A 57,671-nucleotide genomic window follows, 5' to 3' on the forward strand; every position below is an offset into this window, starting at 1 on the left:
GCGAAACCTGAGCCTCCTCGGCAAGCCTGCGGGGTCTTTAGCCATTCCGCATTTCCCATAGGAGTCGAGCATCCTTTCGTTCCAATAAACTTATTCATTAAAAAAAGTATTCATTAAAAAACGATTTAAATATCCTTTACTTAGAACAAATTTGAAAACGACAACTTTAGGGATTAATTATAAGTGCAACTATCTAAAGACTCATCGATTAGTTAGCTTAATGACCTTTTTTCATATTGACCGTTATCTATTTCAACACTTGAAAAAAGTAACGTCTATATATGACGTTACTTTTTTAAGTAGATTTAACTTTGATAACTGGAATGTTTACAAACTAACCCACAATTCCATAACCGATTCCAATTCTTTGTTTAATTCAGTTTTCTTACAATATAAAGAATTAAGTTTTTTATAATCTTCCTCAACTGCCATAGCTAATTCGATTTCATATATTTCCTTTTCAAGTATGTTGATTCTTTCGAAAGCTTTGGATTTTTTTGCTTCCAAGTTCGTATTTTCGTTCTTCCATTTCACTTTTTTAATTTTTTCTATTTTTACGTTTTCTTCTTTCAAATCTTCTGTTTTTTGAGCACTTAATTTTTCTTTCATGCTTTTATAATCATCATAATTGCCAGGGTAGCTTTTTAATGCAAAGTCCTCTACAGCAATCACTCTTTGACCCATTTTATTAATAAAATATCGATCATGCGAGATAAAGAAAATTGTGCCATCAAAATCTTCAAGTGCTTCTTCAAGTGTTTCGATTGAATCGATATCTAGATGATTTGTAGGTTCATCTAAGATTAATAAATTGATGTCTTGGAATAAAAGCATTCCTAATTTAAGCCTAATTCGCTCTCCACCCGACAAAAATCTAACTTTTTTAAAGACTGTTTCTTTATAAAACATAAATTTTGAAAGATATTCTCTTGCTTTCCCTTCAGGTAATGAAATATCTTCTCTAAAGCATTCTAATACTGTCATTTCTTCGTTTTTAAAAGTGATTTTCTGTGGTAAATATGCGGTCAACACGTTTGCTCCTAGTTGTACGACGCCATTATCTGATTGTTCTTCACCTAATAACATCTTCATAAATGTAGTTTTGCCACTACCATTAGGACCAATCAGTCCGACTCTTTCCCCATACTTAACTAGCAAATCCGCGTTTTGAAAAATCACCTTATTTTCATAACTTTTCGAGAGACCGATTGCCTTGATCGTTTCATTTCCAGATCTAGTTGTTGCTTTTATATCTAATCTCATATTTTGTTTTTCAAAAACTGGTTTATCGATTCGATTCATTTTATCGAGCTTTTTCTGAATACTTGCAGCTCTTTTAAAAAACTTATTATTATCAGCTCGCATCGCCCAGTCTCTTAAATTTGTCACGGTCTTTTCCATTGAGTTAATCTTTTTTTGCTGCTCTCTAAAATGTTCAAATTGAATCCGTAAATTTTCTTCTTTTTGCTCAACAAAAGATGAATAATTCCCCTTGTACGAAATAGATTCCATATCCTCAATTTCAACAATTTTTGTAACGACACGATCTAAAAAATATCGATCATGAGATACAATCAAAACGATTCCTTTATAATTTTTTAGATAGCTTTCTAACCATTCAATTGAATCCATATCCAAATGATTTGTAGGCTCATCTAGTAACAGAATGTCGGGATTATTGATTAAGAGCTTACCTAGTACTACTGTTGTTTTTTCACCGCCACTTAATAAATCAAAATCTTTATTTAAAAAGACTTCATCAAATTTAAGTCCAGTACAAACCTTACCAAGTTTTTCTTGTCTTTCATACCCACCTTTTACTTCAAATAATTGTGCTAGATCACTATATTTTTTTATCGCTTTTTCTAATGCAGTATTTTCTAAGACTTTCATTTGTTCTTCTAGTTCTCGCATTTGATTTTCTATTTTATCGATTTCTTCAAAAGCCAAATTTAAAACATCGATTACTTTTAAGTTTTTAGGATAAACTGGCATTTGTTCTAAATATGCAGTTGTGATTCCTTTTGGTATAAAGTTAATTAAACCTTCATCATACCCATAACTGGTTGTTTGAGGATAACCTGGGTAATAATTCATAGGTTCTATACCTGCTATTATTTTCAGAATCGTGCTCTTTCCACTACCGTTTACTCCAACAATTCCAATTTTATCGCCTTCATAAGCTTCAAAAGAAATATTTTTAACAACTAGTGTTGCATCCATATATTTTTTAAGTCCATTTACTTTTAATTCGAACATATAATTTCCTTCTTTCATCCATAATCTTAGTTACGCATTTATGGACAAGGTAAAGAAGAGAACTTCGATACGATTTGACTATTTAATTAGGTTTTTACTGTAAAATATAAATTTAATTAAATTTTCGTACTAAATAAAAAAGACTATAAGAAGAGTTTCTTCTCACAGTCTAATAAACAAAGTGATTTAAATTATAGAGACAATTTACGCATATAACCATACGCTTAAACATCCCACATCAGTTAGTATAAATACTGATGGAATACTTCAAAAAACTATAAAAAGTATTCATTAAATAATCATCTCGATATCAGTTAAGTAAGTTAGCTTCTAATTTGCCTTAATTCCATAAGAGCATAACAAATAAACCTATAATCTAGGCAAATTTACACTCATTACAAAATTCATATTAATTTGAAATAAATTAATATCAGCAATTAGTCGGCATCATAAACTTACTTTCCTCCTTCGAAATTTTCTATATTATCTCATTTTTCCATTTATTTGTAAATGCTAACATTAAAAAGGGTTAATAAATTACTTCTATTCATAAAGAAGGTTGTTTCTTCAAAAGGATACTCGCTAGTAGTGGATCTTCAGCCTCCTTGGTAAAAAATCCCTCACGCTACATTAACCGTGGTAATAAACTCACTAATTTAATCACTCTCTCTTCCTATCGAAACCAATTTTTCTAGAATGAATACTGTTATCTTTAAAAGTTTACAAAATTAAACATTGCCTGAACTGATGCTGTTATTTTTATCTGACTTTCCTGAATTGGGGTAGATGAGCCGCTGAATGCTGCTGTCATTGTGACAGAGGATAAAGGACGTATGATTTGCATTCCCTCTTCAGCCAACCAAATTGGAACACTGTTAATGGATAGCCCTAGGGATTTTGCAATGTTTTCTGCATTATATTTTGCATTTAAAGTTGCTTTTTGTAACGCCTCTGCATAATAAGGTTCCGGATTTGAAACTTCAAATGTTAGATTCCTAACTTCATTTGCCCCATTTTCAACTGCAACATCTATGACTTTACCAATATTTGCAAGATCCTTTACCATCACTTTGAAAATATGACTCACTCGATATCCCTTAAAAACTTGCTGTGAATCATGGTAATCAACGATTCGATCAATTGTATACGAATTTGATTCAATCTCTTCTTGGTTTATCCCTATGTTTTTTAAAGCATCAATTATTTTATTTGAAATTTCCGCATTCTTTGCTTGAGCGTTTTGTACTTTCATATCTTCTACTACAGGGCCTAATAATATATACGACTGATTCGGCTTTACAGATACTTCTCCCTTACCGGTTACTTTAATCGTATAATTACTATTAGTAGTATTCCGCGAATGAAAATTACTTTGGTATTGACGCGTTGGATGGTCATATCGCATTGGTGAATAATGACTATTTAATGGATAAATCTTACTCACATCCTTAAAATTAAACCTTTTGTATTTATGCCCATTTATTGTATGCTCCAGTTTTTTTTAGGTGATTAATCGATTAAATTAGAAAAAGGAAAGGATTTCTCCATTCCGATCATTACAATTCAGTATCTTAACATCCTTATAGTGTTTAAGCTCAACGCATACAGTATTCTCTTTACCATCGTTGACCTTACCAGTTCTTTTATACGTAAATTTAGGATAGGAATTACTTAGAGGAAATCAATAAAATTCTCTACAGGCTTTTCCTATCTGTTTATTCCTGCTTTCCCTTGTTCCTGCTCTTAATGAAGCGAGCATCCTGAAATGCAAATCAACCTTCTTTTAAAAAAAGTCAAATAAAAAGACAGACCAATGATCTTAAAATAGGTCTGTCCTTACACTACATTTTTTGTAAATTTTAAAGATAATTACTTAAGTTTTCTTTTTAAAATTTTACCAGTACTATTCTTTGGTAGTTCGTTTACAAAATAAATTTGTTTAGGTACTTTATAATAAACAAGTGCTTTTTTACAAAAATCCATGATTTCGCTTTTTGAAAGTGATTGATTTGAGACTACAAGATATGCACATACGCTTTCTCCAACGATATCGTCTGGTTTTCCAACTACTGCTGCTTCAATAATATCAGCATGTTTATATAGATGTTCTTCTATTTCTCTGGGATAAACATTATAACCATTTGTTATAATAACATCTTTTTTACGATCTAGTAGATATAAATAGCCTTCTTCATCTTTTTTACCTAGATCTCCTGTTTTAAACCAACCGTTAATAAATGCTTTTTTTGTTTCCTCTTCTTTATTTAAATAGCCACTCATGACATTGGGACCTTTAGCAACAACTTCACCAACTTCACCAGTTGGAACTTCTTCACCATTTTCATTGAAAATTTTGGTCTCTACGCTAGGTATATCCAGACCAACTGAACCTGGTTTACAAAGACCACGATATGGATTGAAGGTAAGAACTGGAGCTGTTTCAGATAATCCATATCCTTCGACGATTAAAATATTATATTTCTCTTGAATTGAGTGCAATAATTCAATTGGGATTGAAGCTCCCCCAGAAATACAAGCTCTCAAACTACTAAAATCGTTTGCTGTAGCACCTTCCAATTGATATAAATAATTATAAATTGTCGGTACCGCAGCAATTAACGTAGCTTCTTCTTTTTTAATTACCTCAACTAAATCAACTGGATGAAATTTAGGAAGTATGATTGTCGATGCCCCTTTTAACAAAATCATGTTTACACATAATGTTAGGCAAAATGAATGAAACATAGGTAGTACTGCTATCATTCGATCATCTTCTCGTAATTCGATTAACTTCGTAAAATCATTCGCATTTTCAATTAAATTTGAATGTGTTAACATAGCACCTTTAGGATTTCCAGTTGTTCCGGATGTATAGAGAATAACTGCTATATCATTTTGATGAATTTCAATTTCTTTTAATTGAGGATTGTTATTTTCTTTTTGTTGTATTTCATCTATTAAAATCATACTTATTTTTGATGTTTTTTCTATAACGTTTTTTAATTTTTCTTTCTGTTCACTTGTCGATATAACAAGTTTTGTTGAAGAGTCTTTAAATATATAGCTGATCTCACTTTCAGTTAAAGCCGGATTTAAAGGAATAACGATTGCACCGAGTTTTAAAATTGCTAAATAAGTTTGAACAAATTCAGGAGAATTCCCAAGCAAAAGCGCAATTTTATCTCCCTTTTTAATATTCTGTTCAATTAAACTTTGGGCTAGGTTTTCACTAGAAGAGATAAGCTCTTCGTAGTTAGTTTTGTTTCCATTATATATATAAACGATATTTTTGCTTTTATTATTAGCTACTTCTTTAACCATTTCATAAATATTCATTTACTTATCAATCCTTAGTTCGTTTTTATGTAATTAAATATTTTAGTAAAATACAAAAGTTAGAAAGACAACTTTCTAACCTTCTCTTTAATCCATCTATTGTATTATTTATAAACTTTTTGTTCACATTTAAATGGTACTTAAGTTGGCAAAAGCCAAACTTTAGTCCCTATTTCACTTTAAACTTAACAAACTACTATTTTTTAATGATATAATTTTTATACTGCATAATCATATCATAATTAGCGAGAAGGTGAAATGTATGACTCAGCCAATGATCAATAATAAGACGAAAAAGTCTTTAACAAGAATTGGTGTTTTAGTCGCTCTAATTGGTACGAAACTGAAACTAATTTTACCACTTTTAAAAGCTGCCAAATTCTTATCCTTTTTAAGTATGATCTTTTATTTATTTGTTTATGGTCTAACTTTTGGATGGTATTTTGCATTTGCATTACTTTATTTACTAATTTGTCATGAGGGCGGTCATTTAATTGCTGCTAAACAAAAAGGGTTACCGACTTCACCTGCGTTTTTTATCCCTTTTGTAGGAGCGGTTATTTCAATGAAGGAAATGCCAAAGGATGCAGTGACAGAATCTTATGTAGCATTTGGTGGCCCATTATTAGGTTTAATCTCAATTTTGCCAGCTATCCCATTATATCACTATACTCATAATGAGTTTTTCGGTTTAGTAATCGCGTTAGGTTGTATTCTAAATTTGTTTAATTTAATTCCTATTTCTCCTCTCGATGGAGGAAGAATTTTAAGCGTATTACCACCGATTTTTTGGTTTATCGGCATTATGTTAATGTTCGTATTTGTATTCTATCAGCCTAATTTTATCGCATTTTATATCATTTTCTTAGGAATTATGACTTTTATTAAACGGATTAGAGAATCATTCCAATTAAAAGTAATTAAAGCGAAAATTAAGCTATATGAACATACGATTAAACAGTTTCAGTTTGGAATTTTTAATGTTTTCAATCACCCTCCTTTCGTTAAGCGATTTTTCTTCCCGTTTTTTGAAGATGATAAAAAATTAGAGAATGAACTTCAGAAGGAACGTATTGAAATTAATTATTTTATTCGCTCAGTAGGAATACGTGTAGATGAAACAGACATCGAATGGCGAGATTATATTGATGAAAAAATTCAAGAAATTAGAGATCGAAAAATCGAACCTTTAATGAAAGAGCAAGAGACACTAGAAACATATTATATTTCTAGTAATCGAAAAAAATGGCAAATTTTTATAGCTTACATAATCTTAGTAAGTAGTCTAGCTTTATTAGGATTTTGGAGTTACGGATTAATTGAACATGTTTTATACAGATAAAAAAGAACCTATTTTGATCATCCGTTCAAAATAGGTTCTTTTTATATTTTGCTTTCTTAAAACGGCCTGCTCTAGTCCACCCGTTTTTCTTTCTTAGACTTATCATTCAATTAATCTATTCTACCAAATATTGATAGAATATTTTATCGACCTTCATAATTGGAAAATTCTCAGGTAAATCGGCATGTGCAATGCTTGCAAATCCATTTTTTTCATAGAATCTATGAGCGGCTAAAAATTGTGGTGTTGTCCCAAGATAAATTGCTTTTATTGACTTTTCTCTCGCCCATTTAATGGCATTATTTAATAAAAGACTTGCAGTATTAAACTTTGAACCTCTATATTCTTTGTTTACAAACATCTTTCTTAATGCAACTTCTTGATTACCTATGTCTAATAAACTAATAGTACCCACTACTTTATTGCCATAAAGAGCCACCCAAAAGTTCCCGTTACCATTCTGATAAAAATCTTCAATCGTAAACAAGTCAGGCTGGTCATCCTTCGTTATTTTTATATTGTATTCTTGTTGCTGAACAGCAAGAATTAAATCTACTACTTGAGTTTGATAATCATTAGAGTATTCTTTCACAATAGGATTGTTCAAAAATTTACACCACCTTAAAATATTTACATTTTACTGTTTCGATCTTGCCACTTGTCTTTATTCACCATTAACATTAAATTCAATATATAATCGAGATATCCTCCTACTTATTACTAAACAGGCAAAAAAAAAGAACCATTAAGCAAAATAAATGATTATTTGTTCTAGATACAGTTTATTTCTTCTCACTTGATATCGTTTTTTTGTGCAAACAGAGACAATTTCAGTCTCTGTCTTTTTTCATGGTCTGAAACCAGTTAGGTCTGAAGTCTGAAAGCGAAATCAAGCTCAAGCATGATTACCAAAGTTGTATAAAAACCGTACTATAAAACCAAGAAACAAATACCCTGCAGGGGTACTTTAAGTTTTGGGATTTACTAGACCAATTTCTGAAGGAGGATTTATAAAATGAAAATATTGCTCATTCGTTTAGCTGTTTATGTTTTGATTTTAGTTGTGTTTGTAGGAGGGATTGGGTTCTATGGCTATAATCGCCATCAAAAAGATTTTTACTTAAACGTCCGCCATGAGCCAGTTCCATCATTACAAGGAGTGAAAGTCCCTCAATATAATCCACATAAACCTACTGTAGCCGTTGTGATGGCGGATTCATCAATGCCATCTGAAGATTTCGATTTTCTTATTCCATACACACTGTTTTCTATGACGGATGCTTACAATGTATATGCTGTTGCACCGGACAAAAACATCAAGTCTTTATCAGGAGGCTTAGATGTAATCCCACATTACTCTTATAAAGAACTGGATAACCTATTAAATAAAAGTCCAGATATAATTGTTGTTCCTTATATGGACATAATTGATGAAAAGAAATATCAACCAACTCGCTCATGGATTCAAAAACATTCCATCAGTAAAACGACAACGTTTTTAAGTATTTGTGGTGGATCATTAAATCTTGCTGATGCAGGTTTATTAAAAGGAAAATCTGCCACTTCACACTGGCAAGCTTTACCACTATTAATCAGAAAATATACTGATACAAATTGGAAAGCGGATGTGCGGTATGTTCAAGATGGAAACGTCTTAACTACAGCCGGTCAAAGCGCAGGTATCGATGGAGTACTTCACTTAATATCTGAGAAACTAGGAGAACCAGTTGCCTCAAAAATAGCTAAGGAAATCAGTTATCCATCGTACCAATTCGTTCAAAATCCAAAAGTGAAACCTTTTTCTATGAATAGTAAATTTGCAACCTATATACTAAATCTTGGATTTAATTGGAATAAGAAACAAAATGGAGTTCTTCTTTATAAAGACATGAATGAAATAGCATTATCTTCTATCTTTGATTCTTATGGAGACACTGGAACTACACAAATCTTGACTGTGTCTAGCTCGAATGTCCCAATTACTACGAAACACCATCTTACTATACTAGCTAGGTATCAACTATCTAATACTCCAAAATTAGATAAAATGATCATACCTGGTGGAGACGCAAAATCATTAGCGGCAGCAGATATTAAGCTTTGGAGAGAAAAAGGCAATGCGAAAGAGACGATCCTTATCCATAGTGATTCACCAAATAGATATGTATTCGAAGCGCCATTAGAAGACTTAGCGAAACAAGAAGACCTATTAACTGCCAAACATGCTGTGAAACGATTCGAATATCGCTCAAACGGTATACATCTTGAGGGCAAACCATACCCTTTTGAAACTTATGGTAATTTACTTCTAACAGTTATCATAGCGTTGTTTGTAGCTTTCATCATTGACAGGCGCTTTATTATGAAGAAACCAATTTTCAAATCCTTTAAATAATCTTAAAGATCCTTCCTGATTGGAAGGATCTTTTTTATAATGAAAGAATTGTATTTCTTTTCATGTTAAGTAAACAGTAAAGGACTCCACAAATGGAGCCCTTCTCTCTTACTTATTTTATTAATACAGATAGTAAATAATCTTTTCCAGCGTCATTGTATTTTGCTTGTGGGTCAACATAAACACCTATATGATAGAGTCCCGGTTCAAGATCCTCTTCCAAATTACAGTAATAAACCTTTCTTACATCATCCCACTCAAGATCACAAACTTCAATGAAATTCCCATCAGCATCATAAAGTGAAAATGTAAGATCTTCAGTATAATTTGAATCTGTTGTTGTTCCTATAATTGAGACAGATTTATAATCTGTTATTAAGAAATAATATACATCTTGGTCCTTGTTACTAGAAAATGTTCCATGCAAAACTGCCTCTGAATATGGAATATAATCAGCGTCATCGAATGAATCGTTATCTTCTACTTCATTGACATTACCTTTACCATGTGCAGGAACATAATATTCACGATTAATATTAATTAATTGATAATTTGAATTAGCCGGAACTTGTTTGTATACATTTACTGGAATGGCATAATTCATGTTTTGAGCACCAACATAGCCCCAGTCATTTATTCCGATTACTTCACCGTAAACATTGATTAATACGCCACCAGAGTTACCATGATTAATGGAAGCTGATGTCTGTATGTATGAATTTTTATCATAAATAACGTTTCTATTACTAACGATACCTTCAGTAATCGAATTTTGAACGCCTTCAGGAGAACCTAGAGCGTACACTTTTTCACCAGTACTTACTTTATTTGAGTCACCTAGAGTGACAACTGGTAAATTTGTTGGACCGTCAACTTTTAGTATAACAAGATCCTTATCTGCATTGTACCCTACTGCTTTTTTTGTCTGGTATGTTACTCCATTAGCAAGACGTACCTTTACGTAAGAAATTTCCGTTATATCAGTTACTACATGATGATTTGTAACGATTTTCCCATCTTTTGAAACAATGAATCCACTACCACTTGCAACTGCTTTGTTATATTTATTGTATGCCTCGATATAAACCACACTAGGATTAACTTTATCAAAAGCTTCTTTTGCTGATAATTGTTTTTTAGAAACCGTAACAGTTGCTACACTTTTAATATTTAATTTTGGAACTGATACAGTGATGTTTGCTGAACCTGACTTTAATGCGGTTACTTTCCCATTTTTTACTGTTGCAACTCCACTGTTACTTGTAGACCAAACTACAGGGTTTTTCTTAATATTTTGGGCTGTAAACGTTAATTGTTTGCTTTGTCCAGTGTAAAGACTTACCTTTGTTTGTGCTAGCTTAATAGATGGTTTTATGATAGCTGCAGATGCGCTACTTGTATAAACTTGTAAAATCAAAAAAACCATTAATAATAAAATAAGATTCCTTAATCTTTTCAAAAACTCATCTCCTTTTCCAATTTAATTGGCTAATAATAAAAACCAAATAACAATTTCCATAATTACCCAATACTTATATCGTCTATCCTTAGTGAAACTTAAGAAATTAATAAAAAATGATTAAAAAAGTACTAGTGTAATAGATTGTAGGGGTGATTGTTCATGAAAAATACCTTTAATTATCATTACTCTGCGCTTAAACAATAAAAACAACAAAAAGCGGTTCGAACATATTAACATACAAAAAAAGAAGGATAGAAATTAGCTTCTATTTCTATCCTTCTTTTTTTATTATAAATGACCTTACTATTTGTGTTTTGGTTTAACTGCCTTAATTCTTGTAAATATACTTTGTGAAATACTTCATTTACTATATAGATAGAAATAGAAAAGTTAATTAGATTCCAATGAAAGATAACTTAATGTGTGTTATCTTTTTATGTCTAGTCTTTTTTACACTTAATTGTTATACTAGTAAATTTATAGTTAAACTCCGTAATTAGAAAGGTGAAGATATTTTGGTTTCAATCATTCTTACATCAATCATTTTTGTATTAACACTTATACTGATCATTTGGAGACCGAAAAATCTTTCCGTGGGATTAATCGCATGCATTGGTGCCGGTTTATCATTAATTTTAGGCCTAGTTGATTTTCATGATGTAATTGAAGTGACAAACATTGTTTGGAACGCAACGTTTGCTTTAATTGCAGTAATTATTATTTCTTTAGTCCTTGACGAAATCGGTTTTTTTGAATGGGCAGCTTTGCATATGGTAAGATCAGCAAAGGGAAACGGAATAAAGATGTTTGTTTATATAAACCTTCTTGGAGCGTTAGTCACCGCATTCTTTACGAATGATGGAGGAGCATTAATTCTCACTCCAATTATATTAGCGATGGTTCGAAGTTTAAAATTAAATGAAAAAATAGTATTTCCTTTTATCATAGCTAGTGGATTTATATCAGATACAACATCTTTACCATATGTAGTTAGTAATTTGGTAAATATTGTATCTGCTGATTTTTTTAAAATAGGATTTTTACAATACACATATAATATGATTGTTCCAAATCTATTTTCATTAGTTTCAAGTATAATAGTTTTGTATTTTTACTTTAGAAAAGTCATCCCTAAAACGTACGATCTTTCTCATATAAAGAAACCAGTTGATGCCATAAAAGATAAAAAAATGTTTCATATATCCTGGATCGTATTATTTTTGTTATTAATGGGGTATTTTGTAGGTGAATTACTTTCGATTCGAGTATCGATTATCGCTGGTATAGTTGCCATTATTTTCCTTATCATGGCAAAAAGAAGCGAGGTTGTTAATACAAAAAAAGTATTAAAAGAAGCACCTTGGTCGATTGTATTTTTTTCAATCGGGATGTATTTAGTCGTGTATGGATTAAAAAATGCTGGATTAACAAATATATTATCAGACCTTATTCAATCAATCGCACACCAAGGACTATTTTATGCGACATTTTGTATGGGATTTATCTCAGCAATTCTTGCATCTGTAATGAATAATCTACCAACTGTTATGATTAATTCTTTAGCAATCCAGAATACACATCTAACAGGGATAATGAAAGAAAGTCTAATTTATGCAAACGTAATTGGTTCTGACTTAGGTCCTAAAATGACACCTATTGGTTCATTAGCGACACTATTATGGCTTCATGTCCTAGCTAAAAAAGGAATTAAAATTTCGTATGGCACATATTTAAAAATAGGAATTGTCATAACAATTCCAGTATTATGTTTTACATTACTTGGACTATTTTTATGGTTACAATTAATCCACTGAGTTTGAATTACGGTTGACAAAATAAACATAAAATCGTTTTATTTATTCAACTTACCATTCGTTAGGCAGATTAATGATGCTATCTCCAAATAGATCTTAATATAATCGCTAAGCATCAATAATCCAGTTAATCACCAATTTATAAGATACAAAAAGCACCTCTTTGGTGCTTTTTGTTCAAAGTGATTAAATATATATCGGTCAATATGAAAAAAGGTCATTAATGAAAGGATGCTCGACTCCTATGTAAAAGGCAGGGAAGGCAGATAGGAATTTAGGAATTCAATAAAATTCTCTAATGTCTTTTAATATCTTTTCCTTTTACTTTCCCCTTGATCCTGCATTTCCTTGTTCCTGCTCTTAAGCATGCATACTGTAGTGGAAATGAACATCACTCAACTTCCTTTACGAAAATTTGATAGTTATTTTACAAGATTATTACCTTGTACAAAAAGCACCTCTTTGGTGCTTTTTCTAGTTTAATAGGTTATTGAACCGAAAAGTATCGATGTTCATTTAAAGTAATTGCTAGTGTCATTTATTGAACTTCCAATTTGTTTTATTCCTTTTTCAATATCTGTCGGCACACAATTTGAAACGTTGATTTTTAATATTCTTTCTTGATAATAGTTATTTAAATAGTTTGGTTTTATCGATTCAACTTGAATATTATGTTCATCTAATTGTTTAATTAATGCAGTCAGATCAACTTGCTTTGGCAAAACAATATGACTATGCATTACGAACTCGCTAGCGTACTTGAAATTTTTTAGATGTGTTTTTAAAGATGTTTGAAGTATTTCAGCACGGGCTAGATATTTATCTCTGACTTGTTTTTGATAATGTTCAAACATACCACTTTTTAAGTACAGCTCTATAGCTGCTTGTGAAATCATCGAACTATCAATATCAATTACTTTTTTATATTGCTGAAAAGTTTCGATTAATGAATCTGGTAAAACTGCTATACCAATACGTAAACCTGGGAACATAATTTTCGAAAAACTTTTTAAGTAAATAACACGTCCATGTAGATCATTTGCAAACAGGGGATCATTTTTCTTCCTATATTCAAAATCTGCTAAATAATCATCCTCTACAATATAAACATTGTATTTATGTGCTAATTTTAAGATTTCTAATTTTTCTTTTTTATTATAGGAAGTTCCTAATGGGTTTTGAAATCTAGGCATAGTATAAAAAAATTTAATATCACCCTCGCGGAAAATTCGTTCGAGTTCTTGTAGATTAATCCCCTCTATTGCTCGCTTTATTCCTATTACAGGTAATTTATAAAGTTTTACTAAGTCCATGTATAAATGATAACTTGGCTGCTCAACTAAAATCTTAGTTTTATTATTTGAAAAAGGCATAGTACTCAGTAAAAAAAGAGCTTGCTGGATGCCTGAAGTAATAAATATTTGTTTTCTTTGAGAAAACACTTGATATGATTTTAATAATTTTTCAACCTCATTTATTAAAGACGGTAAGCCCTTATCGGTACCATATCGAAATAAATCAGCTTGAAATGTATCAATCGCTTTATTTAAACAATGTTGGAAGTCTTGATACGGAAACGAATGCCAATTAGGAGCTGAAGTCGCAAAGTCAATTTTACTCGTTTTAGATGGTTCTTGAAAAATCTTATGTTCAACGACATAAAAACCACTTTTAGGTCTTGCATAAATAAGATGTTGATTTTCTAATTTCTCAAGTGCAGTAAGAATACTACTATTACTACAAGAAAATTGTTCGGCTAAATTTCGTATTGATGGAATCTTTGAACCAGCTTTTAACTCTCCGGATTGAATTTGGGTTAGTATGGATTGATACACATATTCATATTTGAGCATGATCTAACTCCTTTAAAAGATACTGTATTTATCCTGTATCGGTACAGATGTTTAACTTTTAAACGTTAAGTACGTCCGGTTCAAAATTTAGTATAGGGAAAGCTAAATTTCTAGGAGCAGGCTTATAAACCTCCTTCTTCAATCTTATGGCGAATCATTCTGTACCGATACAGATACAAATTATTTACCTCGATTAGCATTCGTTTTTTACATAAGATTAGCATTAACAATGCTTATTAATAGGGGGAAAAACTTATGACGGATAAAAGAAAAGCTTATCTAGCGATTACTATTTGTTCTTTAATCATTGGTTTATCATTTCTTTTTGTAAAACAAACGTTAACAATAGCAACACCACTTGATACTTTAGCACATCGTTTTACTATTGCTTGGCTTGTTGCTACGATCATATTAATCTGTAAGAAGGAAAAGATTAGGATTAAGAGAGCTGATTTTGTTAAAATATCATTTCTTTCCATCTTTTACCCTGTCTTATTTTTCTCTTTGCAAATTTTTGGGTTAATGCATACAACCTCCTCTGAAGCAGGTGTAATACAGGCTACAGTTCCAATATTTACTTTGATACTAGCCAATTTACTATTAAATGAATCTTCAACAATTGTACAAAAATTTGCGATATTCACTTCCGTTCTCGGGGTAATTTATATTATGTATATGAATGGCGTGAAGAACATTAATACTAGTATCATAGGTAGTATCCTAATCTTACTATCAGCACTTGCAAACTCAATTTATAATGTTTTAACAAAAAAACTCATTCAACAATATTCATTATTTACAATCACATATTTCATTATTCTAGTTGGGTTTATTGTATTTAACGGGATAACACTATTTTTACATTTAAAAAACGGTACAATTCAACAATTTATCCAGCCTCTTAAACACAATGAATTTATAATTGCTATATTCTATTTAGGGATCTTTTCTTCTTTAGGTACATCCTTTCTTTCAAATTATGCTTTATCAAAATTACCAACTTTTCAGATCAGTGTATTTCATAATTTATCTACACTTATTACGATTTTAGTTGGTATTCAATACCTTAATGAATCATTCCATTATTATCATATACTCGGTAGTTTTCTTATTATCTTCGGGGTTGTAGGTGTAAATTATTTTAATAAAAAAATAACCCCTGATAAACAATTCGTAAAATAAATATGTATTTCAAAAAAGTGACTATCGTAAATTAACTTACTTATAGTCACTTTTTCTACTTAATTACGTTTTTTGAAAAATATTAGAATTCCACACTCTAATTTATCTTAGTTACTTAGATTAAATGGAGTATTTTTGTTCAATTAAGCTAAGTTAATCGACGAAATATTCCTTTTCATACCTTGAACAGAAATGACCATTTTTATTATTTTGTTCTGATGAGCTTCTATTTAAACTAAAGCAGGAGTTAGTACGAATAAAATATAATTGGATTCATCACTTTTGTTTATAAATCTGTGTTTAACATTTGGTGGGATGCGTACAACATCTCCTTCGTCTAAAAAATATTCGGTACCTTCAAGTTCAACATAAGCCTGGCCCTTCATAACGACAGCAATTTCTTCTTTATCTTCGTGTGAATAGTAACTTTCCGTAGTATTTGCGTTTGCATTTAATTCCATCATTAAAAGTTCAATACGTGCTTTCATAAAGTCTGGTGTTAACACATCATAGACAATATGGTTGCTATTTTCACGATATACCCTTTTTCGATCACGTTTTCTCGAAATGAGTGAATCAGTATCAATTTCATTAATGAAGAGGGTAAAGAGTGGGACATTCAATGCCTGGGCAATGAGTTCTAGTACACTTAACGAGGGATTAGCTTGTCCTCTTTCTAATTGGCTTATAAGTGAAGTGCTGATTCCTGCATATTCGGCAAATTCACGAATTGTCATTCCATTTTTTTTACGATAATTTAATACCGTTTGCCCTAAGCGATGATTGTTCATAGTAAAGTTCCTTTCTAAAATAATGTATGTTTAACCCCTTTTGTGCTGACATACTAAACAAGGAGAATTAATTCTTTTATCTATTACATAAATATTTTATACTTACGTTTGTACATTATAATATATATTTTTTATTATTTTAAACACGCAAAGGGGGAAACCGAACTGAAATCACCACTTATTTCTTACATCACTTTATTTTTTGGTGTATTTGCCTTATCTACTTCAGCCATCTTCGTAAAATTAGCAGATGCACCTGCGACAATAACGGCATTCTATAGGATGTTTTTTGCAACACTAATGCTTTTGCCATTTTTATTATTCAATAAAAAGAACCGAAAAGAATTATGTTCATTATCTAAAAAACAATGGGGACTTGGTTTATTATCGGGTGGATTTCTAGCCATACATTATGTATTGTGGTTTGAGTCATTAAATTACACTTCTGTAGCAAGTTCAACGGTTATCGTGACATTGCAGCCACTTTTTTCGATGGTTGGTGGCTACTTCCTATTTAAAGAGCGCTTCAATAAAGGGTCTGTAATGGGCTGTCTCGTAGCGATTGTTGGAAGTATTGTCATTGGGTGGCAAGACTTTCAAATTAGTGGACAGGCGTTATTTGGTGATATACTTGCTTTTGTTGCAGCAGGCGTCATTACTGCCTACTTCTTCATTGGTCAGCATGTTCGTAAAACGCTTTCTCTTATCCCATATTCAGTGATCGGTTATGCCAGTAGTGCACTTTTTTTAAATATTTTTACGTTTAGCCAGCAAACTTCTTTCGTTCATTATCAAACACAAACATGGTTGTACTTTATTGGTTTAGCGTTTATTGCAACGATATTAGGACAAACGATTTTTAATTGGCTGTTGAAATGGCTAAGTACCTCAGTTATTTCAATGAGCATATTAGGAGAAACGATTGGAACTTGTATACTTGCATATTTTATTTTGGATGAAGTTATTTCTTTACAACAAGGTATCGGAATCATACTCATTTTATTCGGTTTAGCATTATTTTTACTACAGCAAAGAAAACAATAAATATAATAGATTAATTGGTAATACGAGACTGATTTAATTGAAGAACTTTTTTTGAAACATATCTTTTAAAGTAAAATCGTTTCTAAAGTATGTTGTTTCTATATGGAGACATTCTTAATCACTAGATTTTAGAAAAAAGCTACTTTTTCAGTAACCCTACAATATGCCTGTTGAAATATTATCTTTCATTTGCTCAAACAAAAAAAGCCACATATTGGACTTCATGATCTATAACTATAGTACACATTAGTTGAAGATCAAGGAGTCTGCTACTGCGGTCTTTTTTTGTGTTAATGTTAAGTATGTTCAACTGTTTCTTTTCTGTATTTAAATCCTTATTGCCCAAATTCACCACATATTTTTTCCCATTATTATTTCTATCTAAATAGTCTTAACTTCATTATCTTTTCTAATCTTCTTTATTTATTTAAATTTGTATGTAAATTTTTAAAAACTTGAATTGATTGAAAGAAGTTCTCATTATACGTCCCCTCATCTTCCAAACTCCAACAAGTTGATAAAACTGCATGAGAATATCCCCAAAATAAAACTCGTTCTCTATTTAAATCTAATTCTTTTACTAAAATATCAATGCGTTTTTCAATTACTTTATAAATATTCTTATGCTCTAAATTGTTTAATAAAAATTGGATAATATCATATTCTCTTTCTCCAATTAGTCCTTTTGGATCGATTGCTTTCCATGAGGCTTCACCAGCGAATAAAATATTATAATGATGTAGATCTCCGTGAAGTAAGTATGTAGTAGATTGAGATTTTAACATTTCCTTAAAGATAGTAAACGCATCAAGGAGCAAATCTTTCGATATTGGTCCTAATCCATTCGGAAACGTTTCAACTATTCTCCTAAAACTTTTTTCTCTGTTTAACATTGTGGGGAGTATAGTAGATTCAGGTGCTATTTTCCAAAGATTTTTCATAACTTTTGATGCTATGTGCATTGCCTCTTCTTCATTTTCAATTGACGCAAGAGTGTAGCCGGGAAGAAGTCGCTCCAATAGAATGATTCCTTTCTTCAGATCGTAATCAATCATTGATACAATCCCAGTATCTTTGAACACCCGTAAAGCTTCAACTTCATTCGTAAACTCTTCGTTCGGAACTGATAATTTAATCACTCCATCTTTGCCATCTTGGAATAGAATTGGGGCTACAAAATTATAAGACAATTCAAACGGAGTTAATATTTTCATTTGCCACTGATTTTCACATTTTAAGCAAAGTTCTTGAAAGTCCGCTAACCACTTTGATCCATTTTCTTTATGTATGTCTTTAATTGTATTTACGAATTTTTCAGGTAATATTATCAATTTAATCCTCTTCTCTATTTAAAGATTAGATTAGTTGTTCTTTTAGTTTGTATTCTTCTATTAATGTATTATTTTCGTATTTACCTTTTATATATTGAATAATTTGTTCTTTAATATTTGGAAACAAGACGATATTTTCTAGCTCATCAAGGGGTACCCACTTTACATCAGATTGATTTGGATCTGGATTAGTCGGCATAGAAGGGTATGAGCCATCTTTCATATAACATCTAAACATTAAGCTTAGTCCATGAATAGGATGTCCAGTCATATGAGGAGCATTTTCAGAGACAAATACAAGTTCTCCTACCTCAATATCAACACCTGCTTCTTCAAAGGCTTCCCTTTTTACTGCTTCTTTTATTGTTTCACCGGGTTCAGTCCCTCCTGCTGGCAAGTTGTAGTGAACTCCATCTTCATCTGTAAATTCAATTAATAAAACAGAATTTTTTTCTACAATTAATGCGCATGCTCGAACACGAATGTGATACATGTTATCCCCTCCAATTTTAGTGATTATTCCATTATCTATAATATAAACTTAATTTTCAATATATTTTTACAACAATAGCATTCCTTAAACAATTTAGATTTTATGTTTCATATCGTAATAACATAAAAAAGAGACTAGCTTTGGATAATACCACAGCTCGCCTCCATCATCTTCTATTTAATTTTTTCAATGAACTTTACTATCTAAAAAATAAAAAGAAAATGCCTTTTTTATAATACTAATTGCTTCATCAATTTCTTTGTATGATAAATTTAATGGCGGTAACAATCTTAATACATTTGCACCAGCTGTTCCTACGATTAAACCATTATCTAATAATAATTCTACTAATTTTTCAACTGGATTATTCAACTCAATTCCAACCATTAATCCTTTCCCACGAATCTCAGTAATTTGTGGAAACTCAATTTTCATTTCATTTAATTTATTAAATAAATATTCACCTTTTTCTTTTACACTTTCTAGAAATGTAAGGTCGTTAATCATGTTAATTGTTTCAAACGCAGCTGACATCGCTAAATAATTACCGCCAAATGTCGATCCATGTGCACCTGTTGAAAATGTTGTAGCAAATTTCTTTTTACCAATCATTGCGCCAACTGGGAACCCATTTCCTAATCCCTTTGCCAATGTAATAATATCTGGATTTAATGGAGTTTGTTCATAGGCAAACATTGTCCCTGTTCTACCCACTCCGGTCTGTACCTCATCAACAATGAGTAATAATTCATGTTTTTTACAAAGAGCTTGAATCCCTTCAAAAAAGTCATTATTACCAACGATTACACCACCTTCACCTTGAATAACCTCCAAAATTATCGCACCAGTATTTTCATTGATTTCATCCATAAGAGCATTTAGATCATTATATGGTACATATGTAAAACCACTTAACATTTCCCCGTAACCTTCATGTATTTTTGACTGTCCAGTTGCGGCCATCGATCCAAATGTACGTCCATGAAAACTTTGTTTAAAACTAATAAAATGAAATTTACCAGAATGCTTTCTCGCCAATTTGATTGCTGCTTCATTTGCTTCAGTACCACTATTACAAAAGAATACTAAGCCATCATTAAAACTTTTTACTAATAAATCGGCTAACTCCTCTTGTTTATGAATGGTGAATAAATTCGATACATGCCAAATTGACTCTACTTGCTTTTGTAAAGCATCTACGATTTTAGGGTGACAATGCCCTAAATTACAAACAGCAATCCCACTTAAAAAATCTAGGTACTTTTTATTTTCGGCATCATATAAGTAAGTACCTTTTCCGTTTTGAAAATTAATTGTTTTTTTATTATATGTTGGAAATAAATTACTCACTTAACACAACTCCTTTTGTAAAAATCGTACCGTTGATTGTTCCATCTTCATTTAAAAAATTTTCACCAACAATTGCAACTGAATCTACTTCGTTTAGTGCATTTATAGCACTTGTGACTTTAGGAATCATTCCACCCACAATTGTCTTTTCATCGATTAACTTTTCAACTTCATTCGGTGTTAACTTTTCAATTAATTTATTTCCTTGATCTAATACTCCATTTGTATTTGTTATATAGCAAAGTAACTCTGCATTCATGGCTTTAGCAATACTCTTAGCCGCTTCGTCTGCGTTAATATTATATTTTTGACCAATTCTATCTACACCTACAGGTGAAATGACTGGTACATACTCATGATCAAGTAATAATTTTAGAAGATTCGTATTCACTTGATTAATTTCCCCAACCCAACCTAATTTGCCCTTTTTGTAAAGTGAAGCTTCCAGTAATAAATTGTCGCATCCTGATAATCCAATCGCTTTTAAATTATATTGATTACAAACAATCGTTAAATCCTTATTGATTTTCCCGTTTAGCACATACTCTACAATCTCTAAAACTTCGGTTGAAGTCTTTCTGATACCATCTTCCATTTCTACAGGAATCGAAAATTTTAATAATAGATTATTGATTAGTGGTCCTCCTCCGTGCACAAGGATGACCTTCTTACCACACATTTTTAATTGATTAATATTTTCAAAGAAAGTATTTGATAAGTTCTGAATTAAACTGCCACCAAGTTTAATGACTACAGTTTCCATTTTCAAAATTCCCCCTTAAGTACGATAGCTTGCGTTTATTTTCACATAATCATAAGTTAAATCGCAGCCCCAAGCAGTTCCACATGCATCACCAGCATGTAAATGTACATCAATATAGATTATTTCATTTTTCAAAGCAGTTTTTGCCTCTTCTTCATCAAAATCAACTGGTTTACTACCAAATAAAACAGTTACCCCATTGATTGAAATGTCAATTTGATTAAACTCACCTTTTATTCCACTGTAACCAATTGCGCCAATAATTCTGCCCCAGTTGGCATCTTCTCCATACACTGCAGTTTTTACTAAATTTGATCCGACAATTGTTTTCGCAATTTGGTTTGCAATTGAATGATTTGAAGCACCATTTACATTCACTTCGATTAATTTAGTAGCCCCTTCACCATCTCTTGCAATTTTTTTAGCTAATTCCTCACAAACTAATTGAAAAGCTGCAGTAAAATTAGGCCAATCAGGATGATTTTCAGTTAACTCCTCATGTTCGACAGATCCATTTGCCATTACTAATACCATGTCATTTGTCGATGTATCCCCATCAACTGTAATTTGATTAAAGGTTTTATCCGTTACTGTTTTTAATAAAGTCTGAAGATGATTCGAACTAATCGTTGCATCTGTCGTTACAAAACCAAGCATTGTAGCCATGTTTGGATGTATCATTCCTGAACCTTTTGCAGAACCTGCAATTGTCACAATCTTTCCGTTAATTAATACTTCATAACAACTACTTTTTATTACTGTATCAGTCGTTAAAATCGCATTTCCAAAATCCACACCATCTTCAATTGTATTTCCTAGTGTTAATTGATTAATTCCATTTTTTAATCGATCCATTTTTAAATATTCACCAATTACACCAGTTGAAGCAATTGCAACTAAATGGTCTGGTAGATCAAGATGTTCAGCACACCAGCTTCTCATTAAATATGCATCATCTTCCCCTTTTTTTCCGGTACATGCATTTGCACATCCGCTGTTTACTAGGACAGCTTGTAAAGTATTACTATATTCAATACTTTTTCTAGTAATACCAATTGGTGCTGCAGGAAATAAATTTTGAGTATAAACTGCAGCTACTGATGCAGGTCTATCTGAATAGATTAATCCTAAATCTTTACGTTTGTATCGTAATCCTGCATGAACCCCACTTGCATAAAATCCATTTGGACATGTTATCGTTCCATTAACTTTTTTTATGTTCATTTCTTTTGTTATCAATTTTCATCTCTCCTTATGGGAATAATGGTGAATATTGTAAGCCCGTTTCTTCTGGTAAATCTGACATAATATTCATATTTTGAATTGCTTGACCGGCTGCTCCCTTGACCAAATTATCGATTACCGACACAATTATGATCCGATTTGTTCGCTCATCGTAAGAAGCGTGTAAATCACAGAAATTAGAACCATAAACATCTTTTGTACAAGGTATTGAGTCTCTAATTCTCACAAAATAGCAATCTTCATAACTTGATTTATATATTTCTTTTAACTCATCCTTACTAATACCACGATTAGCAGTAGCATAAATAGTTGTTAAAATCCCTCTTGTCATTGGAATTAAATGCGGAGTAAAGGATACATACTCCTGTGTTGCATCTAGCATTTGAATACACTGTTCAATTTCCGGGATGTGTTGATGATCCATAATTTTGTATGCTGCTAAATTTTCATTCCTATTCATAAATTGAGTCGTCTGATTGGCAGCTTTGCCAGCACCTGAAATTCCTGATTTGGCATCAATAATAATAGAATTACTTGAAATTAATCCTGCCTTTAAAAGCGGAGCAATTCCTAGGAGTGTTGCAGTTGGATAACATCCGGGATTTGAAATTTTATGCGATGATTTTATCGCTTCTCGATTAAGTTCAGTTAGTCCATATGTAAATTCATTTGATTTTGTAAAACAAGGATGTTTTTGTTTATACCATCTCGTATATAATTCCTCTTTGTTTAATCGAAAATCTCCAGAAAGATCAATTAGTTTCGTTTCTTCGCAATCAATTTCTTTGATTAATTCACTACTTACCCCATGTGGAGTAGCAAAAAATAGAATATCGTTTTCCGAAGCAGATTGATCTTTATCCCACATTTTTATTGAGCCTTTCACTTTATTTGCTAAATGCGGATAATAAAAAGTTAAATCTTCGCTATATTCTGTCGTTGAATAAAAATTCAACTTATTGATTTTAGGATGCATCGATAGTAATCTAATTAATTCAAGTCCACTGTATCCAGTGGCACCTACAATACCGACCTTCATATTTTTATTTCCCCTTTTATAAAATTATATTTATCATTATAGTTATGAATAAATATAAAATCAATTGTATTTTTATAAATATTTGAAAATAAAAAAAGATTAACCAATTTTCATGATTAATCTTTTCTATTTTTTAATTGTATTCTCCGTTAAAAATTACAGTATAACTAGTTACATCATTTTTTTATAAGTAATACTCAAATACTTTTGCTATTTTTTCTTTTACTCTTTCTTTAAAAGGTAAACGATTAATATATGATGGTGTAATTTCAAATGAATGATTAAATTCATCTTCTAATTTCGGCTCTACTTGTTTGATAAATTTTTGATCATAAATATAACAATTCATTTCATCTGTTAAATGAAATGATCGTGAGTCAAAGTTTGTTGTACCAACCATAAGAACTTTATCATCAATTTTAATTACTTTACCATGAAAAATTCCTTTTTTATAACCAAACACTTTAATATTATTTTTCCATGCTTGCTTAATATAAGGAATAGCTGCTTGTTCTACTAAAAGTGCATCTGACCTATGAGAATAGAGTACTTTTACTTCGATTCCCCTATTAGCTGATTCCATTAATGTATCCCATATTACTTTATTATTAGGAATAAAATAAGGAGAATAAATTGTGATGGAATGCTTTGCCTGTTTAAATAATTTGCGATATTCCTCTTCAATTCCTAATTTTGTATATGATACAAATTGTATCTGGCTTTTCCCGATTTTTGAGCTGATTTTCATTGGGGTAATTTTTTGATCCGAGTTTTTTCTCCAATCATGTACAAATTGTTTTTCTAACCCTTCAACACCGCTCCCTACTAATCTAAGTTGAACATCTTCCCAAGGTTTCAAATTTTTCTTTTCATCAATATATTTTTTTCCTATATTGAATCCACCAATATAACCAATTTCGCCATCAATGATCGTCATTCGCCGATGATTTCGATTGTTGACAGATGCAAAAAAGTAAGAAAGTTTAGGGTTATTAAAATATGTAAAATGTACACCATGATTGATTAATGATTGTTTCTCTTTTCTTTCCAATAAAATTCCACCAAGACGGTCTACAGCATAGTAAACGGGTATACCTTCGTCACTTTTCTGTTTTAAGATATTTAAAAATTGATGGGATATTCGATCATTAGAAACTGAAAAGAAATAAATATGAACTTCTTTTTTTGCATGCTTAATATCATCAAATAATTGGTTATATAATTTCTTTCCATTTGTATGAATAGACAAATCGCTATAACCAACCGGATAAGTAATTGGCTTCTCAGCATAAATATTATGTTTTTGAGCATAGTTCATTTCGATTTCATTCAAAGCAAATAGAATTCCTAATAATGAAATGAACAATACGATTACGATCATGACGAAATAAAATATTTTTTTCATATTTCCCTCTTTTAGCGTTTGGCATAAGAGTATTTTTTGAAAAAAATATCCAAATTATCCAAAATATAATATGATTTTATTTTGGTTGCATACGAATTGCACCATCTAATCGAATAACCTCACCATTTAACATTGGATTTTCGACAATACTTTTTGCTAAATGTGCGTACTCAGAAGGTTTGCCTAGACGTGAAGGGAATGGAACCATATTTCCTAATGATTCTCTTGCCTTTTCAGGTAAAATATCAAACATTGGCGTTTCGAAAATGCCTGGTGCAATACTCATCACTCGGATACCATATCTTGATAAGTCTCTAGCGATTGGTAATGTCATACCTGCAACTGCACTTTTTGATGCCCCATATGCTGCTTGGCCCATTTGGCCATCAAATGCTGCAACTGAGGCAGTATTAATGATAATTCCTCTTTCACCAAATTCATTCGGTTCATTTTTGATCATTTGTTCAGCTACTAGGCGAATAACATTAAAAGTTCCAACTAAATTAACATTAATGATTTTTTGGAATGATTCAAGTGAGTGAATTCCATCTTTTTTAATTACTTTTTCTGCTAGAACAATTCCAGCACAGTTAACCAAAGTGTTAATTAAACCATATTTATTTAATACATTTGAAATTGAATTTTTAACAGATTCTTCAGAGGAAACATCTGTTTTCTCAAAACAAACAGAGTCTTCACCTAATTCAGAGATTAATTTCGTAGCTCTCTCCTCATTTAAATCAAATATTGCAGCTTTCCCACCGTTTTCTACGATCATTCTTACTGTTGCTTCACCTAATCCAGATGCTCCCCCAGTTACAATTGCAATACTTTCACGGATATTCATTTTGTTTTCCTCCCGGTCTTAATTTAATCTCTCTATAATCGTTGCATTTGCCATCCCATGACCTTCGCAAATAGCTTGTAAACCGTAGCGACCACCAGTCTTTTCTAAAGCATTACATAGGGTTACCATTACTCTTGCGCCACTTGCTCCAAGTGGATGACCTAATGCAATAGCTCCACCGAAAATATTTAATTTTTCAAATGGGACACCCAGTTCTTTTTGCCACGCCAGTGGAACTGTTGCAAATGCTTCATTAATTTCAAATAAATCAATTTGATCGATTGATAATCCGCATTTTTGAAGTACTTTATGTGTTGCTTGAATTGGCCCTGTTAACATTAGTTTTGGATCAGAGCCTACTACAGTTCTACCGATAATTCTAAATTTAGGTTTAAATCCTAATTCATGAGCTTTCTCTTTGCTCATTAAAAGAAGACCTGCTGCACCGTCACTTATTTGACTTGCATTTCCAGCAGTTACTGATCCAGTCTCGACAAACGCAGGTTTAAGTGTTGCTAGTTTTTCGATTGAAGAATTTTCTCTAGGTCCCTCATCTTTACTTACTGTAACTAGTTCACCATCTTCATTTTTAACTGAAACTGGAACAATTTCATTTTCAAAATAACCTTTTTTCATTGCATTTAAAGCTTTTTGATGGCTGTTAAATGCAAATTCATCCTGCTCGTTACGAGTAATATTCCACTTTTCATTGATCCGTTCAGCAGAGATACCTTGATTAAAATCTCCAAACATTCCTATTAGCTTTTCATTCCATTTTGAACCTTTTAAATTTGAAAACATTGGAACACGAGTCATACTTTCAACGCCTGCAGCAATTACAATTTCCATATCACCACTTAAAATTGCTTGCGATGCAAAATGAACAGATTGTTGGCTTGAACCACATTGACGGTCAATTGTAACACCTGGCACTTCGATTGGAAGGCCTGCTAACAATGAAGCAACTCTTCCAATATCACCAGCTTGCTCTCCAATTTGAGTTACACAGCCCATAATGACATCATCAATTTCTTTTGGATCAAATTCATTTCGACTTACTAATTCCTTAAGTATAATCGCAGCTAAGTCATCAGGTCTTGTTTCGCTAAAACTACCACCTCTTTTACCAATTGGTGTTCTTAAAGCATCAACAATCACTACTTCTCTCATAAATATGATCCTCCAACTATTTATTTTGGATTAATTTAACCCTAGATTTTTTGCAATAATCGTTTTCATGATTTCATTTGTACCTGCATAAATTGACATAACTTGAATATCTCTAAAGCGTCTAGCAATCTCATACTCTTCCATATAACCATATCCACCGTGCAATTGAAGGCACTCAGAAGCAACTTTCTTAGCCAAATCCGTTATCCACCATTTTGCCATTGATACTTGCTTAACAAAATTTTCGCCTTCCATATGCTTTAAAATTAAATTTTCAATGAAAGTACGACCAATTTCAATTTCAGTTGCTAATTCTACAATTTTAAACTGTGTATTTTGGAATTGACTGATTGATTTACCGAACGCTTTTCTACTTTTAACATATTCAGTCGTCACTCTTACCATTTCCTCTGCTGATACAAGTGCTTCCAACGCAACTACTAATCTTTCTTGCTGCAATTTTTCCATTAAGTAATAAAAACCTTTACCTTCTTGGCCTAACAAATTCTTAACAGGTACTTTCGCATCTTGGAAAATTAATTCAGCAGTATCTTGACTATGCAGTCCGACTTTATTTAATTTCTTTCCTCTAGTAAAGCCTTCTGTATTATTTTCTACTACTAATAAACTAATTCCTTTATAAGACGGTTGAATCGTTGAATCCGTTTTTACTGCAATAATAACTAAATCTGATTGGATCCCATTTGTGATAAACGTTTTTTCACCGTTTACGATATAATAATCACCTTGTTTTACTGCAGTAGTTTTTATATTCGCTAAGTCAGACCCAGCTCCAGGCTCTGTCATTGCAATAGCAGAAATATATTCACCAGAAATACATTTTGGCAGCCATTCCATTTTCTGCTCTTCATTTCCAAATGCTGTTAAATATGGAACTACAATATCATTGTGTAGTGCAACTCCAACTAAACTTGAACCAACCTTTTCCAGTTCTTCTATAATAATAACTGAGTAGCCAAAATCTACCCCAAGTCCACCGTATTTCTCGTCAACATATGGACATAAAAATCCTTCGTTTCCTAATTTATCCCAAAATTCCCTTGGTATCATTCTGTTTTTTTCCCATTCCTCATAAAAAGGAACAGCTTCTTTTTGTAAAAATTTTCTAAGAGACGTGCGGAAGATTTCATGTTCTCTCGTTAAGTAAGTATGTTTCATAATTAAGCCTCCTAAATAGTATATTCGAATTTAAAACGCTTACAATTTACAAAATACTAAATATTTTAAATATTACATTTGTAATAATCATATGATGTTAATTGTAATTTATCAAGGAGCAATAAAAAAAGAACTAAATAATTTAGTTCTCTTTAAAGGATATGCAATCATAAAAATTAAGTTATTCAAACTGAAAAAACGCTTCATTTTCTAGCTCCTAGATTAAAAAAAGGAGGTGTCAAACAGTTGTATTTAATCAATTTTGATTGTAATTTTCCCAAAGTTATTTCCTTCTCCCATAAGATGTAAAGCAGAAATTACTTCGGTAAAATCATATGATTTGTCTATAATTGGTTTAATTTTATGTTCTTCAAAGAATGTTAACATTTGTTCAAATTCTCTTGGACTTCCCATCGTTGTACCTCTAATATCCATATTTTTAAAGAATACTTTCGGTAAAACTGTTTGAGGAACTGGTCCATTCGTCGCACCAAACGTAACAATTCTTCCACCTTGAGCAGTCAAGTCAATTAATCGATTAAATGATTCACCACCAACGCCATCGATTGTAAGATTTACGAATCCAAACTCTTTTCGAAGGTTTTTATACCAATCTTTTTCACGGTAATTAAACCCAGCGACCGCACCTAGCTCAATTGCTTTTGCAATTTTTTCATTACTACTTGATGTAGCGATTACTTTTGCACCATATGCAACTGCTATTTGTAAGGCATATAATGCTACTCCACTACCAATACCAGGAATTAAAACTGTATCATTTTTCTGTAACTGGCCGCGTGTAAATAACGCGCGATAGGCAGTAAGTGCCGCTAATGGAATTGCTGCTGCCTCTTCCCAACTTAAATAGTCTGGTTTTTTATATACATTTTCAACTGGTAAAGTAATATATTCAGCAAACGTTCCATTCATGGGCATTCCGAGTACAGTAAATTGTTCTGAATTAATATCGTCACGGTCCCCCCAATCTAAACTTGGGTTCATAATGACTTCATCACCTATATTAAATGACTTTACTTCAGCGCCAATCCCTTCTATTACTCCTGCTCCATCTGATCCTAATATCCCATCTAATTTCATGCCAGGATACATGCCGTGAGTGATAAAAAAGTCACGTCTATTTAATGAAGCAGCTTTTAACTTAATCAATACTTCATTCGCTTTCAATGATCCAAATTCAACATTCTCAAATTTTAGTGATTCCGGTCCATTTGTCTCTCTTAAAATGTAAGCCTTCAATTAAACCACTCCATTCTATTATTTTAAATAAATCCAACCTTTTAAATATGTAAATAATAATTTGCTTCTTTTTTCATTTTAACAAAAAAACTTGCTGCAGTTTTAAAAAAGGACTTTATAAGTATGTACATTTCCAGTCATTTTTTTATTATTTTTTTCTTATTACTATGAATTTTTGTTATTGTCATTGTCTTACGGTACATGAAATTTTTTAATTTAAGTCTTCTATTACGGTACATGAAATTTATAATTCTTTAAACATTTTGTTGTTTACCAGTTTTCTCCTTTTTTTAAGAATCTTTCCTATCATATGTATGTATAAACCATTCTTTTATCCTGCTAAAATTTATTTCCACAGGAATATTTTTCTGAATTTACAGTTTTTTTGTTAACTGCGCATTTCAGTTCATATTTTAATACTTCAATGTGTCAAAAAATGTTTATACACCACTAACTATGTCTTTTTTTGACTTAGGTTTATAGTAAACAGATATAAACTATTTCCGTCCGCGAACTATTTTTACTATTTTGATATACCTAGTTACCTGCGATACATTTCTTGTAAAGCGTTGTAGCTAAATATAGCCAGAGCTGCACATAAGTGAGGAAACGCTGCTATAGAGATTGGTGTAATGCAAATAAGTTAGGAAATGTTGCTATAGATTGGTGTAATGCGAATAAAATCCGAAAATAGCAATTAAATTAATAAAACTTCAATTAAAATCTAGAGAATCGCAATTAAATCTTGTAAAACTGCAATTAAATTCTAAAGAATCGCAAATAAAGTAAAAATTTACCCATACCTGTTAGAGTATTATGAGCCATAATTTACTATTCTAGTTTCTTTCAAATGAAAAAATAGTAAATTTACATTCAAAATCTCATAATAAATGAAAAAACTGCTTAACCCAAATAAAAAAACTCTCACTTTACATGAGAGTCGTGATAATCAGTATTTTTTTGATAAGAAAAAGATTCCTAAAGCACTAGGACCTGTATGTACACCGACTACAGCTCCAATTGAATTGATTATTAAATGATCAGCCCCAACAATATCCTGCATTTGATTAATAAATTTTTCGATTAAAGGATCTTTTTCACCATAAACTAATCCAACAATTGTTTTTTCTTCATCTTTTCTACTCTTCATTAGTTCAATGATTTGATTTAAGGCTTTTTTACGGCCACGTACTTTTTCAAGTGGTTTAAATATCCCTTCACTGACCTCCATAATCGGATTGATATTTAGCATACCACCTAAAAAGCCGGCAAATTTACCAACACGACCTCCACGAATTAAATATTGCAGTTCGTCGACTGTAAAGATATGTTGTATGTTTTTAATACTATTTTTTAATTGATCGATTACGCTCTCTATTTTTTCATTAGTATTTAAACTCTCTATTAACTCCATCACTAATACACCTATTCCTAGTGAAACGGATCTAGTATCAATAATATCGATTAAAGCATTTGGAAACTGTTCAATGATGTCTAGCCTTACTAATTTAGCAAAATTATAAGTGCCAGATAAATCACCAGAACATGGAAAATAGAGACAATGGTGATCTATACAGTATGAAACAAATGTTTGATAAATAGATTCATATGAAGGTAATGATGAAGTAAACCGCTCTCCATTTTTCATTCTCACCATAAGCTCTTCAGCCTGAATATTGACACCGTCAAAATACTCTTTCTCAGTTTCATCAAACACTCTTAATGGTATAACTGCGATATTGTATTTTTCGATTATTTCATGTGGAAGATCTGCAGAACTATCCACAATTAATTTTACATTCAATTAAATACACTCCCATTTATCTATATATGTTTTTTTTATCTTATTATATATTTATTTAAATATTCAATCTATTTTCCGCTTCTTTAAATAATTTTTATCAACAAATGGTTATAAAAATAAGCAAAACATTTTATAAGAAAAATGTTTTGCTTTATTTTCAATATGCTTCTTTGGTTTTTAGTTTCTGTATATTGGTAAAGTGATCTCTACTTTAGTTCCCTTGTTTATTTCACTTGTGATGTTCATACTACCATGGTGATCTTTTATAATTTTGTTGCTAACTAGTAAACCTAATCCTGTGCCTTTCTCTTTTGTTGTGTAAAAGGGCTCCCCTAGTCTGGCAAGCAGCTCCGGGGAAATACCACAGCCATTATCAGAAAAACGAATAAGGACTTGGTTGTCACTTAAATGTTTTGTTTGAATACTGATTTTACCTTTTGAAGAAATTGCATCTAGTGAATTCTTAATGATGTTGATAAATACTTGTTTTAATTGATTCTCTTCACAGTTGATTGCAACATTTGTGCATTCAAGTTGTTTCATCATTTCAATATTTTTTAAATTAGCTTCAGATTCAAGCAATTTAACAACACTTTCAATGATATTGTCCAATTTAAACGGCTTCACATGAATATTTTGTGGCTTCGCCAAGACTAGTAGCTCACTCACGATAAAGTTGATTCGCTCTAATTCTGACAACATAATCTCAGTAAAATCGGGATTCCCTGATATTTCTGGTTGTAAATACTGAATAAAGCCTTTTAACGAAGTAAGAGGATTTCTGATTTCATGTGCAATACTTGCAGCCAGTTCTCCAATAACCGATAACTTTTCTGTTCTCATAAGTAGGACTTCATTTTGTTTCCTCTCTGTAATATCCCGTGTAATGTTGAAAAAGTGGCGACATTCGCCGTCTATTCCAAAAAATGGTATTCCTCTTGATTCCAAGTAAATCGTGTTTTCATTATCAAGATTGTATCGATATTCACAGATAATAGGTTCTTTTGCTTTTAGCATATGTGAAAATCGTTCACAGACGAAAGGTGCATCGTCTTGATGAATATTTTCAAAAAGAATTCGATCAGTGCCTAGTTTTTTCATATGTGATGGTGAGCTATACCTTACATCGCCATTTTGATTAATTACAGAAATGAAGTCTACTGTATTTTCAGCTATGAATCTATATTGTTCCTCACTCTTTCTTAAAGATTCTTCTGATTGTTTTCGTTCTGTAATATTACGTGATACGATTAGGTAACTTTCGATCTCAGAGTTCTCGGATAAAATCGGTACACAACGCGATTCTAAATAAACCCATGAACCATTTTTATGTTTTAATCTCACTTCTATTTGTACAATTTTCTTATGGATCGAAATTGATTGACGAAGTTGTAGTATTATTTTCACATCATCAGGATGAATATAATCAAAAGTATCCGCTTGAAGATATTCATTTAATGTATACCCTAAGTGAATCTCTATAGATGGCGATACAAATATTTTTTTCATGTTTACGTCATAAGTACTTATAATGTCGTTCGTATTTTCTACAAGAATACGGTATTGAGCCTCACTCGCTTGAAATGCTTCTTCAGCCTTTTTTCGACCTGTAATATCTCTGGCGATAACAGAAGTACCTACGATGTTTCCTGTAGTATCTCGAATATAGGACCCTGTTAAAGATACATGAACAATCGTACCGTCTTTTCGTTTCCGAATAGTCTCATATCCCGAAATTTTCTCTCCAGATTTTTTTATCGAATGAAATATTTCTTTTGTCTCATTTATTAAATGTTCAGGTACCAAGCAGAAAGGATCATTTAGAAGGTCTTCATATGTCCATCCATAAATTTTTTCAAATGCATTATTTACGATCAGTATATTTCCTTGCATGTCTCTAATGGAAATAGCGTCAGTTGTAGTTTCGACAAGAGACTGAAGTAGCTCTTGCATGTGGATATCTTTTTTACATAGATTTGTTCGTAGCGTATCTTTATCCATTAGTTATACCTGCCTTCAAAAAGAAATTATAATTAATTACTTTTCGACATTTTTGGCAAAATTCCTTGAAAATAAAATAAATCATTTTTTTAGAAAACAAGTTGAATAAAGTCTTAATTTAATGAGTCTAGTAAAATCGTTTATCAACCTCAAAATTATGATTCTCTTATCATAATAAAGAAGGATTTTGAAAATCACCGTTCATCCTTTTCTACTTTTGCAGAAAGCCCATGGTTTAATTAAGATGAGTCGTAATTGTTGTGATTTAAAACTTTATATTAAAAAATGAGGATAGAACTGTTTTTCCGTCTATTTTTTGGTGAGATTAGAAACACTAATAATGACAGGAGGAATGAAAATGGAACATTACGAAGCATTTTTACGTAGCAAGAATTGGATCGATAACGATCTTGATGCAAGGTACATAAATAGAAACCACCCATATGCCATTCTAATTTCTGGAGAGGAAGGACAAATTAACTTAAGAGGAAATACAGGCTCTGATAACGGACAAAGCGGTGAAGAAATTTTCACTTTCACTTCATTAAATGAGCTCCAGGAATGGTTTGAAAATAATATAGGAGAATAAAAATAAATTAAGTTTTCAATTGTTCAAAATTGATTCCCTTCTACAGGACAGTGTATGTTTATGGGAAAAAATCACTAAGGCTATCTCACATAGCCCTAGTGAATTCAAATTTTTGACCTTCTGTATCATTCATTTTCAATCTATCAATCGCCTATAATAATATGTAGCTAAAGCAAACGAAAGTTGTATAAAAACCATCCAAAATTTAGGACAATTTACGAAAAACAAATAGATAGACTATGCTCTTTTTTTCTTTCGTATTTTTAAAATAATAAATAAAATAATGGCACAAATACATCCTATTAAAATAAAATTTAATAGGGTTCCATAAATATTTCTTTGAAAATTTTCTTGGTAATTTACATTTTTAGTTGGCTTATTTCCTTCCCCTAGAATTGTTAGGTCTTTTTGTGCTAAGCTAAGCTCTTTTGTGGAATCGCACATAGTAGTCGTTAGTGATTGAGAGTTCCCCCCATACATTTTAGAATCTCTAGCATAAACAAGATATTTATCTCCTTTGGTGAAGTTAATTCCACAATCACCATCACCTTGTCCTGTTTTAATTATTACTTGAGAACTATTAATGCCTTTCCACGTTTTGGAAACTTCGAAAAGAACTTTTTTATAGTTAGGGTTTGAAAATTTTGTCGTTTTAACATCAATTACTTTCCCACTGAATACAGTCTTAGATCGAGAGAATTCATGTTGAACAGTTTGTTCTTTTAAACATGAACAAGCAAATGTTGCACGTGGCTTTAGCGTTAATATTGAAGCACAAGTCAATAAAAATAGAATTAAAAAAATTACGTATTTTTTCATCTAATCAACTCCAAATAAGAGACTTTCCTTCTCGTTTCTGGTATTTTAATATTTACTAATCCCCAAAATATGTTAATAACTATATTCCATTAAAAGTTGTTAAACCCTTTATCTAATTAAACTAATGTAAGCTAGTGCAACAAAAATAATCTTATCAAATAATTGCTAAACTTTCGTTAAGGAAGTTTAGTGATGTTTATTTCCACTGCAGTATGCTCGCTTTCCATGGGGCGAAACCTGAGCCTCCTCGGCAAGCCTGCGGGGTCTTTAGCCCTTCCGCATTTCCCATAGGAGTCGAGCATCCTTTCGTTCCTATCAACTTATTGTTTAATAAAAGTATTCATAAAAAAACGATTTTAATTTAATCAGTTTAAGCGACAAATTCAAAAAAGCATCGACTTTTAAGATTTGAATTCATTTTTCTAAAAATTAGTATTTAAATAATTTAAACTTTAAAAAGAAGATAAGATCTAAGTAATGATTTGAGTTTGACGGAGTTATAAATATTGCTCAAAACATATTAAATTTATATTCTTTAATAGAACATCAAAAAATACTAACTTTACATAAAATTTACTTAATGTCCTTTTTTATATTGACCATTATATATTTCAACACTCTGAACAAAAATAGGCTACCGTAGTAGCCTATTTCTGTTAAACGATTGCATTCGTAAGTTGGATTAGATCTCTGATTTAATGAGGAAAAGATTAGTAAATGCCAAAACAATATTGATCCCACTAAATTCTAGTGGAAATTCAATAATGCCATGATTTACGGTATAGCATGTAGACAAACCTTAGTTTAATAGTTTAATTCCACTCGTTTACTAATAGAGCGTAAATAACATGGTCTACATAATGATCATACAACCACTCAGCTTGCCTAATTTTACCTTCTTCAACAAATCCAAATCTTTCAGGAAGTGCTCTACTTTTTTTATTTTCAAAAGCAACACTAACTTCAATTTTATTCAGTCCAAGATCCTTAAATCCATAATCAATTAAAGATTTAAATGCTTTTGACATAATTCCTTTACCTTGAAAGTTTTCCCCTAACCAATAACCTATTGTTCCAATTTTATTTGACTTATTAATCTCGTTAAAACCGATTGTACCGGCTATTTTCCCTTTATAAATAATAGCAAATGACCTTGGTATTCCACCATTTTCAGCAAATGATTTCAATCTTGCATTAATGTTTTGAGCAGTATCTTCAACACTTTCAATGTAATCTAACCAACCAAGCCATTCTTTTAAATAAGCCTTTGAAGTAATCGTTAAATTATAAAATTCTTCAGCATCATCAATATTGAACATTCTTAACGACACATCATCGTCAATCTTATTTATTAACATGTCTTTCCCCTCGCTTGTAAAATCGTTATTAAATATTTTACCAAAAATATCCTATTACTTTATACCTTTAATTGAACTATTCTATCATTTTCTTCAAAAAAAAAAGCCGCGTTTAAGCAGCTCAAGTTCTTCCTAATTAATTTAACATCACTTTATCTAATTAGCTTTCAAACCATATTTAATAGTTACGATTTTACAATATTATAAGTAAGGCCAATTACTCCAGATTTAAATGTTTTGTTTTCTACAAGTGAAAGGTTGCGTTTATAGTCCGAGCCCTTAAATAAAGGTAGACCACTTCCTATAATAACTGGAGAAATAGTCATTTTAATTACATCAATTAAATTAAGTTCCATAAGACTATGTGCAAACCTTGGGCTTCCTAAAATAATAATATCTTTACCTGACTGTTCTTTTAAGGTTTTAATTTCTTCCTCAATATTTTCTTTTACTAATCTTGAATTATTCCAATCAGCTTTTTCAAGCGTAGTAGAAAAAACAACCTTTACTGTTTCTTCTATCCACTTAGCATGTTCAATTTCATATTTTGATGCTTCAGGGTTAGAAGGTACTGAAGTCCAATAATTTTTCATCATTTGATATGTCCCTTTTCCCCATAACACTGTGTCCACAGTACTTAAAACTTCTCTAGCATGCTTTTCTAATTCTTCATTGTAAGACACCCATCCAATATCCATTTCACCGTTTGGTCCTTCTACAAAACCATCTAAAGAAGAATGTAAAAATAAAATAACTTTTCTCATAAAATCCTCCCAATTCCTAAAGTTTAGGTTGTTTTCTTATAAATATATAAACAATGAATTACTAACTGTTATGAAAATATTTCTATTCCGATATTCTTCCCAATTCTTACATTCTTCAATTTGGAAAAAACTTTTTAATCTCTGTATTTTTCACTTCAAACCTTTGACGATTTCCCTGTTTTCTAAATAGATTGATACGAACAATTAGCACAATAGAAAACACTGACAAAATTTCCAATCATCATCCTATTCTTCAACAAGTATTACTATTTAAAATTATTTAATCAATATTCATTGTTAGTTTTTCAAAAAATTTTGCTACATGAAATCCATCCACTGTTGAATGGTGAGATTTAATCGTAATAGGGATGAATAATCTCCCGTTGTGTTCAGAATACTTTCCAATCGTCAAAATTGGCTTCAAATAACAAGATGAATTAGCAATATTTAACGAAAAATGTTCATAACTCACCCAAGGGATAGCTGATATATCAAAAGTGTTTAAAGGTTGATTAACTTTAGGAAACATTTTATTGAAACGATCGTATTTTCCAACTTCTCCTTTATAAGCAGATTGAAATTCCGCCATACTTTCAAGTTGATCTAACCAAATACATTGAAATTTTTCTTTTACTTTATCAAAAATTGTAAATGCTGGAATTAAGTAATCCCAATATACTAATTTATCTTCAATAAGATCATAACGGTAGTTTTTGATAGAGTTAATAGATTTCGTAATATTAAAAATCATAAATGCATAGAAGCTATAATTATTATTTTGGCAATATTCAACAGCATTTGTTACCTCTATTTTCGTTGTCATTTCATGAGTAACATTTAAAGAATAGTAGTAATTGTAATATTCTTTTCTCTCCCATTCTTCTAAATCTACAACATGGTATTCAGACATTACTTCACTCCTTACTTGAACATAATCTATTAATTCTTTCTTTAAAATGATATTACCTTCTTTAGCGACTAACGAAGTGATGTTTACAACGAATTTGCATTTGCTTTAATAAAAAATGAGCCGCTTCTGTGGCTCATAAAAGTTTAAATTTCAATCTAATTCCTTGATATACTCTTCTCTTTCTTTAAAAGCTTGTTCTACGATTTCTTTCGATACCCCATCTGGAATATGAAAGGAAATTGAATTCATGTAATCCTCTGGATATTTATTTTCTAAAGAGAAAATTGTAACATTATAAACGTCAAGTTTGGCACTCGTTAAAAATTTGAGTAACTGATAGACCTTATCTACATGGTCTAAATCACCTTTTAGTTGAATGTCAAATATTTTATATTCATTAGACTCGAAAGCTAAATCAAGATTTTGATTGAATACTGGCATTTCATTTTTATTCAAATAGTCATAACCAAGACTCCTTAACCCACCTTCAAATTACTTGAAAAGTGCCGATTTTTCAATATAGTAAGAGTATTGTGCAAAATTTGTTATATTCGGCGGTTCATAAGGTGTTGAGCTTTGACGTTCAAAATCTGACATTGAATAGATAGAAATACCTACTCTTGATCTTCAACTAAATCATGCATTAGTTGATTGAATATTCTCGATCAATACATCAATGTTTGTAATAAATCCAACTTTTCTTATTTAACTATTTTACTATTTACTTCATTATAAAGATCGACTAAATAGCTCATCATGTTATTAAAGCATTCGTTTGTTGAATAGAATAAAACTGTTTAATTTATTTATTCCATCCTTTTTCTACATGCAAGATTACATATTTTTTAGTCCACATTTCAGTTTCAACAATCAATGTTTGTTTACCTCTTTTGAAAAAGTACGCCGAACCATTTTCCGAATCTAATGTCCATCCCTTTTCTCCAAGCATTCTTCTAATTGAACGAAAACCAGTTCCCTGTTCAATACTCTTTCCTAGTTCAGATCGAGTAATAAACCATTCAAACCCATCTTCATCCCCTATCTTCACAATATTCTTTGGTGAGTCTTTTAATTTTGAAATGACTTCTTTTTTACTAACCGACGAAATAGGTAGCGGTGGATAATAAACTTTACTTTCAAAAACCACAAAAACGATTGCAACAAACAATACAGGAATTAGCCATTTTTTCATGTGTACTCTCCTCATGAATTTGATATCTATTTATAACTTTATGTACTAGTTTAATTATTCTATACTAGTTCAATAACAGTCAATCGGGTTATTTTGTCCTTGAATTTATTGTATTTTTTATCTTTTTGTTAAGTTAAAAACAAAAACACGAGCAACATAAAATAGCTCGTGTTCTTAAACTATAGTATTCTTTTGTTTATAAGGTTATTTCAAAATATCCTAGAATTTTTCTTTCATAAATTCTTGGATGGAATTTATTTTAACTAAATCCTTATTATTATATTTTGTCCTTCTATAACCATCTATTGAAGATTTTTTATATACCTTAAGATACTCTTCTATACTCAGTATTTTATACTTAGTCTTGTGAAATTTACTATTTTTAAATTCTTATATTCTATTTCTGCAAATTGATAAAGATCCTCTCGTAAGAAAAAGCAATATTAAAATTATTGTTTTTGAATTCATGTTCACTTAAATCGACTAGTTTATATCCGATCGATTCAACTGTTAATTGCAAACTATTCCATTTATCCATTATAAAATCATGTGCTACTATCTATATCCTGGGGGAAATTCTATTCCCGTGACTTTCTGAAGACCCAAAGATCCGAATAATACAGGTATGATATCGAGTTATTTATTTAATATGTTTGAAATTCTTAAAAACTCTGCTCTTAATCTTCAACTAATGCATGCGTTAACTGAATTTATGGAATCTAAAATTTCTTTTCTTTTAATTCTTTCATAAAGTCTTCAAGCTCTAATTCTTTCTGGGTGGGTAGTGCTTTAGTAATTCTCTTATTAATATTGAATAAAAAATATAAGCCTCTAATCAATATGCCAAAAAATAAACCAAAAGAAATAGCTCCTCCAATTGCTGGTGGTAACCAAAAAAGGAAATATCCAATGATTGTAAATAAAACAACTAATAAAATTAAAAACATGCTTATTTGCCCTCACATTAATTATTTTAATAATGATATTCGATAGCATTTTATTTTTTCCTTTTATTACCATTAACAGCTTACGTTAAAATGATGTTTTACATATAAATTTTTCTAAAACTTATGTAAATAACTGCCTTTATCCGCTATTTGAGTTCAACTAAAGCATACGTTAGTTCAATAAGGAAATATATATGTTAATATCATTTAACTAATATTTCTTTCTCAAAAGTAATGCTCATATAACGATATTTAATAATTATTTTATTTATTGATTTATTTTGTACTACACTAAGCCCATAAATTTTATCTTTTTCAGTTGAAGTGCCATTGTTTACTTTTTTTAAACTATAGGATGGTGATGTATTTGGTTCAATATCAATAGAATTTATATCCTTAAATACATATTTTTTATCCTCATTAAGTGAATCTGTTATAACTAGTGGTTTTAGAGGATTGCTTACTTGGATTTTTACATTTAAAGGCCGTTCATTATTATTAACTAATACATCTGTGATATTAAATTTTTTCGAACCTTTATTCCCTATTGCTATAACTACACCATGCTTATTTTCAGTCCAACCAATTGTACCACTTTCTAATGGTGGGGATGGAGGGTTTCGCTTCAAAAAAGGTTTTATTCCAAATATTATTAAACTAACTATTGCTAAAACAAATACGATCTTTTTCAAAATTGACATGATCATTTCACCTCACTTTATGTAACAATTCAACTTCATATACAACTTTCCTTCCAGTTACTAAAATAAAAAAGCTGCATATTAGCAGGTAATGTTCTTATATAACACTGAGCTTTAGTAGCATAAAAACCATGAATCATTTTTTCTTGTTAATTAAATAGATTCCAATACCAACTACTATTATTAGAAGCAACCAAACTATCCATGGAATTCCATTATTAGTAGATAAACCTCCACCATCTTTTAAATACGCAATAGATTGTTTTATGGAATCAGATAATCTTTCAAGTGAATAAATAATCGCCAATGTTAATAATGATAAGGCAATTAGAACATACCCCCAAGTCTCTTTCATTTAGTTCTCCTTTCAAATTTGCTATACTTTAAGAAAGTAACTTTAAATCATTAATCTTCTATAATAGATATATAATATATATTCTGTTTATTATTTAAAGAGTCCTATTCTTATCGAACTAATCTGCATTTTACTACCATAAAAAAGAGTACCAATTAGGTACTCCTGATCTTCATCTAACGCCTGATGCAATAAATTATATAATGTCATATTAATATGCTCTACTTTGTCTTAAATTAAATTAATACCTAATTATAACTACTATTTTTACCTACTACTCTACAACTTTTATTAAAGGAGATAATAAAAACCATCACTTGAAGTCGCTTATTGAACACTTTATAATTTCTTTGGTTTTCCACTTATTAAAACGTACTATCTTATAAAAAAAGAACCTTCTATGGTAGAAGGTCTTTTTTAATTACTCACCAGTTTCTGCAAACTGTTTAATACGTTCTCCTATTTGGTTACGGACTTTTTGGAACACATCCCATTCTTGTCCAGCAGGATCATCAAAACCCCAATGAACACGTTTTACATGTGGTGGTGTTACTGGACATACATCATTCGCATGTCCACACAAAGTCACAACTAAATTCGCATTATTTAAGATGTCATTATTAATTACATCTGACGATTGATTACGTATATCGATTCCCACTTCGTCCATAGCTTTAATTGCATTTGGATTTACACCATGCGCTTCAATTCCGGCTGAAAGGACGTTCCATTCATTTCCTAAATATTTTTTCCCCCAAGCTTCTGCCATCTGGCTACGGCAAGAGTTTCCTGTGCATAAAAAGTAAATTGTTTTTTTAGACATAATGTATTCTCCTTTAGTTTTCATGAAGTGTTTTATAAATAATTGCTGCACAACTCGCTCCAAAAATAGTTGCTACAATATAAATCCATAAAGAATGTGTTGCACCGGATAGAATTGCTGGACCAATCGAACGTGCAGGATTCATGGATGCCCCACAAATCGGACCTGCAAACATTGCTTCTAGTCCAACTGTTGCACCAATTGCAACTCCTGCAAATGATTTAACAGCTTTTCCATGGATTGCTGATCCCATAATCACCATCATTAAGAAAAAGGTCAAAATAAATTCCAATATAAATGATTGTTGCCAGGAACCTCTTGGGAGGGTAGCTCCTAATGAAGCCACGTTCCCAAATAAACCAAACAACGTTGCACTCGCAGCCAAAGCCGCAAGTAATTGAATCATAATGTAACTGGCTGCTTCTCGCTTCGTTACTTCACCATGAATGAAAAAACCAATCGTCACAGCAGGATTAAAATGGGCACCTGATACATGCCCAAAGGTATAAATTAATGCCATGACGACAAGGCCAAACGTGAAAGCAATCCCTACATGCGTTAAACTGTTCGTTATCGCATTAATGACAATAGCACCTGTTCCAGCAAATACTAAAAAATACGTTCCTAAAAATTCTGCAATTAATTTCTTTTTCACGTTTCTACACCTATCTAAGTGGACTTTTTAACAACATTGTTTCGTTGTAGAAGCAGTTGTTACACAGCAGCTTTCATCTTTTACGCTGTGAACTTCACTATCTGCTTTTGTATAGAAGAATTCCCATTCGTTGCCATCTGGATCTGTTACCCAAAACTTATCTTGAACCGCGTAGCAACAGGTTGTATCCATTTCTTCACGTGCAAAGAAGCCTTCTTTTTCTAGTCTTGCCTTGTGAGCTAATATTTCGTCGGCCGTTTCAACTTGAAAACCAAAGTGATTTACTTGATTACCACCAACTTGATCATGAACGTTTAGTGTGAAATTAAGACCTGGATTTTCTAACAGGAATTTCGCATATCCTTCTTTCACTTTAACAGGTGTTACACCAAATACCTTTTGATAAAAAGCGATTGATGCGTCTAATTTTGTAACGTTAACCCCTACATGAACATACTTCATATAGAATTCCTCCCTCAATTTAATTAATCAAAAAAAATTGATTTAATGATTAAAAAAAATTAACAACAATTACTGTTACGTTTAACATTATCTGATTTTCGGAAAATACAACAAAGCTCTTCTGATAACAAGCCGTTAACTTCTGTGTCATTCAAATCATAATAACTCCATGTACCTTTCGTCTCTTTTACAATGAGCCCTGCATCCAGTAAGATTTTCAAATGATAAGAAAGCTTTGATTGTGTCATATCAAACGCTTCCGTTAAATCACATACGCATGTGCTTCCTCTTTGACAAAGCTCATACATGATTTCAAGACGCTTCTTATCAGCTAACGCTTTGAATTTCTGCTCATATTTCTGAAACTGTTGTGTCATCTCAGTCATATACTTTCTCCTTCATCAAATTTTATTGATGAATTAAGTATATGTTAATTTACCGAATTAAGGCAAGTATTAATCAAAAAAATTTGATTTAATTAATATTCCTTATTAAACATACTTCCACCATATAGCGAACAAGAAGTTGATAAATTAATTATCAACCTCTATTTGTTGTTAAACTAACGATATCGTTAGTTTTACAACAACAAAATTTGAAGTAATCTTTTAATCTTCAAAATGATGGACTCACAGAAAAGATTTGCTTTTTCTAAATCCTGCCTTATTCTAGCTAGATCTTTAGGCCAACCAATAAACAGTAATCCGAGAGTAAAGAAGTAAAGTATACACATACCTGGTTTTCTAAAATAAAACTTATGCGCTCCAAATATCCCTAAGTATGCGGTTCTTTTTGATTTCACAGTAAATCCCCTGCAATTTTTTATCATATGTATATTCTACTTTTTTCCTTAAAATAAAAAGAGCCCATAGAAGTGAGCTCCATCATTTTAACTAATTAATTCTAGCTAATTATAGGTTTCACACTTTCACGAAGGCCATTGTTAACTAATTTAGCCATATTTAATAGAAGTGTCTTAACCTGAATAAAATCTTCAGCTTGTTCTAAATCAAAGAAAACGACTAAGTTCTCATTGTTATTTTTAGCCATTTTTATCTTGTATTTACGTTTACGGAATATTTTTTCAACCATTGATCCACGAACTATTGAAATTCTGTAGCTGTCATTATTATAAACTTCTCCAGCATCAAATCCGTTGTATGAATACTTTGTATAGGTGTTAGTTGGTTTCGATATAGTAATCTCTAAGTTCTTATTGATGATAAATTCTTTCAGTAGGTCAATTTTAGACAATTTTAAATCCTCCTAGCCTAAATGGCTTTTCTTTTATTTCGGATAGTCACCTCTGAAATATTAAAGGTTAGAGCTCAGATTGGCTCTCCTTCCTATAAAAACATGAACTCAACTAATTTTATCATATTAATCCAAATTACAATAATATTTCGTCGAATAAGTAATATGATATTATTTTTTAGTAGGAATAAGACCAAACTTTTAATATAGTTGGAACTAAATAAATACTCTCTTCTCCATATTTTACTATTGATTTAATAACGTTTATAAAATTTCTTATTGAATTATCCTGCCATTTAACACAATTAAAAAGACTGCCGAAGCAGCCACGACGTTGTTCAACTAACGCATCAGTTTGTTCTAATAATTACTCAAATTATTCGATTACTAAACAACAGCATTTATGATCGCGTAAAATCTTAAAGCTATCTTCAGAAATCTTATTTAATGAATGAGATTTTACCTGTTTTGTCTTTTTATCTTCTCCAAATAAAATTGACCAAAGTTCAACTCGATCTTCTGTTTTAACGTTTAATCTTACATAATCAGTAAGTTGTTTTAAAAATTTAGAACCGAAATCCCCTTCAAGCCAGTAAATATACTTTTTCTTAATATAATGTTCCAAACCATTTGGTAAATTATCACATGATAAAATCTCTAATCCACCCATTTCCGAATCGTCCTTCGCATAAAGTATAGTTAACTCATCGTCTATATTTCCCCATATTTTCATATCAAGTTTTGGCTCAATTTTCTTTAGTTCTCTTACCTTAATTTGAATAAAACCACTATTATCTACCTCTACCAGTGCGTTATCTGATGCAATAAATTTATATAAAGTCATATTAATATTCTCCACTTTGTCTTAAATTAAATTAATACCTAATTAAAACTAATTTCACCTACTATTCTACAACTTTAATTAAAGGAGATAATAAAAACTATCTTGAAGTCGCCTATTGATCTAACTTATACATTAGTTAAAGAAGAAAGTTTATAAACACCTATGAAAAAATTAATTTATTGATAATATAAACAATTAATAACAAACTAAAATACTTTATAATTTCTTTGGTTTTCCACTTATCAAAAAAAGTAACGATGATAAAAACATAAAGTACAGACAGAATTAACATTATAAAATCTGATAAATGAAAAAAGTATTGTAAACATGAAAAAACTATAATAATTACGAATACATGAAGACCTTCTAAATCATTTTTATCCTCTTCTTTTACTTCATAACTCAAATCTTTCACCTCAATTAATAAGAACATGACAGCGAACTAAAGCAATCGTTAGTTGATTTTTTTTCAATTCCTTGAATAAAAAAAGAACAGCCATTGGCTACTCTCGCTGTAAAACTAACGCATTCAATAATTGAATAAGGTCATTTCAAATTACGACCTTTTAATTTTTTTAGCTAATCTATAAAATAGTGTAAACACTGCAACTAAAATAATTAAAACTAAACCAGGAAAAAGAATGTTGAGCATTTTGAAACCTACCTTTTTCATATTTTATATCTATTAATTCGACAAATCTTCTTCTATTTCCTTTGGATACATTATTCTACTAAAAGTCTTCTCATGATTGTTTGACCTTCAACTAATGCTAGCTTTAGTTTCATAAGGGTGATTTAAATAGTTATGTACCAATTAATTTTTATTGCTACTTTTCTTTTGTTTAAGAATTTCCGCTGGAACAACAAATGAAACGCAAATAAATGATATAACTACTAATATAGACATTGTATATCCAATGTCTTTTTTTGTTCATACAAAAGTCAGACAAAATCGTGATCACGTTTTTCAACTCTTGCATGCGTTAGGTAATTAAAAAGCCGACCCAAACTGGTAATTAAGTAATTTCCAAAGAAATTTAGGCTTTTAACAAAAAAACATGTGTATAATGTTGGATATTAAAAAAAAGAATCTTCAATGAAGATTCTTTTTTTTAAAGTGATCTAATACAATCGTTATTTCACGAGATACTATGCTTCAGTAAATGGTAATACAGAAATGATGGATAGCATGCTTCGAATAATTTAAATATTTTTCTCAAAATCATTAAATAATTTAAATATCATCACTCGTTCACCCGTACGAGAGCTTAAATCGGTATGAAAACTTTTCACTTTTTCCCCAGTTATTTTTAAGATAATTTCCTTAAGACCTTCTATCCCTGATTCTACTAATTCCGAACGAGTTTTCTTTATCGTTAAAATTCCCTCTTTTGTTTCACAAACAGTATACTCAGCTGGTGTTAAAATGCCTTGTAAATTTACTATTATCATATCCCGTAATATATCTGTTTTAACATTTACAGAACCACGCCCAAGAAAGTCCTTTTCCCATTGAGTAATTGCCTTACTTATCTCAGATTCATATGAACCTTTAGATAACTTCATTTATATTACATCTCCTATCAATCAAAAAAATTGTTATATTTTATACAATTCTTTCTGTTCTTTTCATCCTTACAAAATAAAGTTGGATCCCCCCTTTGTCAAACCCTTGATCTAAAAGTTAAAAAGATGTTTGCTATATTGACAAAGCTTATTTTACAACATTAATTAAAAATCTAATATCATAAACTTAATATACACCTTCAACATAAAAATTCAATTTTACTGAATTCTTGTGAGATCTATTGCCTACTGTTTCTAGTAGATTTTCACTAGGATTGCGACTCTTTTTTCATGTATGGGAGGGTTTAGAGGTAACCTCCGTACTATTCAAAACGACTAGTGATGATCAAGTAGAGCTTGAAACTGTTTTATCAGTAGGAACATCCACAATTGAGAGTTTTTCATCATAATTATTGATGATTAAACCTCGAACATTAACATAAGACGGAACTAATGGATGATGACGAATGATCTCAACGCTTTTTTCAATGTTGTTACTACCAATTAACCAATCATCGACCGAACCATTTGTAAATTCGGGTTTACAATTTTGAAAAAGATACTCCAATTTTTGGATTTTATCTTTTAGTGTATCATGTTGAGTTAATAATTTAACTTTGGTGTCAGTACGATTATCTTTTGTTCCTATAACAAAAATCTCTTTAACATTTTCCTCATAAATAGCAATGATAACAGACCTCATTATTTCTCCAAAAGGATGTGAGATTACAGAATTATAGCTTTGTATAGTTAGAATGTTTTCTGCTTGAATATTAGTCACTTCTTGTAAAATACGCTCAATTCCGTATTCTATATCAGTTATAAATAATACTTTTTGATTTTTATCTAAATTCATATAGTACACTCCTTTTTTATTTTTTAAAAATGATATTGATTAAGTAGCAAAAGTATTTCAGTTACCAATTTTCCCATCGTCCTTGTGGATCAACACTTGCAAGTCGAACCCATCCATTTTGAACTTTTAATCGAAATGCAGAATCATTATTTAATAATCTTTCAACATATTCGTTAGGTGCTTGGATGACAATCAACAAACGAAGAGGAGAATGATAAGCCTCTTGATCTGATTCCATGACGGATTGCCAAGGTAGACCAGCTAACAAGTCACTTGCATTCCCTTGCATCACCCCGAGGCCTGATGTAACTGTTTGAGTTGCTTTATTTCCACTACCATAATAATGAGGTGCTACTGTTGAAGCGTAATATTGAAGATTAATCCATTGCGTTACAGTTCCTGGTCCTGCAATAATGTTAGCTAGGATATCTCCACTTTCATCCTGAGTCCAATCATAATTATGAAGGAAGGCTCTACCTTCCAAGTCACAGTCCTGTGTTAATTCGCGTTGGCCGATAATAAAAGCGGCATTTCGAGCCAGTCCCCATTCAGGGCGTACCTCACTCCAATCTTCCGCAAACCGGTATGCCTCTTTTGTCGGGTTTTTTAGCTTCTTTTGAAAATTCGGTAATTGGGCTAAACGTTCTGCATTAGCATTATTGCTTACTTTCGGCAAAATAGCTACGATACGATCGAATGCTTCTTTTGCAGCTTCGGAAAGTTTAGGAACATAAATCCAATTTAATTCATCTAACGTTGTTGTATGCTCAGCAGCTACAAAAACTGTGTCCTCAGGGATATCAATTCCTTCAGAAGAAAGCTCCTCTCTTACCTCTGGAAGGTTGCATAAAGCAGCTAAAACCCTTGCATTGAATCCACCTGCCGCTCCACCGCATGCGCCACAGTTGAGAGCAGCATTATAAGGATTGTTGGTACTTTGGCTACCATGCCCACATATTACAATTAATGGTGCAAAATTCTTTGTTAATCCCATCATTTTCAAAGTCTGTCGAGCATAATGTATTTTTTCTTCTTTAGAAAAACCAACTTTTATCTCCGCTTCTGTATTCTGAACATGATTAAGCGATAGAGTTGTATTTGGTTTGCGTAACCAATTCTTATGAAGGTTACGCATAAAACGATCTGCTCCTCTTGGAACAAAACTACTTGCTACCATTTGTAGACTAAGCCAGGGTCCACTAAGTTCAGGTAAAAGCAAGCTCGAAAGTACATTTTGTTTCATCGTTTTAAATGTATAACTTAAGGAATTAACTGCCTGCTTACGTTGTTGATATGATTTAACTGCATTTTCATCCACAGACTCTTCTTTTATTTGGAGCTGAGGCCTTAGCATAACTGGCAAAGAAGAGTGGTTGTGTTTACTCCCTAGTTCACTTGTTGCAATTGGTAAGCCAAAGAAGCCAGCAATTCCAATTGTTTCAAACGGACCTTCTTTTTCAAGTTGACGACGAAAAGGTTCTGATCGTACATCAATGCAGAATGCTAATTGAGCTAATGCAGTTTTTTCACCGTTGGTCTCATGTTGTTTCGAAAGAATTTTCTGTCTTAATTGAACAGTGTGTGTTTGTTCCCAAGCTTCTAACCAAAGCTTCTTTTGAAGATTCTCATCAAAATAATAGGCAAATGATAAATATTCGTTTTGCTCAGCTGCAGACATCTGTATCCATTCTTCAATTGTAAGGTCCCCCCAATGAATCCATGATGCTATAAGGGGAGTAATCGCAACTTTTTTCTTAGACCGTTGATTGGTCAAAGGTAAGTATTGTTTTATAAGCGCCCACTCCATAGAAATTCGAACTGCTAAATATTCTGTTAGAAGTTGATTCTCATGGCTAGATTCTCGAGTGCGCCAAAGCATCATTCCTGCCCATCCAGGTAATGAAAGCAAATGACCTTCAAGATATGTCTGTATTTCTGAATCTGGGATTTCTAATTCAATTAACGCTTTTTTTAAAGCAATATGTGCCTCTTGTGGCCAATCTTTAAAACTTTTACGTTGTTTTTTGTTTAACGCAGGATCATATTGAATGAGACGCCACCACGCACGATAGAAACCTTCCTCGCGATTTGGCATTGTCCAACCTGCCTGTTTATCATCAAGATATAATTTACACCACTTGATAACATGGTAATCAAGAAGGTTGATCAACCTTTCACCATCTTGATTCTCTATATGCGAACATATGGGCTGTATTGAAAAATTCTCAATAAGATCCTCATTTAGTTCATTATATTCATTTACCAATTTCTCCAGCTTATGTGAAGATAAAAGGTCAGTGGGTAATGGATCTAAGTTTAGTGCAGCATGACAAAATCGCTCTAACACGTCTCGTGGGATATTAAAAGAATATGAATCAAGCCAACGTTGTAGCCCCATTTCCACAAAAGCTTCATCAATCTCACCTTTATTCTTTGCCGAATGAATCATAACGGCACTTGGGTATATATCAATATCACGAATAATCTTTAACCAACTTGCAATCTCTTCAAAAGAATGCTTTTCAAGTCCCATCCACGGATTACGTGCTGCAAATGTAGAAATTGGCCAAAGAGGTGCAATCACTTGACTAGCAGATTCTACTAAAACGTTAATATCCCTTTCTTGAATATTACAATCTGTATCTTTCTCTTTAACATTTTCTTTTGTTAATACGGATGTAAAACTCATCACTGATTACCTCCTTTTGACAAATATTGTTTAAGGTAGTTTGGATGACTCTCTACTGACTTTGGTTTTGCTTCACTTAAACGCACTAACCAAAGGTAGAGCACTGTGAAAAAAACAGAAGAGCGATTTCGTACAGCCCACGTACCAAGAGCAGTACAAATTAGCAAGAGACACACAACAATTATGACAACTGACGTTGGAGGTTGAACACTTTTAATAGTGGAAGTAAGCAACCACTCATGTAAGATGTTTTGAATGACAAAATAAACGACCGCAGCTCCGCCTAAAAATAATAAGCCAACAACGCGTCCAATTCTCCCTTCACCAAAAGCTACAAGCTGTATCCAAGATACGGAAAATGACCACCCTAAGATTAATGCACTAATCAATTGATAGCCATCTCTAGGTGCCATGAGCCAAAAAGCAATTCCTACAACTAACCCTAAAGTCCTCCCCACCATAATCAATAAATAGGATGACCTTTTATTAACGCGAGGAGATGCTTCGAAACGACGTACTGCCGAACCAGCCTGTAAAAATAGTGTAGCCTTGAACAAACCATGTAGGATAAGATGAATAATTGCTGCTATATATGCACCTAATGCACACTGGATAAGCATAAATCCCATTTGTCCGACCGTGGAGCCTACTAACTGACGTTTATAGTCAACTTGTACTAAACTAATACCAGTTCCAATTAAAACAGAAATACTTGCAAGAATAAGTAATATAATCGAAGCTATATCACCATTAAATAGAGGTGAAAATCGAGTTAGTATAATTCCACCAGCATTTACTAAACCTGCATGCATAATAGCAGAAACAGGAGTCGGAGCAACAACAGACTCAATTAACCACCTTTGGAATGGCCACTGAGCTGCTGGAATAATCACCGCTAATACAATCAATAAACTAATCCCTGTTCTCTCCCATGTACCAAGTAGAGCTAAATTTTCATTTGTTAACACTTTTGATAAATTCCACTGACCTGTAGCTTGAAAGAGCCAAATTATCGCGAATAATAATGAAAACCAACTTAATGCAAATAATCGACCAGAAACCTTGGAAGCTTCACTAGCTACTTTCCATTTACTATTTAGCCCTATAAGTAAGGTTAAACAGATGAGAGTTACTCCCCAAGACATGACCATCATGCGGAGATCAGAACTTAACCATGCAATAGAAGCAGCACCTGTAGTGAAAGTAAAAAGCGTAAAATATTTTCGATAAGAACGATCTCCCATTAAAAAACGTACAGAAAAACGCTGAATAATTAAACCAATTGAAAGAATGAAGAAAGCCATTAACAAAGCTAAGGAATCCAAGTGCCAAGGACCATAAGTTACGTTCACATCAGTATGAACAAGATCCAATAAGAAAACCAGAGGTGGTAAGGCCACTAAAACAATATGAATCCGAACATAACTCAAGGGTACTCGCGGATGTAAAAATATTAGACTACTAATTCCAGAAATAAGAAGCATAATGAAAAATACTGATAACAACAATGATGAACTCAAAAAACTTAACACAAACTTTCCCCCTTCTAAACAGAGTTAACACATAAAAAATCACTTTTAGAAAAGGTCACATATCTTTCTAAAAAGTCATATATTTTTTTGCATAACTATGATTTCTGAATAAACTAGTATTTTTTCAATAAAAAAACCGACAACTTCATAAATTCAATAATCATTTAAGATCATTGAATCATGAGAATTGTCGGTTTTACTTCAACTAACTTCAACGAAGTTTTTTGAAGAACTACCATTTTATAGAGTTTTTTTAATTATAAGTTTTAATTTCTTATTTAAATAAATATTACGGTTTAAATTACGCTAGATTATAAAACAAACCTTTGAGTAAATCTTTTATTAGGATACTTTTTCATCCAGTCAATTTTAAATATTAAAAGAATGCTAAAGTACTAATTATTATTAAGGCTGATCTAAACATCTGCGTATTAATAAGTCATGTATAAGATATACTAATTTCTAAATATTGTCAACAACTTCTTCTGTAATCATATTATTTTTCACTTCATACATTTTTTCTTACCTAATAATAACTATAAAAAAAAGAGTACCGGTTAGGTACTCCTCATGCTGTTGAAAAATAATCTTGTCAAGTAATGACCAAACTTTCGTAAAGGAAGTTGAGTGATGTTCATTTCCACTGCAGTATGCATGCTTAAGAGCAGGAACAAGGAAATGCAGGAACAAGGGAAAAGTGAAAAGAAAAGATATTAAAAGACTTTAGAGTATTTTAGTGAATTCCTATATTTAATATATTCCCTATCTGCTTTTCCTGTTTTTCCTGCCTTTAACATAGGGGTCGAGCATCCTTCCGTTCCAATCAACTTGTTGTTCAATAAAAGTATTCATAAAAAAACGATATAAATATTAATCAGTTTAAACGACGAATTCAAAAAGCATCGTCTTTTAAGATTCGAATTCATTTTTCTAAACATTAGTATTTAATCGTTTAAACTTATAAAAAGATGAACTAATTAATATTTGAGTTTGACGGAGTTATAAATATTGCACATTATTAGAACATCAAAAAATACTAACTTATCATCAATAAAATTCACTTAATGACCTGTTTATATTGACCGTTATATATTTCAACACTCTGAGGAGTACCAATTAGGTACTCCTGTAGTGTGTAGACAAAGTCCTATTTATCTGATTTTCAGACTGATTGAAAACGCTTGTCTTTCTAGGCGCGAAGCCTGGCGAGGAGCGGAGTTACCCTTAGACGGTAATGAGCACCACAGGCAGGCGAAGTAACGAAGAAAGCGAGCGTTTGGCGGGCAGTCTGAAGGAGTACCGATTAGGTACTCCTGATCTGCAACTATTGCATGCGTTTGTTGGTTAACTTTAATTATTTAATAATTCTTTAAGCTTTATCTTTAAATAATCTGGTAGGGGTTCTTTTAACATAAGATTTATTATATTTGCATTAGCTCCGTGAACTTTTAAATAGAAGAAAAGTTTATTTGCTTTCTCAACTCTATCCATAAGACTGTAAGCGACGTACCACACTTCTGGGCTACCAATTTGAATATCTTTCCACTTTTTTACCGATATAGTTGGCAAATTACAGACACCACTTGAAGTTTTAATTGAAAAATATCCTATTATTTCAACTTTTGGATTAACATTATGTACTAGAAATTTATATTTGCTTGCAAACGGGTAATCTCCACAATCAATTTCTTTTATCTCAAAGAATTTAAGTACATTTAATAAATCATTCTTTGGATATTCAATTGTGATGTCCCAATCATTTACTTCATTAGTCAATCCTAAACTTAAAAGTAAACCACTGCCTCCTAGTGCATATTTAATATTATTTTGTTCTAATATTTTTACAACACTTATTAAGTTTTTAAAATCCATTATTTAACTACACAACTCCTGGCTAAAAAGTTTATATATAACTTTTATAATTATATACAAAGAATCCTTTTTCAACTATCCTGCCATTAACTCCAATAAAAAAACGAGCTGCAAAACAACTCGTGGATCTTCAACTATCGCAAACGTTTGTTACACTTAATGATTTAAAAATTCAATATTCATACATATAATTTTGCAGTCCATTATTGATATTACCATTGAATTTATCAAATTCATTTATTTTCATCAGATGAAGCATGTCGAAACTACTGCACCATTAAGGCCCCCACCGCTTTTTGCAGCAGCGGATGATCGCGATTTTCCGTTTTGTAGGCTGAATAAATGGTATTTTCAACTGATAGATGCGGAAACATTATAATCGTTTTTTTGCTTGCCAGGCTTTCATGGATCAGGTACTCAGGAAGGACGCTTATTCCCATGTTATGCTCAATGGCTTCGAGGACAGCACGTAGGTCAGGGATAACATGGGAAAGTTTAATATCTGGCCTTTTTTTGAAATGTTCCCTCCAGTAACGTCGGACGATGGGGAGCTCGCTACCATAGCTGATCCATGTTTGATCTAGAAGCCACTCTTCTATTTCCTTCATGGTGCTAGCGTCACAATGTTTATCGGGTGGAGCAACGACGACGAAGCATTCATTCTCTATTTTTTTATACTCAATTCCGGCTACGGTTTGCTTTTGTGTAGTGATTATGAGGTCAACTTCATTATCAGATAGTTTCTCTAATAGATTAGACGCAATGTCGAATTGAACTGATAATCGAACATCGAGCTTTTTCCATTTTTGCAATGCTGCTTTTGTAAAGTATTCTGCAGGAGTTCCCACTTTTATCAGTGGAGCCTGTGTTTGACTTGTCACCTCATTCTTCAGTTCAAGTGTGGTAATTTCGAGTTTTTCAATCAATGGAACGATTTTTGTATAAAGTTCCTTTCCTTTTTCAGTCGGAACCATCTTACGAGGGGTCCTTATGAAAAGAGGTTCACCGACTTCTGCTTCTATGGCTGCCAGATGCTGGCTCATGGCGGGCTGAGTTAGAATTCTAGCTTTGGCGGCGGCGGACACAGATCCATACTTGTAAATGCTGATGAAGCTGCGGTACCATTCAAAATCTATCATTGTGCGATTTTCATTCCTTTCTCTTACAATTTGAAGAGTTGCTGTATCATTTCCAGTTTGTTTGTATAACGAAGATAAGCTATATAGAGCAATTTTGTCACAGTAAGCACCATATAGAGATTGAAGTGCCCGATTCTCCTAGAATTCAGAAGGCGTTCTTACTTTAACTTTTGGAAATTCGTGCATTCTATTCATTCTCTTACTTTTATTAATGAGGGAAGGCACCCTCCCCAGAGACTGGTAGGGTGCCTATGATTAATATTTTTTCAATTTCAAAACTTTTCTTGTTTCATAAAGGTCTTCTGCCTTGCATCGATACTCCTTATAGTGTGATGATTGTATATGTGCCTCTATGGATTCGATGTCCTTCCAAGTTTCATAGAAAACAAAGATACTGCTGTCTTCAATGGAACGGTGAAGGATATATTCAACGCATCCCGGCTCCTTTCTGGAAGGTTCCACAACCTCTTGAAGCACCTCAAATAGAGCTTCTTCTTTACCAGGTTTTGCCTTTAAAATAGCATTGATGGTAATCCCGCTCATAAAAGCTCCTCCTTATAAAGCATTTCTCAAAATAGTAGATACATCCTCTTTTGTAAGCGGTACATAGCCTCCAATGGTGTCACGAACCATTGCTCTTCCAGCCATTAATTCTAGTTCCTTATCGTCAATTCCATAATAATCTAGTCGTGCTGGAGCACCGATACTGTTCCAAAAGGAACGAAGCGCTTGAATGGTTTCTTCAGCAAATTCTTCAGCTGTTTTCCCAACAGGATCTAGTTTGAATACCCTTTCCCCAAGTTGCGCAACCTTTTCTGGCTTTTGCTGAGAAACAAAACGCATCCAATGAGGGAATAATATTGCAAGTCCCCCACCATGTGGAATGTCGTGAACAGCTGAAACGGCATGCTCAATCATATGAGTGGCCCAATCTGTTTTCACACCCATTGAAAGTGTTCCGTTTAAAGCAAATGTGCCGTTCAGAAGAATGACTTCCCGGTATTCATAATTCTCCAGGTCTTCAATTAACTTTGGCGCAGTTTCCATTACTGAACGAAGAATCGACTCCCCGATTTGCTCTTGAAGAGGTGCATTACTTGATGCATGGAAGTACTGTTCAAATACATGGGACATGATATCGACAATCCCATATACAGTCTGGTCAAGTGGTACGGTAAAAGTCAGTTCCGGATCAAGAATGCTGAATTTAGGATAAGTATGAATAGAACCGAAAGACCGCTTATCTTTCTCGTCCCAGTTTGTTATAACTGCTCCACCATTCATTTCAGATCCTGTCGCCGCTAAAGTTAGCACCGTCCCAATAGGTACTGCAGATTGAGGAACTGCTTTTTTCAAGACAAAATCCCACATATCCCCTTCATAATGTGCCCCTGCGGCTATGGCCTTAGAGCAATCGATTACACTGCCACCGCCTACAGCTAAGATAAAATTCAGATGATGTTGTTTGATTAAGGAGATTCCTTTATTCACTGTTGTAAGCCTTGGATTCGGCTCTACTCCTGCAAGCTCTACCACTTCCGCTCCCATTTCATGCAGTACTGCCATCACTTTGTCATATAGTCCCGATCGTTTAATGCTACCTCCGCCATATACTAGTAACACGCGCTTTCCATATTGGGGAATCTCTGTTTTTAAAGCTTCTAATTGACCTCTACCGAAAATCAGCTTCGTCGGATTATGATATTGAAAATTTTCCATCTCGTACACTCCTGATGATTTATTTTATTTTTGCCACAATTTTGCCCTTTACATGACGTTCTGACAATTCCACTAGGGCTTGTGGAACTTCATCTAAAGAAATTACCCGCTCCAGCAGAGGAGATATCTGTTTCTGTTCGACTAATGCTAAAAATTCATCGCCCATTTTCGCAAGATCCCGCTCTGCTATCCTATCGTTTTGATGATGAATTGCATTCAGAGCAATTTCATGATAGGAGATGACTTTTGTAAAAGGTTTAATATGATCATAATCGGGCTTGCCTGCGATATGAGCAATATGCCCATTATAAGCGATCATATCAAGGGACGCTGTCGCACTATCTCTACCCACTGTATCAAGAACCGCATCGACTCCGCGACCATTTGTGATTTCCATGACTCTCTCTTTCACATTCTCATTACGATAATCAATAACATAATCTGCACCCAGTGATTTCACATAGTCATGGTTAGGTTCAGATGCAGTTGAAATAACCGTTTTCCCTGCATACTTTGCTAGCTGAATGGCAAACCCGCCAACGCCACCTGCTCCTCCATGAATAAGAATAACGTCAATTGCATTCATCGGCAGCTTACGGAATAGTGCCTGATACGCTGTATAACCAGCAGTTGGCAATGCAGCTGCTTCTTCAAACGTGATGGAATCTGGAATGCGAGAGATCGTATGTGCAGTAGTGACCCCATATTCAGCAAATCCCCCCTGCTTATTAAAATCACTGTGGTAAACGACGCGATCCCCTTTCTGCCAGCCGATCACGCCTTCACCAACTTCATGGATTATTCCTGCAACATCCAGACCAAGAATATGAGGTGTTTTCCAATTTGGATTCCAGCCTGTTGCTGTTTTATAATCTACTGGATTTAGTCCTGCTGCATGAACCTCAACTACAACTTCGCCTTTATTAGAGATTGGCTTTTCAAAATCCTCTACTTTCATATCACGCCATTCATTTTTTCCATGTAATAATAATGCTTTCATCATCTTATCCTCCTTTAAAACAAAAGAACTGTGTGCATGGGAATGCTTTTTTAACCTAAAATTTTCACGACCTCTTTTGCGACACTTTCAGTGGATTGAGGATTTTGGCCAGTAATTAAGTTTCCATCCTTCTTCATATGATTTGTCCAATTTTCCGCTCCAACAAAATCAGCTCCAAGCTCACGCATTCTTGTTTCCAGTAGAAATGGCATATGCTTGTCCAGTCCTGTTGCTCTTTCTTCTTCATCAGTGAATGCAGTGAC

The 57,671-nt window shown here is 32.1% G+C and carries 53 protein-coding genes (1 of these 53 running past the window's edge); 6 read left to right on the top strand and 47 right to left on the bottom strand.

What is annotated here, in order from left to right; translation table 11 throughout:
* Positions 1–327 precede the first annotated feature (327 nt).
* The 3 genes from abc-f to B7R67_RS08800 form a co-directional block, all read right to left on the bottom strand.
* Complete coding sequence (gene abc-f, locus B7R67_RS08790) at positions 328–2,259, bottom strand: ribosomal protection-like ABC-F family protein (protein ID WP_088069551.1); 1,932 nt, start codon at positions 2,257–2,259, stop codon at positions 328–330.
* Between the two features lie 712 nt (positions 2,260–2,971).
* Complete coding sequence (locus B7R67_RS08795) at positions 2,972–3,703, bottom strand: SIMPL domain-containing protein (RefSeq protein ID WP_088069553.1); 732 nt, start codon at positions 3,701–3,703, stop codon at positions 2,972–2,974.
* A 425-nt stretch (positions 3,704–4,128) separates the two neighbouring features.
* Complete coding sequence (locus B7R67_RS08800; protein WP_088069555.1) at positions 4,129–5,595, bottom strand: long-chain-fatty-acid--CoA ligase; 1,467 nt, start codon at positions 5,593–5,595, stop codon at positions 4,129–4,131.
* 262 nt (positions 5,596–5,857) lie between these two features.
* On the opposite strand from B7R67_RS08800, the gene B7R67_RS08805 reads away from it, so the two are divergent.
* The gene (locus B7R67_RS08805; protein WP_088069556.1) at positions 5,858–6,937 is read left to right on the top strand and encodes a site-2 protease family protein; all 1,080 of its coding nucleotides are present in this window, start codon (positions 5,858–5,860) and stop codon (positions 6,935–6,937) included.
* 115 nt (positions 6,938–7,052) lie between these two features.
* On the opposite strand, the gene B7R67_RS08810 is transcribed toward B7R67_RS08805, so the two are convergent.
* The gene (locus B7R67_RS08810) at positions 7,053–7,544 is read right to left on the bottom strand and encodes a GNAT family N-acetyltransferase (RefSeq protein WP_088069558.1); all 492 of its coding nucleotides are present in this window, start codon (positions 7,542–7,544) and stop codon (positions 7,053–7,055) included.
* 408 nt (positions 7,545–7,952) lie between these two features.
* On the opposite strand from B7R67_RS08810, the gene B7R67_RS08815 reads away from it, so the two are divergent.
* Complete coding sequence (locus tag B7R67_RS08815; protein ID WP_088069560.1) at positions 7,953–9,332, top strand: DJ-1/PfpI family protein; 1,380 nt, start codon at positions 7,953–7,955, stop codon at positions 9,330–9,332.
* Positions 9,333–9,444: 112 nt separating this feature from the next.
* On the opposite strand, the gene B7R67_RS08820 is transcribed toward B7R67_RS08815, so the two are convergent.
* The gene (locus B7R67_RS08820; RefSeq protein WP_088069562.1) at positions 9,445–10,791 is read right to left on the bottom strand and encodes a trypsin-like peptidase domain-containing protein; all 1,347 of its coding nucleotides are present in this window, start codon (positions 10,789–10,791) and stop codon (positions 9,445–9,447) included.
* A gap of 518 nt (positions 10,792–11,309) precedes the next feature.
* Here B7R67_RS08820 and B7R67_RS08825 point away from each other — a divergent pair.
* Complete coding sequence (locus B7R67_RS08825; RefSeq protein WP_088069563.1) at positions 11,310–12,608, top strand: arsenic transporter; 1,299 nt, start codon at positions 11,310–11,312, stop codon at positions 12,606–12,608.
* Positions 12,609–13,120: 512 nt separating this feature from the next.
* Here B7R67_RS08825 and B7R67_RS08830 read toward each other — a convergent pair.
* Complete coding sequence (locus B7R67_RS08830; protein ID WP_088069565.1) at positions 13,121–14,461, bottom strand: aminotransferase-like domain-containing protein; 1,341 nt, start codon at positions 14,459–14,461, stop codon at positions 13,121–13,123.
* A gap of 255 nt (positions 14,462–14,716) precedes the next feature.
* Between B7R67_RS08830 and B7R67_RS08835 the strand changes: the two genes are divergently transcribed.
* A complete protein-coding gene (locus B7R67_RS08835; protein WP_088069567.1) occupies positions 14,717–15,643 on the top strand; it encodes a DMT family transporter in 927 nt (308 codons plus the stop codon).
* Between the two features lie 230 nt (positions 15,644–15,873).
* Here B7R67_RS08835 and B7R67_RS08840 read toward each other — a convergent pair whose 3' ends face one another.
* Positions 15,874–16,434, bottom strand: a complete 561-nt coding sequence (locus tag B7R67_RS08840; RefSeq protein WP_088069569.1) for a helix-turn-helix domain-containing protein — start codon at positions 16,432–16,434, stop codon at positions 15,874–15,876.
* A gap of 165 nt (positions 16,435–16,599) precedes the next feature.
* Between B7R67_RS08840 and B7R67_RS08845 the strand changes: the two genes are divergently transcribed.
* Positions 16,600–17,478 (top strand): DMT family transporter, encoded by an 879-nt coding sequence (locus B7R67_RS08845; RefSeq protein ID WP_088069724.1) that lies wholly within the window; start codon positions 16,600–16,602, stop codon positions 17,476–17,478.
* Positions 17,479–17,897: 419 nt separating this feature from the next.
* On the opposite strand, the gene B7R67_RS08850 is transcribed toward B7R67_RS08845, so the two are convergent.
* From B7R67_RS08850 to B7R67_RS08910, 13 genes are all read right to left on the bottom strand, one after another.
* Positions 17,898–18,809, bottom strand: coding sequence for an aminoglycoside phosphotransferase family protein (locus tag B7R67_RS08850; RefSeq protein WP_088069571.1), 912 nt, complete (start codon positions 18,807–18,809; stop codon positions 17,898–17,900).
* 25 nt (positions 18,810–18,834) lie between these two features.
* Positions 18,835–19,302 (bottom strand): NUDIX domain-containing protein, encoded by a 468-nt coding sequence (locus B7R67_RS08855; protein ID WP_088069573.1) that lies wholly within the window; start codon positions 19,300–19,302, stop codon positions 18,835–18,837.
* Positions 19,303–19,488: 186 nt separating this feature from the next.
* Entirely contained in the window at positions 19,489–20,652 is a 1,164-nt protein-coding gene (locus B7R67_RS08860; protein ID WP_088069574.1) for an acetylornithine transaminase, read from the bottom strand.
* Complete coding sequence (gene argB / locus B7R67_RS08865) at positions 20,645–21,415, bottom strand: acetylglutamate kinase (protein ID WP_235822124.1); 771 nt, start codon at positions 21,413–21,415, stop codon at positions 20,645–20,647. The genes B7R67_RS08860 and argB overlap by 8 nt, the downstream gene beginning before the upstream one ends.
* 15 nt (positions 21,416–21,430) lie before the next feature.
* Positions 21,431–22,639, bottom strand: a complete 1,209-nt coding sequence (gene argJ, locus B7R67_RS08870; RefSeq protein ID WP_088069726.1) for a bifunctional ornithine acetyltransferase/N-acetylglutamate synthase — start codon at positions 22,637–22,639, stop codon at positions 21,431–21,433.
* A 28-nt stretch (positions 22,640–22,667) separates the two neighbouring features.
* Positions 22,668–23,699 (bottom strand): N-acetyl-gamma-glutamyl-phosphate reductase, encoded by a 1,032-nt coding sequence (gene argC, locus B7R67_RS08875; RefSeq protein WP_088069577.1) that lies wholly within the window; start codon positions 23,697–23,699, stop codon positions 22,668–22,670.
* A gap of 184 nt (positions 23,700–23,883) precedes the next feature.
* Positions 23,884–25,104, bottom strand: coding sequence for a phospholipase D-like domain-containing protein (locus tag B7R67_RS08880; RefSeq protein WP_235822125.1), 1,221 nt, complete (start codon positions 25,102–25,104; stop codon positions 23,884–23,886).
* Between the two features lie 76 nt (positions 25,105–25,180).
* Positions 25,181–25,951: a 3-hydroxyacyl-CoA dehydrogenase gene (locus B7R67_RS08885; protein WP_088069578.1), complete on the bottom strand. Its 771-nt coding sequence runs from the start codon at positions 25,949–25,951 to the stop codon at positions 25,181–25,183.
* 18 nt (positions 25,952–25,969) lie between these two features.
* Positions 25,970–27,121: a thiolase family protein gene (locus B7R67_RS08890; protein ID WP_088069580.1), complete on the bottom strand. Its 1,152-nt coding sequence runs from the start codon at positions 27,119–27,121 to the stop codon at positions 25,970–25,972.
* Positions 27,122–27,151: 30 nt separating this feature from the next.
* Positions 27,152–28,300 (bottom strand): acyl-CoA dehydrogenase family protein, encoded by a 1,149-nt coding sequence (locus B7R67_RS08895; protein WP_088069582.1) that lies wholly within the window; start codon positions 28,298–28,300, stop codon positions 27,152–27,154.
* A 252-nt stretch (positions 28,301–28,552) separates the two neighbouring features.
* Positions 28,553–29,557, bottom strand: coding sequence for a zinc-dependent alcohol dehydrogenase family protein (locus B7R67_RS08900; protein WP_088069584.1), 1,005 nt, complete (start codon positions 29,555–29,557; stop codon positions 28,553–28,555).
* A 949-nt stretch (positions 29,558–30,506) separates the two neighbouring features.
* Positions 30,507–31,361: a DegV family protein gene (locus tag B7R67_RS08905; RefSeq protein WP_088069586.1), complete on the bottom strand. Its 855-nt coding sequence runs from the start codon at positions 31,359–31,361 to the stop codon at positions 30,507–30,509.
* 177 nt (positions 31,362–31,538) lie between these two features.
* Positions 31,539–33,362, bottom strand: coding sequence for a PAS domain S-box protein (locus B7R67_RS08910; protein ID WP_088069588.1), 1,824 nt, complete (start codon positions 33,360–33,362; stop codon positions 31,539–31,541).
* Between the two features lie 358 nt (positions 33,363–33,720).
* On the opposite strand from B7R67_RS08910, the gene B7R67_RS08915 reads away from it, so the two are divergent.
* Positions 33,721–33,951, top strand: a complete 231-nt coding sequence (locus tag B7R67_RS08915) for a hypothetical protein (RefSeq protein WP_088069590.1) — start codon at positions 33,721–33,723, stop codon at positions 33,949–33,951.
* A gap of 237 nt (positions 33,952–34,188) precedes the next feature.
* Here B7R67_RS08915 and B7R67_RS08920 read toward each other — a convergent pair whose 3' ends face one another.
* The 27 genes from B7R67_RS08920 to B7R67_RS09050 form a co-directional block, all read right to left on the bottom strand.
* Entirely contained in the window at positions 34,189–34,770 is a 582-nt protein-coding gene (locus B7R67_RS08920; RefSeq protein ID WP_088069591.1) for a hypothetical protein, read from the bottom strand.
* A gap of 812 nt (positions 34,771–35,582) precedes the next feature.
* The gene (locus B7R67_RS08925) at positions 35,583–36,128 is read right to left on the bottom strand and encodes a GNAT family N-acetyltransferase (RefSeq protein WP_088069593.1); all 546 of its coding nucleotides are present in this window, start codon (positions 36,126–36,128) and stop codon (positions 35,583–35,585) included.
* 185 nt (positions 36,129–36,313) lie between these two features.
* Positions 36,314–36,892, bottom strand: a complete 579-nt coding sequence (locus B7R67_RS08930; protein ID WP_088069595.1) for a dihydrofolate reductase family protein — start codon at positions 36,890–36,892, stop codon at positions 36,314–36,316.
* Positions 36,893–37,172: 280 nt separating this feature from the next.
* Positions 37,173–37,802: a CatA-like O-acetyltransferase gene (locus B7R67_RS08935; RefSeq protein WP_088069597.1), complete on the bottom strand. Its 630-nt coding sequence runs from the start codon at positions 37,800–37,802 to the stop codon at positions 37,173–37,175.
* Between the two features lie 150 nt (positions 37,803–37,952).
* Positions 37,953–38,258 (bottom strand): hypothetical protein, encoded by a 306-nt coding sequence (locus B7R67_RS08940; protein WP_088069599.1) that lies wholly within the window; start codon positions 38,256–38,258, stop codon positions 37,953–37,955.
* Positions 38,259–38,604: 346 nt separating this feature from the next.
* Positions 38,605–38,994: a hypothetical protein gene (locus B7R67_RS08945; protein ID WP_088069601.1), complete on the bottom strand. Its 390-nt coding sequence runs from the start codon at positions 38,992–38,994 to the stop codon at positions 38,605–38,607.
* A 719-nt stretch (positions 38,995–39,713) separates the two neighbouring features.
* On the bottom strand, positions 39,714–39,941 hold the full coding sequence (locus B7R67_RS08950; RefSeq protein ID WP_088069603.1) for a hypothetical protein: 228 nt from the start codon (positions 39,939–39,941) through the stop codon (positions 39,714–39,716).
* A gap of 203 nt (positions 39,942–40,144) precedes the next feature.
* On the bottom strand, positions 40,145–40,642 hold the full coding sequence (locus B7R67_RS08955) for a hypothetical protein (protein ID WP_088069605.1): 498 nt from the start codon (positions 40,640–40,642) through the stop codon (positions 40,145–40,147).
* Positions 40,643–40,778: 136 nt separating this feature from the next.
* Positions 40,779–40,997 carry a hypothetical protein gene (locus tag B7R67_RS08960; protein WP_088069606.1) on the bottom strand — a complete coding sequence of 73 codons (219 nt, stop codon included), beginning with the start codon at positions 40,995–40,997 and terminating at the stop codon, positions 40,779–40,781.
* A gap of 421 nt (positions 40,998–41,418) precedes the next feature.
* On the bottom strand, positions 41,419–41,823 hold the full coding sequence (gene arsC, locus B7R67_RS08965; RefSeq protein ID WP_088069730.1) for an arsenate reductase (thioredoxin): 405 nt from the start codon (positions 41,821–41,823) through the stop codon (positions 41,419–41,421).
* Positions 41,824–41,833: 10 nt separating this feature from the next.
* Entirely contained in the window at positions 41,834–42,475 is a 642-nt protein-coding gene (locus tag B7R67_RS08970) for an aquaporin (protein ID WP_088069608.1), read from the bottom strand.
* Between the two features lie 27 nt (positions 42,476–42,502).
* The gene (locus B7R67_RS08975) at positions 42,503–42,937 is read right to left on the bottom strand and encodes an ArsI/CadI family heavy metal resistance metalloenzyme (protein ID WP_088069610.1); all 435 of its coding nucleotides are present in this window, start codon (positions 42,935–42,937) and stop codon (positions 42,503–42,505) included.
* Positions 42,938–42,996: 59 nt separating this feature from the next.
* Positions 42,997–43,314, bottom strand: a complete 318-nt coding sequence (locus B7R67_RS08980; protein ID WP_088069732.1) for an ArsR/SmtB family transcription factor — start codon at positions 43,312–43,314, stop codon at positions 42,997–42,999.
* Between the two features lie 203 nt (positions 43,315–43,517).
* Complete coding sequence (locus B7R67_RS22845) at positions 43,518–43,766, bottom strand: NINE protein (protein WP_088069612.1); 249 nt, start codon at positions 43,764–43,766, stop codon at positions 43,518–43,520.
* Positions 43,767–43,840: 74 nt separating this feature from the next.
* A complete protein-coding gene (locus B7R67_RS08990) occupies positions 43,841–44,191 on the bottom strand; it encodes a hypothetical protein (RefSeq protein WP_088069614.1) in 351 nt (116 codons plus the stop codon).
* Between the two features lie 376 nt (positions 44,192–44,567).
* Entirely contained in the window at positions 44,568–45,035 is a 468-nt protein-coding gene (locus B7R67_RS08995) for a hypothetical protein (RefSeq protein ID WP_088069616.1), read from the bottom strand.
* Positions 45,036–45,195: 160 nt separating this feature from the next.
* On the bottom strand, positions 45,196–45,441 hold the full coding sequence (locus B7R67_RS09000) for a hypothetical protein (protein ID WP_088069618.1): 246 nt from the start codon (positions 45,439–45,441) through the stop codon (positions 45,196–45,198).
* A 797-nt stretch (positions 45,442–46,238) separates the two neighbouring features.
* Positions 46,239–46,601 carry a DUF2294 domain-containing protein gene (locus B7R67_RS09005; RefSeq protein WP_088069620.1) on the bottom strand — a complete coding sequence of 121 codons (363 nt, stop codon included), beginning with the start codon at positions 46,599–46,601 and terminating at the stop codon, positions 46,239–46,241.
* 346 nt (positions 46,602–46,947) lie between these two features.
* Positions 46,948–47,457, bottom strand: coding sequence for a carbonic anhydrase (locus B7R67_RS09010; RefSeq protein WP_088069623.1), 510 nt, complete (start codon positions 47,455–47,457; stop codon positions 46,948–46,950).
* A gap of 61 nt (positions 47,458–47,518) precedes the next feature.
* The gene (locus tag B7R67_RS09015; RefSeq protein WP_088069625.1) at positions 47,519–50,146 is read right to left on the bottom strand and encodes a DUF2309 domain-containing protein; all 2,628 of its coding nucleotides are present in this window, start codon (positions 50,144–50,146) and stop codon (positions 47,519–47,521) included.
* On the bottom strand, positions 50,146–51,678 hold the full coding sequence (locus B7R67_RS09020) for an NADH dehydrogenase subunit 5 (RefSeq protein WP_088069627.1): 1,533 nt from the start codon (positions 51,676–51,678) through the stop codon (positions 50,146–50,148). Before B7R67_RS09020 ends, B7R67_RS09015 begins: the two co-directional genes overlap by 1 nt.
* Positions 51,679–53,028: 1,350 nt before the next feature.
* Positions 53,029–53,550 carry a hypothetical protein gene (locus B7R67_RS09025; protein ID WP_088069629.1) on the bottom strand — a complete coding sequence of 174 codons (522 nt, stop codon included), beginning with the start codon at positions 53,548–53,550 and terminating at the stop codon, positions 53,029–53,031.
* Between the two features lie 266 nt (positions 53,551–53,816).
* Positions 53,817–54,689: a LysR family transcriptional regulator gene (locus tag B7R67_RS09030; protein WP_088069631.1), complete on the bottom strand. Its 873-nt coding sequence runs from the start codon at positions 54,687–54,689 to the stop codon at positions 53,817–53,819.
* 255 nt (positions 54,690–54,944) lie between these two features.
* Positions 54,945–55,232 (bottom strand): putative quinol monooxygenase, encoded by a 288-nt coding sequence (locus tag B7R67_RS09035; protein ID WP_088069632.1) that lies wholly within the window; start codon positions 55,230–55,232, stop codon positions 54,945–54,947.
* Positions 55,233–55,244: 12 nt separating this feature from the next.
* Positions 55,245–56,408, bottom strand: coding sequence for an iron-containing alcohol dehydrogenase (locus B7R67_RS09040; RefSeq protein WP_088069634.1), 1,164 nt, complete (start codon positions 56,406–56,408; stop codon positions 55,245–55,247).
* Positions 56,409–56,427: 19 nt separating this feature from the next.
* A complete protein-coding gene (locus B7R67_RS09045; RefSeq protein WP_088069636.1) occupies positions 56,428–57,408 on the bottom strand; it encodes a zinc-binding dehydrogenase in 981 nt (326 codons plus the stop codon).
* A 50-nt stretch (positions 57,409–57,458) separates the two neighbouring features.
* Positions 57,459–57,671: the final stretch of a type 1 glutamine amidotransferase domain-containing protein gene (locus B7R67_RS09050; RefSeq protein WP_088069638.1), read on the bottom strand. It continues 453 nt past the right edge of the window; the window shows 213 of its 666 coding nt (coding positions 454–666); the start codon falls outside the window, past its right edge — the gene reads right to left on this strand; the stop codon is at positions 57,459–57,461.

Origin of the sequence: Gottfriedia luciferensis (genome assembly GCF_002156865.1) — a bacterium.
Taxonomy (GTDB): domain Bacteria; phylum Bacillota; class Bacilli; order Bacillales; family Bacillaceae_G; genus Gottfriedia; species Gottfriedia luciferensis.

What these genes read in the sequence shown, in the direction of transcription:
- abc-f (WP_088069551.1), bottom strand. Translation starts at nt 2,259, where the DNA reads ATGTTCGAATTAAAAGTAAATGGACTTAAAAAATATATGGATGCAACA.
- B7R67_RS08800 (WP_088069555.1), bottom strand. Translation starts at nt 5,595, where the DNA reads ATGAATATTTATGAAATGGTTAAAGAAGTAGCTAATAATAAAAGCAAA.
- B7R67_RS08805 (WP_088069556.1), top strand. Translation starts at nt 5,858, where the DNA reads ATGACTCAGCCAATGATCAATAATAAGACGAAAAAGTCTTTAACAAGA.
- B7R67_RS08815 (WP_088069560.1), top strand. Translation starts at nt 7,953, where the DNA reads ATGAAAATATTGCTCATTCGTTTAGCTGTTTATGTTTTGATTTTAGTT.
- B7R67_RS08830 (WP_088069565.1), bottom strand. Translation starts at nt 14,461, where the DNA reads ATGCTCAAATATGAATATGTGTATCAATCCATACTAACCCAAATTCAA.
- B7R67_RS08835 (WP_088069567.1), top strand. Translation starts at nt 14,717, where the DNA reads ATGACGGATAAAAGAAAAGCTTATCTAGCGATTACTATTTGTTCTTTA.
- B7R67_RS08840 (WP_088069569.1), bottom strand. Translation starts at nt 16,434, where the DNA reads ATGAACAATCATCGCTTAGGGCAAACGGTATTAAATTATCGTAAAAAA.
- B7R67_RS08855 (WP_088069573.1), bottom strand. Translation starts at nt 19,302, where the DNA reads ATGTATCACATTCGTGTTCGAGCATGCGCATTAATTGTAGAAAAAAAT.
- argB (WP_235822124.1), bottom strand. Translation starts at nt 21,415, where the DNA reads ATGGAAACTGTAGTCATTAAACTTGGTGGCAGTTTAATTCAGAACTTA.
- argJ (WP_088069726.1), bottom strand. Translation starts at nt 22,639, where the DNA reads ATGAACATAAAAAAAGTTAATGGAACGATAACATGTCCAAATGGATTT.
- argC (WP_088069577.1), bottom strand. Translation starts at nt 23,699, where the DNA reads ATGAAGGTCGGTATTGTAGGTGCCACTGGATACAGTGGACTTGAATTA.
- B7R67_RS08880 (WP_235822125.1), bottom strand. Translation starts at nt 25,104, where the DNA reads ATGAAAAAAATATTTTATTTCGTCATGATCGTAATCGTATTGTTCATT.
- B7R67_RS08885 (WP_088069578.1), bottom strand. Translation starts at nt 25,951, where the DNA reads ATGAATATCCGTGAAAGTATTGCAATTGTAACTGGGGGAGCATCTGGA.
- B7R67_RS08890 (WP_088069580.1), bottom strand. Translation starts at nt 27,121, where the DNA reads ATGAGAGAAGTAGTGATTGTTGATGCTTTAAGAACACCAATTGGTAAA.
- B7R67_RS08895 (WP_088069582.1), bottom strand. Translation starts at nt 28,300, where the DNA reads ATGAAACATACTTACTTAACGAGAGAACATGAAATCTTCCGCACGTCT.
- B7R67_RS08910 (WP_088069588.1), bottom strand. Translation starts at nt 33,362, where the DNA reads ATGGATAAAGATACGCTACGAACAAATCTATGTAAAAAAGATATCCAC.
- B7R67_RS08915 (WP_088069590.1), top strand. Translation starts at nt 33,721, where the DNA reads ATGGAACATTACGAAGCATTTTTACGTAGCAAGAATTGGATCGATAAC.
- B7R67_RS08920 (WP_088069591.1), bottom strand. Translation starts at nt 34,770, where the DNA reads ATGAAAAAATACGTAATTTTTTTAATTCTATTTTTATTGACTTGTGCT.
- B7R67_RS08925 (WP_088069593.1), bottom strand. Translation starts at nt 36,128, where the DNA reads ATGTTAATAAATAAGATTGACGATGATGTGTCGTTAAGAATGTTCAAT.
- B7R67_RS08930 (WP_088069595.1), bottom strand. Translation starts at nt 36,892, where the DNA reads ATGAGAAAAGTTATTTTATTTTTACATTCTTCTTTAGATGGTTTTGTA.
- B7R67_RS08935 (WP_088069597.1), bottom strand. Translation starts at nt 37,802, where the DNA reads ATGTCTGAATACCATGTTGTAGATTTAGAAGAATGGGAGAGAAAAGAA.
- B7R67_RS08945 (WP_088069601.1), bottom strand. Translation starts at nt 38,994, where the DNA reads ATGAAAAAATGGCTAATTCCTGTATTGTTTGTTGCAATCGTTTTTGTG.
- B7R67_RS08950 (WP_088069603.1), bottom strand. Translation starts at nt 39,941, where the DNA reads ATGTTTTTAATTTTATTAGTTGTTTTATTTACAATCATTGGATATTTC.
- B7R67_RS08955 (WP_088069605.1), bottom strand. Translation starts at nt 40,642, where the DNA reads ATGTCAATTTTGAAAAAGATCGTATTTGTTTTAGCAATAGTTAGTTTA.
- B7R67_RS08960 (WP_088069606.1), bottom strand. Translation starts at nt 40,997, where the DNA reads ATGAAAGAGACTTGGGGGTATGTTCTAATTGCCTTATCATTATTAACA.
- B7R67_RS08975 (WP_088069610.1), bottom strand. Translation starts at nt 42,937, where the DNA reads ATGAAGTATGTTCATGTAGGGGTTAACGTTACAAAATTAGACGCATCA.
- B7R67_RS08980 (WP_088069732.1), bottom strand. Translation starts at nt 43,314, where the DNA reads ATGACACAACAGTTTCAGAAATATGAGCAGAAATTCAAAGCGTTAGCT.
- B7R67_RS22845 (WP_088069612.1), bottom strand. Translation starts at nt 43,766, where the DNA reads ATGATAAAAAATTGCAGGGGATTTACTGTGAAATCAAAAAGAACCGCA.
- B7R67_RS08995 (WP_088069616.1), bottom strand. Translation starts at nt 45,035, where the DNA reads ATGACTTTATATAAATTTATTGCATCAGATAACGCACTGGTAGAGGTA.
- B7R67_RS09005 (WP_088069620.1), bottom strand. Translation starts at nt 46,601, where the DNA reads ATGAAGTTATCTAAAGGTTCATATGAATCTGAGATAAGTAAGGCAATT.
- B7R67_RS09010 (WP_088069623.1), bottom strand. Translation starts at nt 47,457, where the DNA reads ATGAATTTAGATAAAAATCAAAAAGTATTATTTATAACTGATATAGAA.
- B7R67_RS09015 (WP_088069625.1), bottom strand. Translation starts at nt 50,146, where the DNA reads ATGAGTTTTACATCCGTATTAACAAAAGAAAATGTTAAAGAGAAAGAT.
- B7R67_RS09025 (WP_088069629.1), bottom strand. Translation starts at nt 53,550, where the DNA reads ATGGATTTTAAAAACTTAATAAGTGTTGTAAAAATATTAGAACAAAAT.
- B7R67_RS09030 (WP_088069631.1), bottom strand. Translation starts at nt 54,689, where the DNA reads ATGATAGATTTTGAATGGTACCGCAGCTTCATCAGCATTTACAAGTAT.
- B7R67_RS09035 (WP_088069632.1), bottom strand. Translation starts at nt 55,232, where the DNA reads ATGAGCGGGATTACCATCAATGCTATTTTAAAGGCAAAACCTGGTAAA.
- B7R67_RS09040 (WP_088069634.1), bottom strand. Translation starts at nt 56,408, where the DNA reads ATGGAAAATTTTCAATATCATAATCCGACGAAGCTGATTTTCGGTAGA.
- B7R67_RS09045 (WP_088069636.1), bottom strand. Translation starts at nt 57,408, where the DNA reads ATGAAAGCATTATTATTACATGGAAAAAATGAATGGCGTGATATGAAA.